Raw genomic sequence first — 43,950 nt, forward strand, 5'->3', positions numbered from 1 at the left:
GCCTGCTCCGCTTCTACGGCCACCTCTGCCTGCTCCTGCCGCCCTTCGTCGCCGGCGCCTGGCTACTGCTCAGCGTCATCACCTGGCGCACCGTGCTCGCGCGGCGCCGCGGCGACCCGAATGACCCGCTGCTCGGCGTCGCGCTCAAGGCCGGCGCCGACGACCTGCTGGACACCCCGGCGCTGCGCGAGACCCTGCGCCGGCTGCACGCGCCGGTGGCCTGGCCCACCCGCCGGCTCGACGCCCGCGCCACCGTGGAGCGCTCCGCCCGCCAGGCCGGACTGTTCGAGCCGGTGCGCCGGCACCGCCGCGGCGTGCCGGAGCTGGTGGTGCTGCTGGAGGTGCACCACGCCGGCGACCAGATGGCCGGGCTCGCCGGCCAGCTCGTACAACGCCTGCGCGATGCGGGCCTCACCGTGCACCGCTACGACTACCGCGACGGCCCCGAGCGGCTGGTGGACGCCGCCGGCCTGCCCGTCGCGCTGGCCGATGTCGCCGCCCGGCACGCCGGCGCGCGGCTCCTGATCGTCGGCGAGCCGCTGGCCCTGATGGACCCCTTCGCCGGGCGCCCGCGCGCCTTCCTCGGCGCCCTCGACGCCCTGCCGCGGCGGGCGCTGCTGTGCACCCGCCGGCCGCCGGCCGCCTGGGAGCGGGCGCTCGGCGCCGCCGGGCTCGCGGTGGCCGAGATCGGCAGCGACGGCATCCGGGAGCTGGTGCTGTCCTTGGGCGGCCTGCGCGCACCGGACGCCGCCGCGGCGAGTCCCGTCCCGGGCGCCCCCGAGCCCGCCCCCGCTTCAGCCCCAGCGCTGCCCCGCGCCGTGCAGTCCGCCGCCGAGCTCGGCGACACACCGCCCGCCACGGACGAGCGCCGCGCCCTGCTCACCGCGCTGGACGCTTTCCTCGGCAGCGACGGCGCCGCGCTGCTCGCCGCCGTCGCCGCCTACCCGCAACTGCACTGGGGCCTGACCCGGGTGCTGGACCTCAACCTGTTCCCGGCGGACGACGCCGAGCCCCGCGAGCGCCGGCTGCTGGCCCTGGCGCGGCTGCCCTGGTCGCGCCGCGGCTGGCTGCCGGACTGGCTGCGCGAGGCCCTGCTGGAGCGCCTGCCCGGCCGCGAGCGCCGCCGCCTGCGCCGGCTCTACCGCGACCTGCTCCAGGCGCGCACCGCCGGCGTCGACGCCGCCTTCGAGCTGCCCATCGCGCTGCCGGAGCGCGGCGGCCTGCTCGCCGGCGCCTGGCGGTGGCTCTGCGAGCGCGGCTGGCGTGCGGGGCGCTGGCTCGCCGCCCTGCGCGGCCTCGCGGACGACCACGGCGCGCTCAACGACGCCATCTTCGCCGACGTGCTGTTCGGCTGGCGCATCCGGCTCCTGGACTTCACCGTCGCCCGCCGCCTGCTGCGCGGCCACTTGGGCGGCGCCCTCGGCCGCGCGCTGATGCCGCGCCTGCTGCTCGCCCTGCTGCTCGGCTGCGCCGGCGCGCTGCTCGCCGACCGCGCCTGGCACGGCTGGATCAAGGACACCCATGCCCATCCCTACCTGCTGGCCGGGCAGCAGGCCATGCACCACCGGTATCAGGTCCGCATCTGGCACCGTCCCGAGGCCGCGGCCCTGGCCGCCGCGCTGCGCGACACCCTGCAAGCCGAGGGCTTCACCGCCGCCATCGCTTCTGAGCCCCTGGCCCTGCCCGCCGGCCAGGCCCCGCCCGCCGCCTGGATCAACCAGCTCCAGCTCGACCCCGCCGCCGACCCCCACGCCGGCAAGATGGCCGAGTACATCAGCGAGCGCGTGACCTGGCTTAGCTGGGGCACGCCCGTCACGCAGAGCAGCCCGGTGCAGGTCTGGGCCGGCCTCGCCGCCTTCGCCGAGCCGCCGGCGGCACGGGAGCTGCGGGTGCTGCTGGCGACGCCGGGGGCGACGCGGGCGCGGTTCCGGGATGGGCTGGGGCGGGAACTGAGTGAGGCGGAGCTGGCGGAGTTTGCGCGTATGTCGAACCCGTCCGAGGTAACTGAGGCAGTCGAAGGCGGTGCCCCTAGGTCGCGGCCGAGGGCCACCGAGCAATCGTCTGAAGACGTCGCTCCGTCGGGTCACCTGCTCTCTGACGACCCGTCGGTGGAGGAGGGCGACTCTTCCGAACAGGCGCGACTGGATGGGCGCGACAGCGTCGATGTCGACCTTTCTTCGCCTAAGGTCGAACTAACAATAAATGACACCCTCACGACTGGCGCGATAGATGTCGGCAAAGACTCCTACGGGAACCCGCGAGTTCTCCTGCGCGACACACTCAAGGACGGCAGCCCCGGCCCCGAGATGATCATGCTGCCCGACGGCAGCTTCAAGATGGGCTCGCCGCCGGGCGAGCCGGCGCGCTGGGACGATGAAGGCCCGCAGCGCGAGGTCCGCATTGCCCCCTTCGCCATCGGCCGCACCGAGGTCACCTTCGCCGAGTACGACCGTTTCGCCGAGGCCACCGGCCGCTACAAACCGTATGATTCTGGCTGGGGCCGCGGCGACCGGCCGGTGATCAATGTCTCCTGGAACGACGCCCAAGCCTATGCCGAATGGCTGTCCGACCAAACGGGCGAGCGCTACCGCCTGCCCACGGAGGCGGAATGGGAATACGCCGCCCGCGGCGGCACCACGACGCCCTTCTGGACCGGCGACTGTATCCACACCGGCCAGGCCAACTACAACGGCAACTACGACTACAACGGTTGCGGCGCTAGGACCGGCGTCCACCGCGCGCAGACTGTCCCGGCCGGGAGCCTGCTGCCGAACGCCTTCGGCCTGCACGAGGTCGCCGGCAACGTCTGGGAGTGGGTCGAGGACTGCCTTCACGGCGATTACGACGGCGGCCCTGCGGACGGCAGTGCCTGGCGTAGAGCCGACGAGGTCAAGTGCATTCGGCGCGTGCTCCGGGGCGGAGCGTGGAATGACAGCGCCTCGCATCTGCGTTCCGCCAATCGCCATAGCTTTCATCAGACCGGCGAGAATGGCCACACAGGCTTCCGTGTCGCCAGGGTATTGTGATCTTTTTGCTCTGGTCTTCCTCGCGACACCGCTCCCGCGGTGTCGCGCCGCTCCCGGCGCTCCCGGGGCTCCGCGCCCAGTCCATGCCCGTCTGCCCTTCCGCGACATCGTGTGAGCCCGCCCGCGAAGTCCCAATACTTGCCCACAGCTTCCGCAAGCCCGAGGGAGATTCCAGCATGAAACCCGATCTGGCCCTGGATTCCGTCGAGGACAATAGGTGTGCGATGGAGGCTCTGTCCGACTCGCTGTCGCGCGACTCCGACACGGTGGCGTCGCCGGCCTGGCATGGCGACATCCTCGCCGAGCGCCGTGCGGCGCTGGAGCGGGGGGAGGCGCTACCGTTGGACCTCGATGACGTGAAGCGGCGCATGCGCGAGCGGACCTGGGCATGATCCATCGCCGACATTGACCGATGCAACCGCTCCTCGACCCCAAGAACGACTACGTCTTCAAGCGTCTCTATGCCTCGCGACACCGCTCCCGCGGTGTCCCGCCGCTCCCGGCGCTCTGCGCCTAATCCACGCCCGTGGCAGGTTCAGTCCGCAATCCGCTCGGGCGTTGCGGCCCTGCGCCGTGCGTGATAGCCGGCCCGGGGCGCAGAGCGCCGGCACACGGGTGACACCGCGGGAGCGGTGTCACCAGCCAAAAGAATGGCCGCGGAGAGGTCTGGCTTCGTTGATGTATCAGGGCGCGCCGGTGTTGGATACGTTGTGCCTCGCGACACCGCTCCCGCGGTGTCGCGCCGCTCCCGGCGCTCCGCGCTCAGTCAACGCAAGTCTGCCCCGTCCGCGACATCGTGTGAGCCCGCCGGCGAAGTCCTATACTCGCCCACAGCTTCCGGAATCCCTAGGGCGGTTCCAACATGACAGCCGATCTGCCCGTGGATCAGATGACGGTCGAGGACAAGCTGCTGGAGATGGAGGCCCTGTGGGGCTCGCTGTCGCGCGATCCCGACACGGTGGCGTCGCCGGCTTGGCATGGCGAGGTCCTCGCCGAGCGCCTTGCGGCGCTGAAGTGCGGGGAGGCGGTGCTGCTGGACCTCGATGACGTGAAACGGCGCATGCGCGAGCGTACGCAGTGAGGATCCGGCTGCTGCCCCCATGCACCCGCTCCTGGACCCCAAGAACGACTACGTCTTCAAGCGTCTCCTCGCCGACGAGCCGGCACTCTTGCTGGCGCTGATCAACGCCGTGCGCCGGCGCGCGCCGCCCATCAGCGCGCTTGAGGTCCGCAACCCGGCCATCGACCCGGACGAGCTGCGTGGCAAGTACATCGTGCTGGACATCCTCGCCGAGGACGAGCGCGGGGGGATGCACAACGTCGAGATGCAGGTGCGACGCTTGCGTGCCCAAAGCGCGCGCAGCACCTATTATCTGAGCAAGCTGATCAGCGGCCAGCTCGTCGCCGGGCAAGCCTACGAGCGGCTCTGCCCGGCCATCGGCATCCACCTGCTGGACTACGATCTGTTCCGCGCCCCCGACCACGCGCAGCAGGCCCTCTGGTGCTTCGAGATGCGCGATGCCGACACGCCGAGCGTACGGCTCGGCGAAGAGCTGCAGCTGAATCTGGTTGAGCTGCGCAAGGCCGACCGGCTCGCGAGCCTGCCGCCGGCACTGCGCGCCTGGATCACCCTGTTCGAGCACTGGCAGGAGGAGCAACGCATGTCCCAGATCACCGACGAGCCCGTCCGCCGGGCCTACGACAAGCTCAAGACCCTGAGCCAAGACGCCGAGGCGCGTCGCCTCGCCTTCGTGCGCGAGCGCGCGCTGCACGACGAGGCGACGCTGCTGCTGGAGGCGCGCGAGGACGGCCTTGAAGAAGGCCGCAAGGAAGGCCTTCAGGACGGCCGCCAGGCGGCAATGCGCGAGGCTGCCGCCAACATGATCTACCGCACCGCGCTCGACGACGCGGCCATCGCGGCCATCACCGGTCTAGATGCCGAAATCATCGCCGAGCTGCGACAGCGCGATTGAGTCGGCGGGGCAGGGCGCCGTGGTCCGCGGTCAAGCGTCTGTCGTCCCCGTAGGCCACGCCCTGGGCGAAGACCGCATGCGGCGGAGCGTCCTCGGCCAGTTGACCGTGTGCCTTCGCACGCCTTGCTCGCGGTGACCTTGCACGCCGAGAAATTCCGTGCCCGGTGCTGGCGGACTATCCTTGCGGCTGCCGTCCTCCCGGCGCTGCTGTCGGCGTCGGTGGCGGGCGCGCAGCCGCCCTCGGCGGCAGAGCAATCGGACCCGACCCTGCCGCCGGAGCCTTGCACGAGCCTTCCCGGGCAGGGGCCGGAGATGGTGCTCATCGAAGGCGGGACCTTCCTGATGGGCTCGCCGGAGGGCGACGACGAGGCCGCCGATGACGAGCGGCCAGCGCATCAGGTGACCGTGCGGCCCTTCGCCATCGCCAGGTGCGAGACGACCGTTGCCGAGTTCCGCGAGTTTGTTCGCGACACCGGCTATGTCACGGTAGCCGAGCGCGGCACTGGCTGCTTCAGAATCGATTCGGACACCGGCGCTTTCCTTCGCCGCTCGGATGCAAACTGGGAGTCGCCGGGCTTCCGCCAAATCGACAACCATCCCGTTGTCTGCGTGTCACGCAATGACGCGATGGCTTACGCCCGCTGGCTCGGCCTGCGCACGGGCACCCGCTACCGCCTGCCCACCGAAGCGGAATGGGAGTACGCGGCACGTGCGGGAACGCGCAGCCGCCGATTCTGGGGCGACGATGCCGACCGAGGCTGCGGATTTGCGAACGGCGCGGATCTCTCTGCCAAGGCGCGCTTTCCGGATTGGTCCACGATGGACTGTCACGACGGCTTCGTCCTTCCCGCCCCCGCCGGCAGCTATCGGCGCAACGCCTTCGGGCTCTCGGACATGATCGGCAACGTCTGGGAGTGGGTCGAGGACTGCTGGCATGACAGCTATAAAGCCGCGCCGACCAACGGCGGCGCCTGGCTCGGCGAAGATGCGCGGGACTGCGCGGGGCGTGTCGTGCGCGGCGGCGCCTGGAACTATCGACCGTCCGGTTTGCGCTCCGCGAACCGCTTCCGCCGTGGTGCCGGTGACACGAGCGCCAACGTCGGTTTTCGTCTGGTCAGGGACATATCCAACTGAATTTTTCAAAGAGGTGTTTGCGTCATATCGGTTGGCGCTGCACGCCGGTCGAGCGAAACATAAATCTGTCTCACGTTTGCTGAGTACCAGTACCGGCACAACATGTTGCGTTTGCGCAGGATACACGCCACAAGCTAATCTAGCCGCCAGGGTTTTTCCGAGGTCTTCGATCACGGAGCGCAACATGGTCTCAAGAGAGCTTTTCCTTGCTGTCGCCGTCGTAGGCGGCTTGGTAGCCGGCGCCTACGCTGTCGTGGACCGGAACGGCCCCCGGCAGCTCGATGCCGACGATCAATCGCGCCGCGCGCCGGATTTATGGGTTCAACCCGACGACGTGATCGATCTGGATGGCCAGAGTGCAAGGGTGGGCGGTTTGACCGGTGCCGGCACAATCCGGAACACAGGCGACGCTCCGGCGACGCTGATCATCACCGGCGGTCGATACGGGAGCGACTACTTCACAGGCGTCGTGGACGATAGGGGTGGTGCCCCTTTGTCCATCACGAAGACCGGGGCGTCGCGACAATTCATGGTCGGACCGTCGCCTTACGCGGGGCGCGGGCAAATCATCATCGAGGACGGCCGGTTGCTGACTCGTTGACAGGCGATTTTTTCTCCCTCGCGACACCGCTCCCGCGGTGTCGCGGCTCTCCCGGCGCTCTGCGCCCTGTCCGCGCCCCTGGCAGGCGCAGTCTGCAATCCGCCGGGGCGTTGCGGCCTTGCGCCCTCTCGCGCTCGACGGCCCGCGGCGCGGAGCGGCGGCACACGGGTGACACCGCTGGGGCGGTGTCATCAGCTGATCTCCTAGAACGATCCGCCGTACTGCACCAGGACGCCCCGATGCAACCCCTCCTCGACCCCAAGAACGACTACGTCTTCAAGCGCCTGCTCGCCGACGAGCCGGCGCTGTTGATGGCGCTGATCAACGCCGTGCGCTGGCGTGCGCGGCCCATCAGCGCGCTTCAGGTCCGCAACCCGGCCATCGATGCCGACGAGCTGCGCGGCAAGTACATCGTGCTGGACATCCTTGCCGAGGACGAGCGCGGGGGGATGCACAACGTGGAGATGCAGGTGCGGCGCCTGCGTGCCCAAAGCGCCTGCGGCACCAAACAAGCGCGCGGAGCACCTATTATCTGAGCAAGCTGATCAGCGGCCAGCTCATCGCCGGGCAAGCCTACGAGCGGCTCTGCCCGGCCATCGGCATCCACCTGCTGGACTACGACCTGTTCCGCGCCCCGGAGCACGCGCAGCAGGCGCTCTGGTGCTTTGAGATGCGCGATGCCGACACGCCGAGCGTGCGCCTCGGTGATGAGCTGCAACTGAATCTGGTTGAGCTGCGCAAGGCCGACCGGCTGCCGAATCTGCCGCCGGCACTGCGCGCCTGGATCACCCTGTTCGAGCATTGGCAAGAGGAGCAACGCATGTCCCAGATCACCGACGAGCCCGTGCGCCGGGCCTACGAGAAGCTCAAGACCCTGAGCCAAGACGAGGAGGCGCGTCGCCTCGCCTTCGTGCGCGAGCGCGCGCTGCATGACGAGGCGACGCTGTTGCTGGAGGCGCGCGAGGACGGCCGCGAAGAAGGCCTTGAGGCAGGCCACGACGCCGCAATGCGCGAGGCCGCCGCCAACATGATCCGCCGCACCGAGCTCGACGACGCGGCCATTGCCGCCATCACTGGCCTCGATACGGCCGTCGTCGCCGACTTGCGACGGCGCGTTTGAGTTGGCGGCATCGAGCACCGGTAGCCCCTGGAACGAGCCGGGAACCGCAACAGGAAGACCAGTTCCCCATGCACCCGCTCCTCGACCCCAAGAACGACTACGTCTTCAAGCGCCTGCTCGCCGACGAGCCGGCGCTGTTGATGGCGCTGATCAACGCCGTGCGCCTGCGCGCGGCGCCCATCAGCGCGCTCGAGGTGCGCAACCCGGCCATCGATGCCGACGAGCTGCGCGGCAAGTACATCGTGCTGGACATCCTTGCCGAGGACGAGCGCGGGGGGATGCACAACGTCGAGATGCAGGTGCGGCGCCTGCGTGCCCAAAGCGCCTGCGGCACCAAACAAGCGCGCGCAGCACCTATTATCTGAGCAAGCTGATCAGCGGCCAGCTCATCGCCGGGCAAGCCTACGAGCGGCTCTGCCCGGCCATCGGCATCCACCTGCTGGACTTCGACCTGTTCCGCGCCCCCGAGCACGCGCAGCAGGCCCTCTGGTGCTTCGAGATGCGCGATGCCGACACGCCGAGCGTGCGCCTCGGCGAGGAGCTGCAACTGAATCTGGTTGAGCTGCGCAAGGCCGACCGGCTGCCGAATCTGCCGCCGGCACTGCGCGCCTGGATCACCCTGTTCGCGCACTGGCAAGAGGACGAACGTATGTCCCAGATCACTGACGAGCCCGTCCGCCGGGCCTACGAGAAGCTCAAGACCCTGAGCCAAGACCAGGAGGCGCGCCGCCTCGCCTTCGTGCGCGAGCGCGCGCTGCACGACGAGGCGACGCTGCTGCTGGAGGCGCGCGAGGACGGCCACGACGCGGCAATGCGCACGGCTGCCGCCAACATGATCCAGCGTACCGAGCTCGATGATGCTGCCATCGCGGCCATCACCGGTCTCGATGCCGCGGTCATTGCCGAGCTGCGAAAGCGGGGTTGAGGGGCGGGCAGGGCGCCGTGGTACCTGGTCACGGGCGCGTTGTCGCGTTGTGCATCGCCTAAGGCGCAGATGACGTGTGCTAAACGGTTGCAAGCCTTGCCAAGGGCGTTTGGATGCGGCATCGGAGTTTCGCCAGCGACCGGGAGCGCCGGCCGCCAGCCGCCGTCGTGACTGCACTGCGTCGTGCGATCGCAACGAGCTGGCGGGTATGCGCGCGCTGTCGACGAGGGCGGGACGCAGTTGCGCGCGCCAAGCGGATCGGCAGTCTCCGGCCGCAGAGGATTTGGGCGGGCGCTCGGCATCGCGGCTGGAACGCCCGCACCAAGTATGGACGATGCGGCAAAACCAAGCCAAACACTCGGATACTTGATAAGCCATCCGGCAATCCCACTTCCCCGGCACCGCGTGTTAGCTCCACTAGTCTCAGCTCCAGTCGAGGTATGCCGATGGACGTGCTCGAACGTATCGACCAGCAGGTCAAGAACAACCCCGTCGTGATCTACATGAAGGGCACGCCGCAGATGCCGCAGTGCGGCTTCTCCATGCGCGCATCGCAGGCGCTCGGCGAGACGGGCATCCCCTTTGCGTACGTCAACGTGCTGCAGGACCCTGAGATCTTCGAGAACCTGCCGCGCTATGCCGACTGGCCGACCTTCCCGCAGGTCTACATCGGCGGCGAGCTGGTCGGCGGCTGCGACATCACGCTCGAGATGCACGCCAAGGGCGAGCTGAAGCCGATGATGGAAGAGGCCGCCGGGAAGACCGAGGGCGGCGACGCGGCTTGAGGCTCGGCGCGCGGGGCACCCGCGCGTCGGCGCCGCTGTTGCTGATTCGGATTGAGGAACGAGGCCCGGTCGGTGGTTGCGAATGGCCACCGCTCGTCGGGCTGCCTGCGTTTTCCCGATCTACACCGTCGAGCCCAAGCTTGCGATGCGCTGAGCCTGCTCAGCGCGCCAAACGTCTCATCCAACCGCACCGGCCGGCCCCATCCCCATCGAGAGCGCCCGCCACTTGTTGACGATGGCGCAGAACAGCGCGGCTGTTTTCTCCGCATCGTACACGGCCGAGTGCGCCTCGCTGTTGTCCCAGCCGAGCCCGGCGGCCTGGGCCGCCTTCGCGAGCACCGTCTGGCCGTAGGCGAGCCCCGCCAACGACACCGTGTCGAAGACGCTGAAGGCGTGGAAGGGGTCGCGCTTGAAATTGGTGCGCTCCACTGCCGCCCGCAGGAAGCCCAGGTCGAAATGGGCGTTGTGGCCCACCAGGATGGCCCGGGTGCAGCCCTCGCTCGCCACGGCCTTGCGGATTGGCCGCAGCACCCGTTGCAGGGCATCGTGCTCGGCCACGGCGTCGCGGAACGGGTGGTGCGGGTCGATCTTGTTGAAGGCCAGGGCGCGCGGGTCGATCTCGGCGCCGATGAAGGGCAGCACGTGGCAGGCGACGGTCGGTCCCGGCGCGAGCAAGCCGGTCTCGTCCATGCGGATGATGACGGCGGCGATCTCAAGCAAGGCGTGGCGGCGGGCGTCGAAGCCGGCGGTCTCGACGTCCACCACCACCGGCAGAAAGCCGCGGAAGCGGCCGGCGATGGTCGGTTGGGGCCCGGCGCCGGCGAGGGCGTCGAGCATGCTTGGCAATTCACTGTTCATCCCGGCAGCATACGGAGTCACCGCCGCCGACGCCAAGCCGACGCGCCCGGCGGCATAGAACCATAACGACAACGCCAACCACCACCACTCGCGGAGACCATTCATGCGCCCTTGCGCTGCGCTGGCCCTGGCCTGCTGGCTGCTGTTCGCCCTGCTGGCGCCGGCCCGGGCGCTGGAGGAGGCGCCGCCGCGCACTGATGTCGGTACAGCCGCTCAAGCCCCGTTGCTCGCGTCGGTGGCGCGCGCGGCCCCGGTGCCGCACGCGCAGGGGCGCCTGTTTGAGTTGCGCCGCCCGGATGCCGCTGCCCCCGGGGCAGCGCCGAGCTGGCTTTTCGGCACCATCCACAGTGACGACCCGCGCGTGCTCCGGCTGTCGCCGGTCGTGGCGGACGCCCTGGCCGGCGCCGACACGCTGGTGCTGGAGGTGGCGCCGGACGCCGCCGCGATGCAGACCGCCGCCGCCGCGATGCGCCTCGGCGACAACCGGCGCCTTGCCGACGTGCTGGCGCCGGCGCTGTACTGGCGCTGCATCGCGGCGCTTAACGCGCGCGGCCTGCCCGAGGTGGCGGTGCAGGACCTCAAGCCCTGGGCCGTGATGACGCTGCTCAGCATGCCGCCCGCGCGCACCGGGGAGTTTCTGGACCGCCATCTGTACAACCTCGCCGTCGCGGCCGAGACCCCCGTGCTCGGCCTGGAAACCACGGCGGAGCAACTGGCGCTGTTCGACGCGCTGAGCCCTGTAGACCAGCGTGCGCTGTTGCGGGCGACCCTTGCGACTTTGGACGAGCAGCCGCGTAAGCTCGACGAGCTTATGGACGCCTATCTGGCGGGCGATCTGGGCACGCTGCTGGCGTTGAGCGAGGCCGAGGTGCCGGGCCTCGCGCCCGCGCTGCAAGCGCGTTTTCGCCACGCGCTGATCGATGCGCGCAATGCCCGCATGCTGCGCCGCATCCAGGCGCTGCCGGAGGCGGGCGGCTACTTCATCGCCGTGGGCGCGCTGCATCTGCCCGGCGCGGCGGGCCTGCTGCGCGGGCTGGAACAGGCGGGCTACGCCGTGCGCCCGCGCCAGTGAGCACCGGCGCTGACCAGCCCGGCCGCGCCGCGCCGCGGGGCAGGCACCCGCGCTGTGTTAAGATCCAGCGCCTTTTCCCAGCCGTGACCCGTCGCCGATCAAGGGGGATCGCCGCATGCTTATTCGGCCCGCGCGCGCCGCGCTCGTAATGGTGGTGCTGGCCGCGCTTGCGGGTTGCGCCTCGGTGCCAGAGGGTGCCCGAGACCCGCGGGACCCCTGGCAGCCCTACAACCGGGCGATGTTCAAGTTCAATACGGACTTCGACAACGCCTTCATGAAGCCCGCGGCGCAGGCCTACCAGGCTGTCACACCGCAGCCCGTGGACGAGGGCGTCACCAACTTCTTCAACAATGTCGCCGATGCCAGATCCGCGGTAAACAACGTGCTGCAGTTCAAGCTCTCGCGCGCCGGCAGCGACGTGGGCCGGGTGTTCATCAACAGCACCGTGGGCGTCGGCGGCTTCTTCGACGTGGCGACTAACGTCGGCCTGCCGAGCTACAAGGAGGACTTCGGCCAGACCCTAGGCTACTGGGGCATCGGCGACGGACCCTACTTCGTCATGCCCATCCTGGGGCCGAGCAGTGTGCGCGACACCGTCGGCTTCGCCGGTGACATCGCGGTCGACCCCTTCTTCAGCATCAGCGAGGAGGAGATCTACTGGGGCTTTGTCGCCCTGCGCATCGTGGACCGGCGTGCCGACCTGCTCACCGCCGGCGAGCTGGTGGACGAGGCCGCCATCGACCGCTACGCCTTCATCCGCGACGCCTACCTGCAGCGCAGGCGCATCCTCGTCCACGACGGCAATCCGCCCGAGGACGAAGACGACCCGGTGATGTGGGAAGACGTCCCGCCGCCGGAGCTTTGACTGGTGCCGAGGCTTCTGCCTCGGCACGGGGATCCCGCGGCGCAGCCGCCAGTTCACGGCCCAAGGCGGCAAGAGCCGCGTGAGCTATCTCCACTAAATCGGCCTGGACAGCGAGCCGTCACGGACTGGGAGCGCCGGCTTTCAGCCGGCTTCGCGCGCCGGGGGCTCGATGCCCCCGGCGTGCGATCACTGCGCTGGAGCAGGGCGACTGCCCATGCCGCGCCGCCGGGCGGGCGACCGCGCATGTGCCCTCTTAGGCGATTGCCGGAAAAAAACGTACCGAATGGCGCAGGATTTTCGTCTGCCTTCAAGGAGCGGCAGCGGGTGCATAGTCGAACTATGCACCCGCTGCCGCGACGCAGAAGGCGGGCGAAAAGACAAGCCAGGCGGTATGTTTTTTGACAGAAATCGCCTTAGCAGCCCAGACGCCGCCGACGCGGCATCGAGCCGCGACGGCGCCGAGCCGGCTGGAAAGCCGGCGATCCTGGTCAGCCGCGCGTCGGCGAGACGGCGGATGCATCTTCTCGCGACACCGCTCCAGCAGTGTCGCGCATCTGCGGGCGCTCCGCGCCCCGAGCCCCGCCGACGGAAGAGACCGATGACTGGTGCCCTGCGCAGCAGGCGATGAAGCCTCAGCCGGCTCGAAACTCGATCTTGTCGTACACGTCGGCCAGCGCGAGCGCGCAGCGGATGCTGGGCAGTGCGATCTCGTCCGCCGGCCGGTCGAAACTGCTGAGTATCCAGCGGCCGGCGTCGTCGCGGGTGTAGAGGTCCACCTGCACCCGGTGCTGGGCCACCAGCAGATACTCCCGCAGCGACGGCACGCTGCGGTAGAGGGCGAACTTGTCGCCGCGGTCGTAGCCCTCGGTGCTGGAGGAGAGCACCTCGCAGATCAGGCTCGGGTTCAGCAGCAGGTCGCGGCGGTCGTCGTGGAAGCGCTGCTCGCCGCAGAGCGCCATCAGGTCCGGGTATTTGCCGGCGCCGGCGGACTCGATGTGCAGCTTCATGCCGCTGGCGTAGACGTGGCAGGGGCGGGTTTTGGCCTGCGTCCACAATAGGCCGTTGATGTTGCTGATAATGCCGTTGTGCTCGGCGGTGCCGCCGGCCATCGCAAAGACCTCGCCGCCGCTGTACTCGGTGCGCTCGTCCAGGCTCTCGCGCTCGGCCGCGAGCCAGTCCTCGAAACTCAGGTGCGGTTTGGGTTGCAGGGCCATGGTGAGCGGTACCGGGCGGGTGCTGACGGGGAGGGCCGCGGGCCGGCTGCGGGTCATCCTGCCGTCGGTGCATGCCGGAAAGGATAGCGCAAGATGCCCGCACAAGTGTTTCCGACGCTTCGAGAGGCGTGGCCTCGACACCGGACCGGAGTCTCTCACGCAGCGTCGCGAATGCCCGCGTGAATGACGACTTCGTCAAATGGTGTCGTCAGCTTTCCATCGTCGGAGCGCTCAAGCAGTCCCGGGGACAATAGGGCGTCGGCGTCGCGCTGAACCGCTTCCGGGCTTTGCCCGAGCACGTCGACCAAGCTCTCGACGGTCGTGTGCTCTTGCGTCGCGACCGCTTGCATCAGCAGCAGGCGTTGCTCGGTGATGGCAGCGAACAGCTCGCGAAGCGAGCCGAACGCCAACTTGGCGGGGCGCGCTTGGCCACGCTCGGGGGCGTGCCAAGCGGCGGCGAAGGCGGCGAGCGCCGTGCTGGGGGCGATGACGCTGATCTCGACGCGTTTCATGGCCAATTCCAGCCCGCGATGCGGGCTTAACCTGACAAACGTTCTGCAATGTCGATGTCCTTGCGGAGCAGATCGTTGACCAGCGTTTGCACATCTTTGGCTCCCGCATGGCGGCGTAGATGCCGAAGGACGTCGACATCAAGATAAATCGGCAGCTCGATGTCGTCGGCGGGTACGTAGAATCTGCCTTGCTCGGCCTTCGAGAAATCGTATTCGTCTTTCATCGCTGTAACCTGGCTTCGTAGATTAGTCATCGGTCTTGCAACTCAGTGGCTGGGCCAGGGCAGTCGGATGCCGCTTTCGAGGCCAGCGCTCAAGCCGCCAACCCCCGCCCCCGCAGCTCCTTGATCTGGTCCCGAATCGCGGCGGCCTTCTCGAACTCCAGCTCCCGCGCCGCGCGGTACATGTCGCGCTCCAACTGCTTGACCTTGGCGGCCATCTGCGTCGGCGTGAGGTCGGCATATTCCGCGATCTGCTCGGCGACCTTGGCGTATTCGCGGGCGCTGCGCGGCGCGCCGGGGGCGTGCGCCTCCATGATGTCGGCGACGGCCTTCTTGATGGTCTGCGGCGTGATGCCGTGCTCGGCGTTGAAGGCGGTCTGCTTGGCGCGGCGGCGCTCGGTCTCGTCGATGGCGCGGCGCATGGAGCCGGTGATGTTGTCGGCGTAGAGAATGGCCTTGCCGTGGGCGTTGCGCGCGGCGCGGCCGATGGTCTGGATCAGCGAGCCCTCGGAGCGCAGGAAGCCCTCCTTGTCGGCGTCCAGGATGGCCACCAGGCTGACCTCCGGCATGTCCAGACCCTCGCGCAGCAGGTTGATGCCGACCAGCACGTCGAATTCGCCGAGCCTCAAGTCCCGAATAATCTCGACGCGCTCGACGGTGTCGATGTCGCTGTGCAAGTAACGCACGCGCACGCCGTGCTCGCTGAGGTAATCGGTCAGATCCTCGGCCATGCGCTTGGTCAGCGTGGTGGCCAGCACGCGCTCGTCCACCGCGACGCGTGCGTGGATCTCGCTCAGTAGGTCGTCCACTTGCGTTAGGGCCGGGCGGACCTCGACCTCCGGGTCCACCAGCCCGGTCGGGCGCACCACCTGCTCGACGATGGCGCCGGAGTGCTGGTGCTCGTAATCGCGTGGCGTCGCCGAGACGTAGATCACCTGCGGCTGCTTGGTCTCGAATTCCTCGAAGCGCATGGGCCGGTTGTCCAGCGCGGAGGGCAGACGGAAGCCGTACTCCACGAGATTTTCCTTGCGCGAGCGGTCGCCGCGGTACATGCCGCCGAGCTGCGGCACGGTGACGTGGCTCTCGTCGATGACCAAAAGCGCATTGGCCGGCAGGTAGTCGAACAGGGTCGGCGGCGGCTCGCCGGGGCCGCGCCCGGACAGGTATCGGCTGTAATTCTCGATGCCGGAGCAATAGCCGACCTCCACCATCATCTCCAGGTCGAAGAGGGTGCGCTGCTCCAGCCGCTGCGCCTCCACCAGCTTGTCGTTGGCGCGCAGCCATTCGAGCCGGTCGCGCAGCTCGTCCTTGATCTGCTCGACGGCGCCGAGCACGACCTCGCGCGGGGTGGCGTAGTGGGTCTTCGGGAACACCGTGTAGCGCGGCACCTTGTGCTTCAGCTCGCCGGTGAGCGGGTCGAACAGGGTCAGGCCCTCGATCTCGTCGTCGAACAGCTCCACGCGCAGCGCCTCGTCGTCGGACTCCGCCGGGAAGATGTCGATGACGTCGCCGCGCACCCGATACGACCCGCGCGACAGCTCGATCTCGTTGCGCCGGTATTGCAGCGCGGTGAGCTGGCGCAGCAGCGCGCGCTGGTCGATGCGCTCGCCGCGGGACAGGTGCAGGACCATCTTGAGATAGGCCTCCGGGTCGCCCAGGCCGTAGATGCTGGACACCGTGGCCACCAGGATGACGTCCGGGCGCTCCAGCAGCGCCTTGGTGGCGGACAGGCGCATCTGCTCGATGTGCTCGTTGATGGAGGCGTCCTTCTCGATGTAGGTGTCGGACGCCGGCACATAGGCCTCCGGCTGGTAGTAGTCGTAGTAGGAGACGAAGTACTCCACCGCGTTGTGCGGGAAGAACTCCCGCATCTCGCCGTAGAGCTGGGCGGCCAGGGTCTTGTTCGGCGCCAAAATCAAGGTCGGGCGCTGTACCTCGTGGATGACGTTGGCGATGGTGAAGGTCTTGCCGGAGCCGGTGACGCCGAGCAGCGTCATGCCCGCCTCGCCGTCGCGCAGGCCCTCCAGCAGCCGGCGGATGGCCGCCGGCTGGTCGCCGGCCGGCGCGAACTTGGAGACGAGCTCGAAGGGCTTGGACATGGTGCTTGTCGTGGTGCCTGTTGGGGGGCGCTCTGAATCCTTGCATTCTGAGTGCCTAACACTCAATATTCAAGGCCATGGCCGGCCCCATTACACGTACTCCCCACCTGGACGAGGTCGAGGCCAGCCTTCGGCGCTCCCCGATCGTCGCCCTGCTGGGTGCTCGGCAAGTGGGCAAAACCACGCTGGCCCGACAGGTCGCCGCGCGCGTGGGGGCCGACACCACGCACTTCGACCTGGAAGATCCGCAAGACCTGGCGCGGCTCGCCGATCCCATGCTCGCGTTGAAGCCATTGCGCGGACTGGTGGTCCTGGACGAGGTCCAGCGCCAGCCCGACCTGTTCCCGATCCTCCGGGTGCTGGCCGATCGCTTGGACACGCCGGCGCGCTTTCTCGTGCTCGGCAGCGCCTCGCCGGAGCTGTTGCGGCAGAGCTCGGAGAGCCTCGCCGGGCGCATCCACTACCACGAGCTGCCCGGCTTCAACCTCGCCGAGGTGGGCGCCGACTTGGGCGTCGACCTGGGCGCCGACCTGGGCGCAGAGGTCGGCGCCGAGGCGCTCGGGCGGCTCTGGCTGCGCGGCGGCTTCCCGCGCGCCTATCTGGCCGCCTCCGATGCCGACAGCGCCGCATGGCGGCAAGACTTCATCCGCACCTTCCTGGAACGCGATCTGCCGTCCCTGGGTATCCGCATCCCCGCGCCGACGCTGCGCCGCTTCTGGACCATGCTGGCCCACTACCACGCCCAGGTCTGGAACGGCTCGGAGCTGGCCCGGGCCTTCGGTGTTGCGCACACCACCGTGCGCGGCTATCTCGATCTGCTCGATGCGGCACTCGTGCTGCGCCAGCTCCAACCCTGGCACGAGAACCTCGGCAAGCGCCAGGTCAAGTCGCCGAAGGTCTATGTCGCGGACAGCGGCCTGCTGCACAGCCTGCTCGGCATCGAGACGCGCGAGGGGCTGGAATCCCATCCGAAGGTCGGTGCGTCCTGGGAGGGATTCATCATCGAGCAGATCTTAAGCCGGCTGCGCCTGCGCTGGGATGAGTGCTGGTTCTGGGCCACCCACGCCGGCGCCGAGCTGGATCTCCTGGTCGTCAACGAGCGCGGCCGGCGCGGCTTCGAGATCAAGCGCACCACCGCGCCCAAGATTACGCCCTCCATGCGCAACGCCATCGCCGATCTCGGCCTCGACCGGCTCGACGTCATCCATGCCGGCGAGCACAGCTTTCCGCTCGCCGAGAACATCCAGGCCGTCGCGATGCGGCGGTTGTTGACGGACATCGGCGACGTCGATACCTGAGCCAAGTCCGCCAGGCAGGCCGGCCGCGGGCAGTGACGCGGCGTGCGACGGCGCTGCCCGCGAGGTATCTCCGCCCGGAAACCCTGCTTCTCCTTGAGTCCAAGCGCGCCACGCTTTGACGCGATGCACAGCTTCGCGGCGCGGGTCACGCGGCGGGGGTTCCGAACGAGACCTGAAGCTGACGCGAGCTCCGGTTGCGCAAACCAGAAGCCATCACCCTTCCAGCCGACCTCGAGCAGGCCCTGGAGCGGTTCGTCGCCGCGCAGTCGGCTCCGCGGTCTAGCCGGTAGCGGTCGTCCAGGCCGCCGTCCGGGAGTATCTGGCGGAGCGCGGCTATCTGCCGGGCACAGCGGCGCTGCGCATCCGTCCGGCCCCGCGCGGCAGCGGCAACGACGATGTCAGCGTCGCCCACGACCGGTATCTCGCCTCGTCGTGACGCGGGCGGCAACGCGGGGGGATGCCGCTGCCCAACCCGCCGGCCGGGGTCGGGCCGGACTGGGCGGAGACCGGCCGGCTCGGCGGCAGCGCCGCGAACGGCGAGGCCCTGCGACCCTTGCTCCCGTCCTTGCGCCGTAATACCTTGCGTATTCGTTTTCTGCCGGGCAGACCATCATGGCAACGCGGACCGTACGACTCGACGACGAGGCCGAGACGACGCTGGAGCGCTTGCGCTGCATCACCGGGTGGTCGATCTCCCAGGTGATCTCCGAGGTGATCTCCGAGGTATTGAAGCGGGGTTTGGCGGCCTACGAGACCCAGGCGCTCGCGGAGACCTCGCGCCGCCCGTATGACATCTACCGCGCGTTGGGCCTGGGCCCCGGCGGCTATGCGGCGGCGCCGGCGAGAGGCGCGAAGTCCGCGGTCTCGGCTGCCATCCGCCGTTCGAATTGATGGTCCAGTACGCGGATCGGCCGATGGACTTGGCCGATGCATCGCTGGTGGTGCTCGCGGAAGGCTTGCGCCGGCGCCGCGTTTTCACGCTGGATCGTGGTGATTTCGCGGTGTATCGCATCAGGCGGGGGCACCAACTGCATGCCTTCGACGTGCTCGACCCTGGCAGTTGAGGGCGTGCAGGCGCCTGCAAGGTTGGCCGCCGCGCGCTTATCCGGCGCGTGCGCGCGTCGATAATCCAGCCCGCCGCCCTGGGCCCCACCGCATGACCTGCAAACGGACCGCATCGATCCAATCCCGGCTCGCCGCGATCGTCGCCCTCGGCGCTGGACCCAACACTCCGTCACGGTTGCACGAGTGCGTTCGGCCGATATCGGCCGCGGCGGCGATTGGCTATCATTCGGCCCGCTTCCGAGCATCGCCAATCGGACCCTGGTGCCGGCTTGCAGCCGGCACGGTCTGCTGCATGCCGGTGCCGGCTTCCAGCCGCCACCGGCCCGCACCCGATCAGGCGCCGGTGCGCCACCCTTGAGCCGAACCTCTCCACCCACGCCAACTCCAGAAACCAAGCCGATGACCATCAAGCTCTCCGCCCGCGTGCAGGCCGTGAAGCCTTCCGCCACCCTCGCCATCACCGCCCGCGCCAAGGAGCTGAAGGCCGCCGGCAAGGACGTCATCGGCCTAGGCGCCGGCGAGCCCGATTTCGATACGCCGGAGCACATCAAGCAGGCCGCCATCCAGGCCATCCACGACGGCTTCACCAAGTACACCGCCGTTGACGGCACGCCCGAGCTCAAGCGCGCCGTCATCGCCAAGTTTCAGCGCGAGAACGGGCTCGACTACGCGCCGGACCAGATTCTGGTGTCCTGCGGCGGCAAGCAGAGCTTCTACAACCTGGCGCAGGCCGTGCTGGAGGCGGGCGACGAGGTCGTCATCCCGGCGCCCTACTGGGTGTCCTATCCGGACATGGTGCTGCTGGCGGACGCCACCCCCGTGCTGGTCAACGCCGGCGCCGAGCAGCGCTTCAAGATCACGCCGGAGCAACTGCGCGCGGCCATGACCGAGCGCACCCGCCTCGTCGTCATCAACAGCCCGTCCAACCCCACCGGCATGGCCTACAGCCGTGACGAGCTGGCCGCCCTCGGCGCGGTGCTGCGCGACTACCCCAACACGCTCATCGCCACGGACGACATGTACGAGCACATCCGCTGGGACACCGCGACGCCCTTTGTGAACATTCTGAACGCCTGCCCGGACCTCGCCGACCGCACCCTGGTGCTGAACGGCGTCTCCAAGGCCTACAGCATGACCGGCTGGCGCATCGGCTATGCCGGCGGCCCGGCGATGGTCATCAAGGCCATGAAGAAGATCCAGTCCCAGAGCACATCGAACCCGACCTCGATCTCCCAGGTCGCCGCGCAGGCCGCACTGGAGGGGCCGCAGGACTGCATCGGCGAGATGCTGACGGCCTTCAAGGAGCGGCACGACTTCGTCGTCGACGCACTCAACGCCATCCCCGGCATCGACTGCCTGCCGACGGACGGCACCTTCTACGTGTTCCCCGAGGTGAACGGCCTCATCGAGCGCATCGACAGCGTCGGCAACGACCTGGAGCTTGCGGAATATCTCATCGAGCAGGCCGGCGTCGCCGTGGTGCCGGGCTCCGCGTTCGGCCTCGACGGCTGCATGCGCATTTCCATCGCCACCAGCCGCGCCAACCTGGAACAGGCCCTGGCGCGCATCGCCGCCGTGGCGGACTGATGGGCTGCGGCGTTCCGCCGCCGCGCGCGGCGGGATTTGCCTATGCCGTCATCAGGATATGCTTGAATTAAGGATAGACGCGCATCGGTCGTCCGGCCCGGCGCCAAGCACCGAGCCGCGTCGGCGCGGGCCCGGCGCAGGCCCGGACAAGCAGCAAGGCAGCACAGACCCATGCAGATTCCTACCAGGCACCGGCAACAAGGTGTCACCCTGATCGAGCTGCTCGTCACCATGAGCATCCTGGTGATCCTGCTCACGGTCGGCGTCGGCGGCATGACCACGGTGGTCAAGCGCAACACGCGTGCCACCGAGGTCAACACCATGATCGGGCATCTGAACTTTGCGCGGGCGCAGGCGGTGATGCGGGCGGCTGACATCGTCGTCTGCCCTGTGGATACAACTGACCTCGACGCCGGCTGCCAAGGCGGCACCTCAGCCTGGGTGGAGGGCTATGCGATCATTCAGGCGGACGACGGCGAGGTGCTGCGCGTGGAGGCGGGCAGCAGGAGCATTACCATGAAGTCCACGCTGACCGAGTTCCGCTTCCGGGACGACGGCACGGGATCCCCCGGGAACATCACGTTTTGCGACGTCGACGATGATGCCGCTAACAACAGCAACCGCAGCAGCAGCGTCGTGCAGCCTCTCGTCGTGGTCATCAGCGGAATGGGCCGCGTACGCGTCTCCGAGAAGACCGGCAGCGGCAACGACCCCAACTGCAGTTGAAGGCTCGCAGCCGCCGGCCCCACGACAAGCTCGCGCGCATCGTGCGACAGACAGGAGCCGTAGCGGTCATCTTTCGGCTTGACCGACCTCGCAAGCAGCCGCTATCATTCGCGGCTCTTTCCTTCCCCGATAGCTCAGTCGGTAGAGCAACTGACTGTTAATCAGTGGGTCCGTGGTTCGAGTCCACGTCGGGGAGCCAATCAAATCAACGGGTTAGAGTCTTCGGGCTCTAGCCCGTTTTTCGTTCAGTCACCATAGAGCCACCACGCGGATGGATTTCGCGGGCCGCGCCGGTGCCGTGTCCGTGACGCGCGGATCGAGGTTGAGCGGGTCAGGCGCCGGTCAGTGCTGGGTCTCCAGCTTGACCACGGCGCGGGAGCCGGTGGCGCTGGCGTAGCGCTCCAGCGTGCGCAGGCTGGGCAGGGTGCGCCCGCTCTCCAGTCGGGCAACGGCGGATTGGGAGGTGCCCATGCGCTCGGCAACCTCGGTCTGGCTCAGTCCGGCGCGGGTGCGTGCGGCGATCAGCTCGCGGGCCAGGGCGAGCTCGGGCGCCTGGGCGTCGTACTCCGCGCGGGTCTGCGGGTCTTCCAGCAGGCGTGCCTTCAAATCGGCAAGCTCAGTCATTGGTGAGTCTCCGCAGGCGGTGACGGGCGGTTTCGAGCGCCTTGCGCGGGGTTTTCTGTGTCTTCTTGATGAACACCTGCATCACGGTCAGCCGTTGCCCGGTGCGCGCGACGTAGACGGCGCGGGCGATGCCGTCGCGGCCGGTCAGGCGCATTTCCCACAGCTTGCCTTCCAGGTGGCGGACGTGCGGCATGCCGACTTGGTGCGGGCCGAATGCCGCCAGCAGCTCGGCGACATGCAGGAAGCGGGCGCGGATGTCGGGCGGCATCGTCAGCAGCTCCGTTTCCGCCGCGGGGTCAAGCTCAACCGTCCAGGTCAACCGTCCAGGTCAACCGTCCAAGTCAACCGTCCAGGTCATGGCCTATCGCGTTTTTGAGATGGTGGACCATCCGGTTCGTTGCCGCAACGCCTCGGGGCGATCAGGCGTTTGCCGCCGGTTGCCGGGCGGTCAGTTCCGGGGGCTCGTCGTCGCGGCGCCGTTCGACCCAGCCCCCGCGGGTCCGGTGATCGGCGCGTTGCCCAACGCACCGACTGGCGCGCCGACTGGAGTGTTGACCTCCCGGTCAACACGCACCGAACGCGATGGACTGAGCGCAGACGGGTGGGCATTGCGGCGGTCCGCAAGGGCCGCGCAGGCGGATCGCGATGGGCCGGGGCCGCAGAGGACAGCCTGTCCGACAGGGAGGCCGCAGCGCCGGCGCTGACCTCCCTAACCCCGCCCTGGGAACTCCCGAAACACATCCCGTGCCAGTCCCGAGCGCCAGAGATAGGCGATGACGGCGAGGTTGAGCAGGGTGGAGAGCAGCACGGCCTCGTCGATGGCGGTGATGAGGGGCTCGCCAGCGGTGGCGAGGCGCCAGGCGAGCAGCGCGAGGTAGAGGAGCGCGGAGGTGGTGAGCAGCGGGCGGCCGAGCGGCCAGAGCGAGCGCATCCAGTTGGGCGCCTCGGGGCGGCGGCGGGCGGCGACGAGGGCGACGGGTAGCGCGAGCAGGTCCGCGATGAGGTATTCGGGGCGGATCAGGTCCCGTAGCGCCGTGATCTCCGCCCCGGTGGTGGGCAGGAAGGTGATGCCGAGCAGCAGCAGGTGCCGCAGCAGGAAGGCGAGCACGAGCCACAGCGTGACCGGCACCTTGAGCGTCAGGTGCTCGTCGTAGCGGCTCGGGTCGTGCGCGAGGGGCAAGGCTGGTTACTCCGTATCCGCCGGACCGGGCGCGGCCGGGTGCGCGGACGCCGGCCCAACCGGGCCTGCGCAAGGGAATTGTGGGCGAAGCGGCGGTGCGGGTCGGCTGGTCAAAGGATCTCCACATTGTTTGTAGAGCTGCCAACAAATGTGACAGCCCGGTATTGATGCGGCGCAACAAGCGGACGCTAAGGCATTGGCTGTGCACGTAATGCAAAAGCTGGCCCGCAAAGTGCTCATCTGTCGTCAGAACCACACAAGCGTGGCGACAACCAGAAGCGTGCCGATGCCGACAGCGGGGAACCAGGTACCTCGCCGGTGGCGCGCCCGACCGCCGAACCGGGGAGTGCAATGCCCACTGCTACCACCGAGACCTTCTACGAGGTCATGCGCCGCCAGGGGATCACGCGGCGCAGCTTCATCAAGTTCTGTTCGCTGACGGCCACCGCGCTCGGGCTCGCGCCGAGCTTCGCCGGCAAGATTGCGCATGCCATGGAGACCAAGCCGCGCACGCCGGTGCTCTGGCTGCACGGGCTGGAGTGTACCTGCTGTTCCGAGTCTTTCATCCGCAGCGCGCATCCGCTGGTGTCGGACGTGGTGCTGTCGATGATCTCGCTGGACTACGACGACCTGATCATGGCCTCGGCGGGGCATCAGGCGGAGGCGATCCTGGAGGAGATCACGCACAAGTACAAAGGCAACTACATCCTCGCCGTGGAGGGCAATCCGCCGCTGGAACAGGAGGGCATGAGCTGCATCATCGCCGGCCGGCCCTTCGTGGAGCAGTTGCAGGAGGTCGCCAAGGACTGCAAGGCCATCATCTCCTGGGGGAGCTGCGCGTCCTGGGGCTGCGTGCAGGCGGCCCGCCCGAACCCGACTCGCGCGACGCCGGTGCATGAGGTGATCCGCGACAAGCCCATCATCAAGGTGCCGGGCTGCCCGCCCATCGCCGAGGTCATGACCGGCGTGCTCACCTACATGCTCACCTTCGAGCGCATCCCGGAGCTGGACCGCCAGGGCCGCCCGGTGATGTTCTACGGCCAGCGCATCCACGACAAGTGCTACCGCCGGCCGCACTTCGACGCCGGCCAGTTCGTTGAGGACTGGGACGACGAGGCCGCGCGCAAGGGCTACTGCCTGTACAAGATGGGCTGCAAGGGCCCGACCACCTACAACGCCTGCTCCACGGTGCGCTGGAACAACGGGGTCAGCTTCCCGATCCAGTCCGGCCACGGCTGCATCGGCTGCTCCGAGGACGGCTTCTGGGACAAGGGCAGCTTCTACCAGCACACCACCGATACGCACGTGTTCGGCGTCGAGGCGAACGCCGACAAGGTGGGCTTGGCCGCCGCCGGTGTCGTCGGTGCCGCCATCGGCGCCCATGCGGCCTACAGCGCCATCGCGCTCGCGCGGCACAAGGTCGCCGGCAATGCCGATCCCACGGCCGACCGGAAGAGCAGCCATGCCGGCGCAGGTGACCAGCAATGAGCGTGATGCAGACCCCGAACGGCTTTCAGCTCGACAACGGCGGCACGCGCGTCGTCGTCGACCCCGTCACCCGCATCGAAGGCCACATGCGCTGCGAGGTGAACCTGGACGAGAACAACGTCATCCGCAACGCGGTGTCCACCGGCACCATGTGGCGCGGGCTTGAGGTGATCCTCAAGGGCCGCGACCCGCGCGACGCCTGGGCCTTCACGGAGAGGATCTGCGGTGTCTGCACCGGCACGCACGCGCTCACCAGCGTGCGCGCGGTGGAGGACGCGCTCGGCATCGACATTCCCGAGAACGCCAACTCCATCCGCAACGTCATGCAATTGACATTGCAGGCGCATGACCACCTCGTGCATTTCTATCATCTGCACGCGCTGGACTGGGTGGACGTGATCTCGGCGCTGTCGGCGGACCCGAAGGCGACCTCCACGCTGGCGCAATCCATCAGCAGTTGGCCGCTGTCCTCGCCTGGCTATTTCCGGGACGTGCAGACCCGGCTCAAGCGCTTCGTGGAGTCCGGCCAGCTCGGACCCTTCATGAACGGCTATTGGGGCAGTCCGGCCTACAAGCTGCCGCCCGAGGCCAATCTCATGGCCGTCGCGCATTACCTGGAGGCACTCGACTTCCAGAAGGAAATCGTCAAGATCCACACGGTCTACGGCGGCAAGAACCCGCACCCGAACTGGCTCGTCGGCGGCATGCCCTGCGCCATCAACGTGGACGGCGTCGGTGCCGTCGGTGCCATCAATATGGAGCGGCTGAATCTGGTCAGCTCCATCATCGACCGCACCATCGACTTCATCGACCGCGTCTACATCCCGGACCTGCTCGCCATCGCCTCGTTCTACAAGGACTGGACCTATGGCGGCGGCCTGTCCGGCACCTCGGTGATGTCCTACGGCGACATCCCGGACCATGCCAACGACAACTCCGCCGGCAATCTGCTCTTGCCGCGGGGCGCCATCATCAACGGCGATTTGAGCAAGATCCACGACGTGGACCTGCGCGACCCGGAGGAGATTCAGGAGTTCGTGGACCACGCCTGGTTCCGCTACAAGGACGAGTCCAAGGGGCTGCATCCCTGGGACGGCGTCACCGAGCCGAACTACGTGCTCGGCCCCAACGCCAAGGGCACCTCCACCCGCATCGAGGCGGTGGACGAGGGCGCGAAATACTCCTGGATCAAGGCCCCGCGCTGGCGCGGCCACGCCATGGAGGTCGGCCCGCTGGCGCGCTGGGTCATCGGCTATGCGCAGGGCAACCCGGAGTTCAAGGAGCCGGTGGAGAAGGTGCTGACGGACCTGGGGCTACCGCTGACCGCGCTGTTCTCGACGCTCGGGCGCACCGCCGCGCGCGGGCTGGAGGCGAGCTGGGCGGCGCACAAGATGCGCTACTTCCAGGACAAGCTCGTCGCGAACATCAAGGCCGGCGACACGGCCACGGCGAACATCGAAAAGTGGGAGCCGCGCACCTGGCCCAAGCGCGCGAAGGGCGTCGGCACCACGGAGGCGCCGCGCGGGGCCCTCGGCCACTGGATCGTCATCGAGAAGGGCAAGATCGACAACTACCAGGCGGTGGTGCCCACCACCTGGAACGGCTCGCCGCGCGACCCGGCCGGCAACATCGGCGCCTTCGAGGCGGCGCTGATGAACACCCCGGTCGCCAAGGCCGAGGAGCCGCTCGAGATCCTGCGCACGCTGCACAGCTTCGACCCCTGCCTGGCCTGCTCGACGCATGTGATGGGGCCGGATGGGGGGGAGGTGATGCGGGTGAAGGTGAGGTAGGAAGTACGGAGTGCGGAGTACGGAGTACGGAGTACGGGGGCACGCGCCAGACGCGTGGCGCGCCGGCGCAATTGCGGCGCTTTCCCCGGATTCCGACGCCGCACTCCGCATCCGACATCGCGCCCGGCGCGGGCCGTAATGGAGGCACGGCCCCCCGTACTTCGTACCCCGTACTCCGTACCCCGTACTCCGTACCCCGTACTCCGTACCCCGTACTCCGTACCCCGTACCCCGTACCCCGTACTCCGTACTATTCCCGAGAAACCGATGAGCACCACCCCCGAAGATCTCCTCCGCGAGCGGCGCCGCCGCAACATCCCGGTCCAGCGCCGCACGGCGGTCTATGTCTACCAGGCACCGCTGCGCATTTGGCACTGGGTCAATGCGCTGTCCATTACCGTGCTGGCCGTTACCGGCTGGTTCATCGCGAACCCGCCGCCGAGTATGCCGGGGGCGGCGAGTGATCATTTTCTGATGGGCTACATCCGCTTCTTCCACTTCTCCGCGGCCTATGTCTTCGCCGCGGCGTTCGTGTTTCGGCTGTATTGGGCCTTCGTCGGCAACCGCTATGCGCGGCAATTGTTCACGCTGCCGTTTTGGCGCAAGAGCTTCTGGGAGGAGCTCTGGCACGAGGTGCGCTGGTACGCCTTCGTCGAGAAAGAGCCGCGCAAGTATTACGGCCACAACCCGCTGGCGCATTTGTTCATGGTCGTCATCATCACCGTCGGCGGCATCATGATGATGATCACCGGCTTTGCGCTCTATGCCGAGCAGACCGGCTTGGGGAGCTGGCAGGATCAGCTCTTCGGCTGGCTGATTCCGCTGGTGGGGCAGAGCCAGGACGTGCGCATCTGGCACCACTGGGGCATGTGGGTCATCACCGTGTTTGTGATGCTGCACGTGTATACGGCCATTCGCGAGGACGTCATGTCCCGCCAGAGCCTCATCAGCACGATGATTAGCGGCTGGCGGATGTTTAAGGACGATAGACCTTGAGTCAGGAACTAGGAACTAGGGGCTAGGGGCTAGGGGCTAGGGGCTAGGCGTGGGAGATCGAGAACGTGCGTGACGATTGCGGTTACCCGCGGGTGCTGGTGCTCGGTATTGGGAATATTTTGTGGGCGGATGAGGGGTTCGGGGTGCGGTGCGTGGAGGCGATGGCGGGGCGCTATCGGTTTGCGGACCACGTGACGCTGCTCGACGGCGGCACCCAGGGGCTGTACCTCGTGGACCAGGTGCGGGCCGCCGATGTGCTTGTGGTGTTCGACGCGGTGGACTACGGCCTGGCCGCGGGGGAGCTCAAGCGCGTGGAGGGCGAGGACGTGCCGAAGTTCCTGGGCGCGAAGAAGATGAGCCTGCACCAGACGGGCTTTCAGGAGGTACTCGCGCTGGCCGCGCTGCTCGGTGATGCGCCGTCGCACCTGCTCTTGGTGGGCGTGCAGCCGGAGATGCTGGAGGATTTCGGCGGGAGTCTTAGGCCCTGTGTGAAGGCGCAGATCGAGCCCGCCGTGGCGGTGGCGCTTGCGTATCTCGCCGGTTTCGGTGTCGTGCCGCTGGCCGAGGGCGTGCCCGCGGTGCCCGTTGAGCCGCCGCATCCGGCGCTGAACCTCCGCGCCTACGAGGCGGGCCGCCCATCGCCCGCCGACGCCTGCCGCAGCGGCGATGCGCGGGTCCTCGGGCGTCTGGAGCTCAAGGCCGGGAACTGCTGATGGGCATCGCGGTTCCGATGCAGGTACGGAGCGCGCGCGCGGCGCCGCCGGTGCCCGAGGTCGGCGACACCGGCCAGCACACAATAATGAGCACGAAAAGATCACCTGCCAGAGGAGCTTGTTCCATGACCGCACCGCCCATTGCCGCGCTGCTCACCGTCCATCGCCTGCCGTTGGTGCAGGCGGGCGATCTTGGTTTCTTCCTTGAGCCCGGACGCTATCACCTGTTGTTCATTGCCGGCGACCCGGTCAAGTACCCGGAGGCACTCGACGTCGCGGTGGTGCTGCCGGAGCTGCTCCGGACCTTCCGCGGCCGCTTCGGTGCCGCGCTGGTGGCGCCCGAGTCCGAGCACGAGCTGCATGCCCGCTACGGCTGCACGCGCTGGCCGGCGCTGGTGCTGCTGCGCGGCGACGCCTACGTCGGCAGTATCGAGCGCATGCGCGACTGGGATGACTACAAGCTCGAGCTGGAGCGCCTGCTTGCGGCGCCGCCGCAGCGCGCGCCCGGCGTCGGCATCCCGGTCGCCGCCGAGCCGGCGGACCCCCATCACATCGCCGGAGGCTGCCACTGATGGATGGAAACCCCGCTGCGCTCGGCCGCGCCATCCCCGCCGGTGCCGTCGGCCCCGGCACCCAGCCGACCGAGTCGGACGGCGCACAGCTCGACTATCTCGCGCTGCCCGGCGCCATGAGCACCTATCGGCAACCGCGGCTAGCGGAGCCGGAGGACGCCGCCGGCTGCGCTGCCGGGCTCGCGGCGCTGGCGTCGCTGCACGCGCTGTTGGCGGGCTATCGGGTCGGCGCCGTTGGGCAGGTCATGGACCTTGCTCTGCTGCCGGCGGCGGACCGGCTGCTGGTGACCGACAGCCTGGGTGAGGGCGAGGTCAGCATCCTGTGCAGCGTCGCCGACGGCACAGCGGCGCCCGACGGTATCGCGATCGTGCCGGAGGTCGAGGCGCAGGAGACCCGGCTCGCCGGCGTCTGGCGCGTGCGTAGTGCCCCGGACGGCACCGGCGGCTGGCGCCGCGACGTGCTCGAGGTGGCGGACGTGCCCGGCTTCGTGCGTGCGCACGCCTTCAGTGCGGCGGTCACGGCGCTCGCGCTGCCCGAGCAGTTGCCGGACGGCGTGATGAACGCCCCCGGCGTGCTCGCCGAGCTGGCCGAGCAGGTGGCGGCGCGACAGGACGGCGCCGACGCGCCCGCGCTGCCCCATGTCGTCAACCTGACCCTGCTGCCGCAGACGGAGGCCGACCTCGCCTGGCTCGGCGCGCGGCTCGGCCGCGGTCCGGTGAGCGTGCTCTCCCGCGGCTATGGCAACTGCCGCGTCACCGCCACGGCACTCGCCGGCGTCTGGTGGGTGCAGTATTTCAACGCCGACGACAAGCTGATCCTGAACACGCTGGAGGTCACCGACGTGCCGGCCGCGGTGCTCGCCGCACAGGAGGACATCGACGACAGTGCCGTGCGACTGGGCGAGATCCTGTGCGCGCTGACGGGGGCCGACGCATGACGGACGCCACCGCCACCGCCACCGCCACCGCCACCGACGCCATCCGCATGGAGTGCCGCATCTGCTGGCACGTCTACGACCCCTCGGCCGGCGACGAGCTGGGCCAAGTGGCGCCAGGCACGGCCTTTTCGGACCTGTCGGAAGACTGGCGCTGCCCCAACTGCGACGCGGCGCGGGAGCTGTTCCTTGTCCGCGACTGACGCCGACACGCAGAGCGATGTCGAGCGTACCGGCGCCCGGCTCGCCGGCGCCTTTGACCGGGTCCACCGCGAGCGCATGGCGGGCCTGCCGATCCTGCACACGGGGCTCGCCGTCGCCGTGGTCGGCGGGCGCGATTGGCAGGGGCACTGGCTCGGCGTGCTGATCACGCCTTGGTGCATGAACCTGGTCGTGGTGCCGGCGCCCGGCTCCACGTACGCGGCGGCGGGCGAGGGCACCACGCTGCGGCTCGCGTTTCCGGCGGGGCGTTTCGACTTCATCGTGTCCAGCGTGGAGGACCTCGGCCCCTTCGCGGCCTGCTCGCTGTTCTCGCCGATGCACGGCTTTGCGGACCAGGCCGGCGCGGAGGCCGTCGCGGCCGAGGTGCTGGCCGAGCTGTTTACGCCAGAGCCCGGCGCCGCGTCGCAACGGGCCGGCGACGCCAGGGCGCAGCCCGAGGGCTCGGGCGTCAGCCGGCGCGAGCTGTTGCGCGGCAGTTTTCGCAGCTCTTGATTGAACCTGCTGCCACGGAGGCTGTTACCTTTCAGCATGGCCACGTCGCGGATCCCAGCAAGCCACAAGCCCTCCACCGTCCTTGTCGTGGAGCCGCCGGTCGCGTCGGCCCCATCGCTCGCGGCGGCCCTGGAGCACGGTTTTCCGCTGCGCCGCGCCACCACCGCGGCGGCGGCCATGGCGGCGTTGGACGGCGGCGGCGTGCAGGTGGTGGTGGCCGAGCAACGGCTGCCGGATCAGACCGGGCTGGAGCTGCTCGCGGCCGTGCGCGCACGCTGGCCGGATCTGGTGCGGGTGCTGGTCACGCCGGCGGAGGACGTGGACAAGGCCATTGCCGACATCGCCCGCAGCGGGCTTTATCACTACCTGACCCGGCCCGTGCACCCGCAGAAGCTGCTCCTGACCGTGACCAACGCCTGCCGCCTGTCGCGACTGCGGCGCGACAACGAGCGCCTGCTCGCCGCGCGCCGCCCCGGCGCCGTGCACACATCGAGCCTGGCCCCGGACCCCTGGGACCGGCGCGAGCGCAGTTGGTGTCTCGATGCCGTCGTGCGCGGGCCGGACAGCCCGCTGGAGCCCCTGTGCGATCAGGTCGCGCGCGTGGCCCCCTACGACATTCCGGTGCTCCTGACCGGCGAGTCCGGCACCGGCAAGGAGCTCTTCGCCCGCGCGCTGCACGTCAGCAGCCTGCGCGCGCAGATGCCCTTCGTCGCCGAGAACTGCGGCGCGCTGCCGGATCAGCTCCTGGAGAGCGAGCTGTTCGGCCATCGCAAGGGCGCCTTCACCGGCGCCGTCGCCGACCACATCGGGCTGTTCGAGCAGGCGGACGGCGGCACCGTGTTCCTAGACGAGATCGGCGATGTCTCGCCCGCCTTTCAGGTGAAGCTCTTGCGCGTGCTCCAGGAGGGCGAGATCCGCCCCATCGGTAGCGATCAGCGCCGGCAGGTGGACGTGCGCGTCATCGCCGCGACCAACAAGGACCTGGAGCAGGCCTTGCTCGCCGGCAGCTTCCGCCACGACCTCTACTACCGGCTCGCCGGCGTCACGCTGCACCTGCCGCCGCTGCGCCGGCGCTTGGGCGACCTCGCGCCCATCGCCGAGCGGCTCCTGCGCGAGACGGCAGCGGCCTTCGGCACGCCGCTGCAGCGCCTGAGCGCGGAGGCGCTCGGGCTGCTTGCGCGCTACCACTGGCCGGGCAACATCCGGGAGCTGCGCAGCGAGCTCCAACGCATGGTGATCTTGAGCGACGGCAGTCCGGAGCTCGGCCCGCAGCTCATCGGCGCCAAGGTGCTGGCCCGCGCCGCCGTCAGCGATGCGCTGCCTGTCGGCGGCGCGACGCTGCGCGAGCGGGTGGAGGCGCTCGAAGCCGGCATCCTGTCCGAGACCCTCACCCGCTGCGGCGGCAACAAGAGCCGCGCCGCGGCGGAGCTTGGTCTGTCCCGCGTGGGGCTGCGCAGCAAGCTCGCCCGCTACGCGCTCGACGGCGGCGAGCCGGAGCCCGCCGACGACGCCGAGCAGGAGCCGGGTCACGACCGGCCTGAGCCCGACGCCGCGGCGGCAGCCGACGTGCCGGGGGCGAAGGTGCGCCATCTGCGCCGGCCCGGGCCGGCCCCGAGCGGCTGAGCGGCTGATTGGTGTCGTTTTCCTGAGTCTGCCGGCGCCGGATGAAGACGTCGTCGGCACTGCCGAGCACGATGCCTGCCATCAGTCATCGACGCCGACGATGACGCTTGCGGTGGGGAACAGGGCGCAGGCCGGTCCCTGCTCGACGATGCCGAGCGGCGAGAGCTCGGCGGCGTCGATGACGCCGCGCACCGTCACGCCACCGTCGAGGGCCACCACCACCTCCGCGGGCCCGTCGCTGCGCGTGATGCGCTGCACCCGGCCGCAGAGCACGTTGGTACCGGGTTCCGCCGCCTGTGGCGCCGGCGCGATGGCAACGGCCACGGCCTTGACCAGCGCCCAGACGTTGCGGCCCGGCCGCAGCGCAAGGACCTCGACGCTCTCGTTGGTGATGCCGGCGACGATGCGCTGGCCGCCCGGGAGCGCGATCTGCAGCTCTGCATCCACGGGGCGCGCCGTCACCGCGACGACCCGGCCGAGAAACTGATTGCGCGCGCTGGTGCGCAGCGACAGCCGCCGGAGCAGGTCGAGCGTGGCGCCGGCGTCCCCCAGCGCCGCATTGACGCCGACGAGAAAGCGCTGGTACTCCGCGGCGATGGTGCGGTAGGCGGCGATGAGCCGGCGGCCCTCGTCCGTGAGCCGGGCGCCGCCGCCGCCGCGCCCGCCGGTGGCGGTGGAGACCACCGGGGCGGGGGCGACATTGTTGATGGCGTCCACTGCGTCCCAGGCGGCCTTGTAACTGACGCCGACGGCCTTCGCGGCCTGCGTGATGGAGCCGCGCGCGTCGATCTGCTCCAGCAGCGCGATGCGGTCCTCGCCCAGGAAGGCCGTCTCGTGCACGTTGAGCCAGACCTGGCCCGCCACGTTGAGCGGATTCTTGCCCGGCGGCGGCGGCGCGGCGGGAGCGCCGGCGGTGTTTGCCGTGCGCTGGTCGCCGGCGCGGACGGCCGGACCCGGCGGCTTGTGCTGCTTCGGCATGGCTTGGTCGAATTGGCGTTGGTCGAATGCTGGGGGTAAGGCTTCGCGGGCGCGGCGCACAGCATCGCAGATCGGCCGGCGCGGCTCCAGCCATGCGCCCGCCGTGGAAAAGGGTCGGCGGACGCCGTCGGACCTGGTTGCGACGCGACCTTGCCCGGCGGCGGCTTGCGCCCGGGGCCTGCGCGTGGTTCGCTTTGCGCCCCGCCGCAACCCGCCCATGCCGAGCCGAGCCATGCGCGTCACCGCCGTCTTCTTCCTGTATCTCCTCTGCTGCCTCGCGCTGGCGGCGCTGACGGCGGTGCCGCTGCTGGAGACGGGCCTCCTCGACGAGCCGCCGCGGCGGGTCATGGGTCGGCTCGCGCAGCTCTACATCCTGCTTGGGCTCTGGCCGTTTTTGAGACTGCTCCGGCTCGACAACAGGGCCGCGCTTGGCTTCGGTATCTCGCGGCGGCGCTTTCTGCTGGAGGTGGCCGTCGGCTGGGTGCTCGGCGTCGCCATCCTCTCGGCGCTGGTCTGGGCGCTGCTCGCACTCGGGGTGCGGCTGCCGGACCTGCCCGCCGCGGGGCTCACCTGGTTCGTGCTGGAGAAGGCCATTGCGGCGCTGATCGGCGGCTTGCTGATCGGCTTGCTGGAGGAGCTGTTCTTCCGCGGCGCCCTGTACGGTGCCATCCGCCGGCACGGCAGCCTGCGCGTGGCGGTGGTTTGGTCCGCGGCGCTGTACGCGCTGCTGCATTTTCTGAAACCGCACGACCTGCCCCCCGGCGTGCCCTTCGACTGGGCCGGCAGCCGGGCGATGTTCGCCGGCGTCTTCACCGGCGCCCTGGACCTTGCGCACCTGGACTCGCTGCTCGCGCTGTTCCTGGTCGGCGTGTTCCTCGCGCTGGTGCGCGAGCGCGCGGGGCACATCGCCTGGGGCGTCGGGCTGCACGCGGGCTGGGTGTTCGTGATCCAGCTCACGCGTCGGCTCACCGACGCCGACGACGGCGCGACCTTTGCGTTTCTGACCGGCGGCTACGACGGCGTCATCGGGCTGCTCGCCGCGGCCTGGATCGGCGTGCTGGCGTGGGGGTTCTGGGGCCTCTCGGGCTGGCGCCGAGGCGCCGGCACGGCCGACCCGGGCGAGCACCGCTACTCCGCCTCGAAGCCCTGACTCGTAAACTTGAGCGTCCGGCAATTCTCGGTCACGGTGCGCACCACCTGATCCGGCGCGCCGTCGGGCAGCATGGCCTCGATCTCGATGCTGACGGTCACCTTGGCATGAACAAGCCCATCCAGATGCGCGATGACTTCTTCGGCGATGCGGCCGGCGTCGCGCCCGACGCGGGTGGCGTCGAGAAGAACCGTGCCGTGGAAGCGCTTCGGCTTCGCCGCCGGAGGCGGAGTCTCCGCGGGCGGTGTGTTGATCTCAGGCGGGACCACCGTCCGCGATGGCTGGAAAGACAAAGCGCTGGAGCGCCAGCAGCGCCTGCGTGCCGCGCAGGTGCGGATTCGCGACTTGGAGCACAGCCGTAGCTACTGGAAAACGCGGGCGTTGGCGGCTGCGGGCGGCGCGTCGGCGCGCGCCGCAGCCGGCGGTGAAGACGGTGATGAGGAGCCTCCCCCATGGCGACGCCGGTGGCGACGCGGGTCGCCAACCACCGCCATTGCCTGGCGGTGATGCGGCTCAGCTTGCAGTTGTATCTGCATGTCGGCCTCGGTTGTCGCGGGGTCGGCGCGGTCCTGCGCGCGATGGCGGGCTTCCTGCCGCCGGGCGTCCCGGTTGCGACCACGGTCCTGAATTGGTGCTGTCGGTTGGGCTTGGGCGTGCTGCGGGGTGCGCTGCCGCGGCACGACGATTGGATTTTCGTCATCGATCACACGGTGGCGTTGGGCGTGCTGAAATGTCTGGTGGTGCTCGGCATCCCCGCCAGTCGGTTGCCCGAGACCGGGTATTCGCCCCGCCATAGCGACATGACCGTGCTGGCCGTGGCGGTGATGGCGAACAGTACGGGGCTGCGGGTGGCGGCGGTGCTGGAACAGGTGAGCGCGCGCACGGGCATGCCGGTGCAGATCGTCTGCGACCAGGGGCGGCGATCTGCGCAAGGGCATCGCGCTGTTCCGCCAGCAGGCGCCGCACTGCGTAGAGACCTACGACATCGCCCATGCGGTGGCGACGCAACTGCAGGCGCACTGGCGCGCGCACGCACCCTGGCATGCGTTCCTGCAGCAGGCGGGCACGACCTTGCCCCGCTTCCAGCAGACCGACCTGGCGTTTCTGCTGCCGCCGCGCCAGCGCACCAAAGCACGCTACATGGCCCTCGACGACCATGTCGGTTGGGCGCGGCACCTGCTCGACTATCACGATCGGGGCGATTTCAGCCTCATCGGGCGGGCGTGCGTGTTCAGCGCCGACGCTTGGGCGCGGCTGTGCGCGGTGCAGGGCAAGCGCCGTGTCGCGCCTTTGCGCGTCCTGATCGGACAGCGCTACGACACGCGCGCGGCGTTGTGCGCGGCGCTCTGCGCGCACGGCGCCAGGGCGTTGGACGATCTCGACGACGCCTTCTGGCGCTTGGCCGATCGGGGCTATGCGCGCTTTCTCGAAGCCTTCGACTGGGTGTTGGCGTATCGGCAGCACTTGCCGGAGTGGACGCAGACGATGGCCGTGGCCAAGACCGTGCAGAGCGTCCTGAAGACCCATGGGCTCTCGCGCACGATACCGGCGGCGGTGCGGGCGGAGTTGATCGCGCACGCGCCGCTCGCGGCCCCGGTGGCCGACTTCCGGGCGCGGCTGCTCGAGCACGTCGACCGGGAAGCCGCCAAGCTGCCGGAAGGAGTGACCTGGCTGGCCTCCTCCGACATCATCGAATCGGTCTTCGGTCACTACAAGAGCTTTGCCGCGCGCAGTCCGCTCAAGGAGGTCGGCCGGCTGGTGCTGCTGATTCCGGCCTTCCTTTCGGACTTGAGCGCCCCGGTCATCCACGATGCGCTGGCATCAGTGCGCACCCTGGATGTCGAGCAGTGGGTCGAGCAGCAGCTCGGGACTTCGATGCTCGCACGCCGTCGGCGTGCCCTGAGAGTTTGTGAAAAACCCCTTTTCTCGCCGGCATCTCAGAAAATTGCCATTGATAAATCAGGGACTTACGGAGACGGATTCTTTCGGCTGCCGGTTTTTTCACAGCCTCTGAGGCCAGACATCAAAACTGCATGAACGCTTTGGGGCTTTGCGGTGGGGAATTGAACAGCCTACGCCGCGCCCACCACAGATGCAGCGTGCTCGGATGCCCGTGGCGGATCGACTTCTCCTTCGCACTGGCCTTGTTGATCGCCTCAAGCGGCAGGGCGACCTCAATGAGTTTCTTCTTTGGGCTCACAAATATTCCATCAGGAGAGAACGGCTCCGCAGCGGTCCGCGATGCGCCGTCCGAGTACAAGGAAGTCCGTGTACGCATGGCGCACTGCCTCGCCGTGCGCACCGATGGCCCCGTCTGCGGGTTTCAGGGCGAACACGGGCTTGCGTGCTTCCATCGCCATCGGCATCAGGCTGCGGTAGTGTTTGAGCATGGCTAGGCAGTACGGATCATCCTCCGCCTTGAGAGACTGAACTGGGGATTCGTCGAGCACCGCCTGCCGATACTCCGCCGGAAAGCGATCAATCCAGCGCTGGTAGGCTTTCGGAGGCAGGCTGCCGCGCACACCGTGCTGCATGACCACATAACCCAGCGGTTCGATCTTTCCGTCGGGCATGACCAATTCCGCATCGGGATTCTTATCGGCCAGTTCCTGCCAGCTTGCCCGCCAGGCGCGCAGTGAAGGTCCCAGGTTGCGTAGACCCTGCAACGAGAAAAGGTCGGGACCGAGAGGGATTACGACATGTCGGCTGGCGATCAACGCAGCCCGATTGATGGCGCCGAGGTTGGGGCCGACGTCGATCAGAACCCAGGTCGCCTGATGGCTTGCGGCCGCCGCCTTCACGCCTCGATAGAAGGCCGTCATGGTGCGAAAAGCAGATTCGTCCCTGTTGTGGCAGCGCGGCCAGGCGTCCGAAAGCTTGTCTTCGAAGGTCGAGAGGGCAAGGTCGCCGACGACTAGGCCGATGCGTGGATTGAGGATCTCGATATGGGGGGTCTTGACGTCGCCCAGACCACGAATGATTGGTCGCAAGGCGCCGAAGATGGTCTTCGGGTGCTCACCCATCGGCCACAAGTATTCCAAGTCCTCCTCTGGCAAGAACATGGCGGTCAGGTTGGCCTGGGGATCTATGTCCACGGCCAGCACCTGCTCGCCGCGTTCGGCCAGCATCCAGGCCAGGTGATAGACAAGGGTTGTCTTGCCGACGCCGCCCTTGTTGTTGAAGAAGGCGACCGTCTTCATGGGCGCCTCCGAATGGTCGCGAGCACGTAGCCGGGATCGAATTGGAACGCAGCCGGCGGACTGCCGTTCTTCTCCAATGCTGCCTGGGCGCGCAGCACGCCTCGTCCGTAGCGATTGACGTACCCGAGTGCCTTCAATGCCTCAGCAACAACCGGGTTTCGGTAGCTGGTTTGTCGCGGGAAGTTCTCGGGCGATGCCTCGCCGTAGAGTCCGCCCGGGCTCTGGATCTCAAGACGATCCTCCAGCCAGGTGATGCGCAGTGGTGCGGTGGATGCGTAATCTCGGTGCATGACCGCGTTCATCAGTAGCTCGCGGACGGCGACTCGCGGATAGGATTCGACGCTGCGCTCGCGCAGCGTCGAATCGGGTGCTGGGAATTGGGTCAGTTGCGCATCAACCAGGGCATCAAGCTCGCGCAGGACCGTGAGCAAGTCGCCGTAGAGTGTCTGGTCGTTGAGGATCTCGGCATCCAGCGAATCGCCTCCGACGCGAAGAAACTGGATGTAAGCCCCTGGCAACCAGGCGCGCACGTCGAGCCCGAACAGGAGGATGCCGGCATGGGTCGGACACCCGCACGAGAGATCGAAGAAGCGCAAGGAGGCGAGCTGGTGCTCGACCGAGCGGTTGTTTTCCGCGATTACCTCTGGTGCAACTGCCTGCTGCCGGTAGTCGATGAGGAAAAGCGGCTGTGCGAGATCCGCCAGTTGACTACCCAGGCAGGGTTGGGCATCGAACGTCTTTGTATGAGAGACCCTGCGCTCGATGAGTATTCGCTCTTCATGCTCCGTGGCGTAACCGCGCCGTGGGCCATTGCGGATGCAGATGCGGCCCTTGTAGCGCACGGGTGGAAGCAGCGCGGGCTGCACGGTGACGACTGCGGCCTCACCCTGGACGGTGGCCACCTTTTCGACGACGATGGCAGGCAGGGGCTGGATGTTGCCGTTGTCGCGCAGCGCCGCGAGATTGCGCAGCAACTCGTCAGTCACCTGGATGCCGCCAAACTGGCCGTTGTCCCGAATGCCGATGATCAGATGGCCGGGCCTGCCGTGGTTTGGCAGGTCATTGGCGAAGGCGCAGACTGCCTCGGCGAACTTGTCGGTATCCGTGGTTGAGACGGTAAGCTCGACCCGGTCCGCCTCGTGATCGGCGATCAACGCAAACAGCTCTTGCTCGGTCATGTTCAGCTCGGTGTGTCGGCTCGCGCCAGCAGCTCGGCGAGGGCGTAGTTTACGCTGGTGACGCCGAAGTCCGGCTCACGCTGGAAGGGCCTGCGCAGGCAGTGCACTTTGTGGGCGTCGTCAGCCGGAAACTCGACGATGGCGAGGATGAAGTCATCCGGCTTGTTCAGCGAGTACAGAATCTCGTTGCGCGTCACGGTGATGGTGTCGGCGCCGGCGACGCGGCCTTTCACCTCGATGAAACGCAGCCGGCCGGTGCCCGGAACACGGCTCTCGATGTCGTAGCCGAGCTTGTCGAGCTCGCGGTCGATGGGCTCGAAGCCGAGGCCGCGCTCGATGTCCATGACGATGGCGCGGGCGCGCTCCGCGCTGGCTTGGGTGTCGATCGGATGCGTCGGCGTGCCGCCTCCGTCCTGCCCGGTCATGGCGCGGATCAGCCCCAGCGGCAGCGGCGAGAGCTGGGCCTCGAGCTTGAGGTCGTGCAGCCGTTGCCGGAGTCGCCCCTGGAGCAGGTCGGCGCGCTTGCGGGCCTCACGCGAGCTAAGCTTGGCGTTGGGCCTGTTCCCCTGTGGGCCGGCCTGCTCTTGCAGCTTCAGCGTCTCGGCGCGGTGGTCCCAATAGGTGATCTCCTTGGTGAGGCGGTCCTTCACGGCTGCCTCGGTCTTGGCGAGGAGCTCAAGCTTGTGCGCCGTCACCTCGGCCAGGTGCTCCGGCACGACCCGGGCGATGGCGTAGGCGAGCGCCTGCTGCTCTAGCTCGCGCTGTATCCAGCGGCAGGCTGGCCAGCTCGCGCCACTTGGTGTCGGTGCCGCTCCGGCAGACGGCGAGCGCTTGGCCTTCGAGGTGCTGGAGCGTGGCGATCTCGCAGCGCAGCTCGGCGATGGAGCGGGCCGCGGTGGCTTGGTCGAGGATGGCCTCTTCCAGCGCGGCGAGCTCGTTCTCGGGGGCCTCGTCCAGGTCGTCGACGTCGTCGCTGTCGAGCGCCGGGAGGGACGCTGCAAGGATGGGCGCGGCCTGGCCGCCGCGCTGCAGCACTTCCAGCTCGCGCAGGCGGCTTTCCAGACGCTCGCGCCGACGGCGCAGCGACTGATCAATCGCCTCGGGCGAGGAGGCCAGACGCCGTTGCAGGATGGTCAGGGCAAAACCGACTTGTACTTGACCTCGTTGCCGAACACCGTGGCCGAGAGCTTGTGCGCCTCGTCGCAGACCACCAGGTCCCAACGGCAGTCGGGGGCTTGGAGCTTGCGCTGGATGTCGTCGTTGCGCGAGAGCTTGTCCAGCCGGGCGATGGCGAGGTGGGTTTCGAGGAACCAGTTGCCGGTGCGTGCGGCCTCGAGCTTGTCGTTGGCGAGGATGTCGAAGGGCAGGTCGAAGCGCCGCGACAGCTCGTCCTGCCACTTGCTCGGCGAGGCTGCCGGGGCAGACGATGAGGCAGCGTTGCAGATCCCCGCGTGCCACTAGCTCCTTGATCAGGAGCCCGGCCATGATGGTCTTGCCGGCACCGGGGTCGTCGGCCAGCAGAAAGCGCAGCGGCTGGCGCGGCAGCATCGCCTCGTAGACCGCGGTGATCTGGTGCGGGAGCGGATCGACGAGGGACGTGTGCACCGCCAGCAGCGGGTCGAACAGGTGCGCCAGGCGGATGCGGTGCGCCTCCGAGACCAGACGGAACAGCGCGCCGTCGCCGTCGAAGCTCCAAGGACGGCCCTGCTCCGCCAGTTCCAGGCGGGACTCGTCATCGCGGTAGAGGATCTCGTTGGCGAGCTTGCCGGTGGGGGTCTTGTAGGTCAGCTCCAGGGCCTCGGCGCCGAACCAGCGCACGCTCACGACCTCGACCAAGGCATCCGGCAGGATGCCGCGGATCATCGCGCTGGGTTGAAGCTGTTCGAGCTGCATGGGCGGCGAGGTCCGTGCGATGGTCCATGGAGCCGATCTTGAGCGGATCCACGGAGCTGATCCGGATCGGGCCAGACCCGAATGTTATACGCCACGTCAACGGCGAGCCAGCGAGTTGGATCCGAGGGCCGAGGCTGGTTCCCTCGGCCCTCGGCCCTTGGCCCTCTGCCCTCTGCCCTCTGCCCTCTGCCCTCGGCCCTAAACAAGAGGCCTCGGCTTCTCCGCCCCCCGATCCCCCGCCTGCTGGCCCGCCTCCGCGATCTCGTCTACGAAGCGCTCATCGCCCGGCTGCGCGGGCACTGTCGTCGTTGCTGCCTTCGGCCCGAACCAGATGACGATCTCGCCAGGCTCGGCGCGCAGCGGCTTGTCCGCCTCCAGCAGCCGCACCTGCTCGCGCGGGCCGAGCACGAGCACCGGCAGCGCGTCGTCGGGCAGCGTGCGCGCGAGCTTGGCGACGTCGAAGTCCTCGGTGAGCTGGGTGCGGCGGAAGCCCCAGCCCTGGTACCAGCGCCGTGAGAGGTCGTCGTACTGGACCTTGCGGCTCATGGCCGTGCGCCCGCGCAGCTCCGGCGACGGCCGTCCGGGCTCGGCCGTGTCGTTGGCGGCAATCTGGTAGACGTTCTGCCGCCCGAGCTCCGGGGCGAAGCGGGCGCAGACCAGCGCGTTGTAGGCGTCGTTGGTGCCGGCCGCGAGCAGGCTGCTGTAGGCGCCGAGCTCCAGTGAATGCTCGGCGTGCTCGGACAGGACCTCGCCAAAGTACACGGGCACGCCGGCCTGGCGCGCCTTACGCAACCGGTGCCAGGCGCTGTCGGCGACGATGACCGGAACTTCAAGCTCGTGCAGCTTCTGCGCGAGTCCGCTGCTCCAGGGCCCGGCGCCGGCGATGATGAGGCCGCCGCGGCGCTCGGCACTCAGCCCGAGCCGGCGCGCGACCCGGCCGATGCTGAACCCGTGCAGCACCACGGTGGTGAAGATCAGCATGAACACCAGCGGCAGCAGCAGCTCCGCGCCCGGGATGCCACGCTCGGCCATCAGCGGTCCAAACACGCCGGCGACGGCGGCGGCGACGATGCCGCGCGGCGCGATCCAGCCCACCAGCACCCGCTCCTGCCAGCTCATGCCGGCGCCGATGGTTGCGAGCCACACCACGGCCGGGCGCACCAGGAACACGACGGCGAAGATCAGCACGGCGCTGCGCCAGTCCAGCGCGGCCAGGATGTGCGGGTCCAGGTCCGCCGTCAGCAGCAGGAACAGCCCGGTCACCAGCAGCACGACGATGTATTCCTTGAAGCGGCGGATCTCGCCCATGCTGGGCAGGCTCATGTTGCCGAGCACGACGCCCATGACGGTCGCGGCGATGAGGCCCGCCTCCTCCAGCACCAGATTCGACAGCGCGTAGGCCGCGAGCGCCGCCGCCAGCGCCACGGCGCCCTTCAGGTACTCCGGCACCAGCCCGGCCAGAAAGGCGCGGCCCAGCGCCCAGCCGCCGACGCCGCCGAGCAAGAGCGCGACACCGGCGCCGGTGGCGAGGTGCATCGCGGTCTCGCCGGCCTGCCCGGCGTCGGCGCCGACGGTGTAGTCGAAGATCAAGAACACCAGCACGGCGCCGGTGGGGTCGTTGACGATGCCCTCCCACTTCAGGAAGGACGCCGGCCGCCGCTTGAGCCGCGCCTGGCGCAGCAGCGGCATGATCACCGTCGGGCCCGTGACCACCGTGATGGCGGCGAACACCATCGCCACCGGCCAGCCGATGGGTGCAATGCCGTGTGCGACCCAGGCCGTGATGGTCAGCGACAGGGCCACGGCGATGGTCGTCAGACGCCAAACCACGTGCGCCGACTGCCTCAGCTCCGCGAAGCGCAGCGACAGCCCGCCCTCGAACAGGATCGCCGCGACGGCGAGCTTCACCAGCGGGTGGTAGGCGTCGCCGAAGACCTCGCTCGGGCGCAGGATGCCGAGCACCGGGCCGATCATGAGCCCGACGGCGCTGAGCAGCACGATGGCCGGCAGTTGAAAGCGCCATGCGAGCCACTGCGCGGCGATGCCGAGCACCATCAGCAGCGCGAGGATTTCAGTTAAGTGGGACATGGCGACGCCTGCTCGGGGTCAGGTTGGCTGTTCTTACTCAGGCTCCGAGGCCGAGCAGAAAGGGCCAAGGGCCAAGGGCCGAGGGCCAAGTCCCAAAGGGCTGCCGGGGCCGCTCCTCGGCCCTTAGCCCTCGGCCCTCGGCCCTTCAGTCGATAATCCCATACCGACGCAACAACTGCGCCATGATCGGATCAGCGATGGTGCTCGGATCGAACGGGGCCGCCGCCGCGTCGCCCGCCGCGGGCTCGCGGGGTGCCAGCGGTGCGCCCTGGTCCAGCAGGAGCTTGGTCAGGTTGATGCTGCCGGTGCCGATGGCGAGCCGCAGCGGTGTCCAGCCGTCCGCATCGGGCTTGTCCAGCGTGGCGCCGCGCGCGAGCAGCAGCTCCAGGGTGTCGCGGTCCAGCTCGCCTTGCGCCACGAGCTGGCGCAGCAGCGCCTGCGGGTCCTCGTCGGCGCCGCTGCGCAGCAGCAGCTCCGCCGCCGGCACGCGGCCATGGGCGAGGGCGACCTGCAACGCGGTCTGCCCGTCGGCGCCGGCGCGGTTCGGGTCGGCGCCGGCCTTGAGCAGTTTCTTCGCAATAGCGACGTCGCCGCGGGCGACGGCGATGTGCAGCGGCGGCTCGCCGCCCGGGCCGGGCTGATTCGGGTCTGTGCCCCAGTACAGATGGCGCTTGAGCTGCACCAGGTCTGCGCTCTGCACCGCCCGGTGCAGGCTTCCCGTCGGCCGCGGCGGGGCGTCGCAGCCTTGCAGCAGCAGGAAGCAGACGAGTATCGTGCTGAGGCTTCGGTTGGTGCGTATCGCTGACTGCATCGCTGACTGCATCGCTGACTGCATCGGTTGGTTTGCGGGAGGCGGCGTGGCGCCAATGACCGTGTTGCGCTGAAGGCGGTCGGTCTCGCCGCAACCACGGTGTCCGCGTTTCCTGACGCGGTGGGTCGCGAACGCAACCGTCGAGATCTCTTCGTTGTTGTCGTTATCGGATTTCGCAAGACCGCGAGCGCGACAAGGGTCCCGGCCGCCGTGCCGCTGCTGCGCCTGCACGGCACCCTAGCGCCCGCGCCCGGCGGCGGCAAGGCCCGGGGCGGCGAAGCCTCAGACCGATTTTCACTCACGTTGCGCCGTCAGGGAGCCCAGGACACCCGGTCATGCTCGGCAAGCTGCTCCTCACCGTCGCCATCATCGTCCTCGCCGTTTATGCGATCCGCGAGCGCCTAGCCGGGGCGAGCCCGGCCGGCGCTGCCGCCGGCACGCGCTCCTTGTCGCCGCGGCACCGGCTGATCCAGACCGCCGCGGTGCTCGTGGTCGTCATCATGCTCGTGGGCAGCGGGCTCGCACTGCTCAAGGGCTGGGGGCGCGCCCGGGATGTCGTGACGGTGGAGGTCGCCAATCCCATCACCGGCGCTGTCGAGCGCTTCGAGGCCCGGCGTACCGATGTCGGCGATCGAACGATCCGCACGCTGGACGGGCGCCGCATCCGTGTCTCGGAGGTGGAGCGGATTATTGTCTTGGATGAATAGTGAAAAATAGTACGGAGTACGGAGTACGGAGTACGGGGTGCGAAGTGCGAAGTGCGAAGTGCGGGGTGCGGAGTGCGAAGTGCGAAGTGCGGAGTGCGAAGTGCGGGGTGCGGGGTGCGGGGTGCGGGGTACGGGGTACGGGTACGGGGTACGGGGTGCGGAGTGCGGGTGCGGGTGCGGAGTGCGGAGTGCGGGTGCGGGTGCGGAGTGCGGGTGCGGGTGCGGGTGT

Annotated in this window: 48 protein-coding genes and 1 tRNA gene (1 of these 49 running past the window's edge); 31 read left to right on the forward strand and 18 right to left on the reverse strand. The window is 68.8% G+C overall.

All coding sequences use genetic code 11. The features are described from left to right. The 11 genes from ML01_RS30670 to grxD all read left to right on the forward strand — a co-directional run. Nucleotides 1-3,026: the 3' portion of a formylglycine-generating enzyme family protein gene (locus tag ML01_RS30670; protein ID WP_058556215.1), read on the forward strand. Its footprint begins 574 nt before the window's first position; 3,026 of the gene's 3,600 nt are visible here — the last part of the coding sequence; the start codon falls outside the window, past its left edge; the stop codon is at nt 3,024-3,026. A gap of 176 nt (nt 3,027-3,202) precedes the next feature. Continuing rightward, entirely contained in the window at nt 3,203-3,418 is a 216-nt protein-coding gene (locus tag ML01_RS28825; RefSeq protein WP_156427741.1) for an addiction module protein, read from the forward strand. Between the two features lie 470 nt (nt 3,419-3,888). After that, on the forward strand, nt 3,889-4,107 hold the full coding sequence (locus ML01_RS15015; RefSeq protein ID WP_058556216.1) for an addiction module protein: 219 nt from the start codon (nt 3,889-3,891) through the stop codon (nt 4,105-4,107). 19 nt (nt 4,108-4,126) lie between these two features. Then, nucleotides 4,127-4,999 carry an Rpn family recombination-promoting nuclease/putative transposase gene (locus ML01_RS15020; RefSeq protein WP_058556217.1) on the forward strand — a complete coding sequence of 291 codons (873 nt, stop codon included), beginning with the start codon at nt 4,127-4,129 and terminating at the stop codon, nt 4,997-4,999. Nucleotides 5,000-5,311: 312 nt separating this feature from the next. Then, nucleotides 5,312-6,133, forward strand: a complete 822-nt coding sequence (locus ML01_RS15025) for a formylglycine-generating enzyme family protein (protein WP_058556218.1) — start codon at nt 5,312-5,314, stop codon at nt 6,131-6,133. A 184-nt stretch (nt 6,134-6,317) separates the two neighbouring features. Beyond that, nucleotides 6,318-6,734, forward strand: coding sequence for a hypothetical protein (locus ML01_RS15030; protein WP_058556219.1), 417 nt, complete (start codon nt 6,318-6,320; stop codon nt 6,732-6,734). 239 nt (nt 6,735-6,973) lie between these two features. Continuing rightward, the gene (locus tag ML01_RS30250; RefSeq protein WP_216819193.1) at nt 6,974-7,270 is read left to right on the forward strand and encodes a PD-(D/E)XK nuclease family transposase; all 297 of its coding nucleotides are present in this window, start codon (nt 6,974-6,976) and stop codon (nt 7,268-7,270) included. Nucleotides 7,271-7,293: 23 nt separating this feature from the next. Continuing rightward, complete coding sequence (locus tag ML01_RS15035) at nt 7,294-7,854, forward strand: Rpn family recombination-promoting nuclease/putative transposase (RefSeq protein WP_254045273.1); 561 nt, start codon at nt 7,294-7,296, stop codon at nt 7,852-7,854. A gap of 68 nt (nt 7,855-7,922) precedes the next feature. Further along, nucleotides 7,923-8,219: a PD-(D/E)XK nuclease family transposase gene (locus ML01_RS28830; RefSeq protein WP_156427744.1), complete on the forward strand. Its 297-nt coding sequence runs from the start codon at nt 7,923-7,925 to the stop codon at nt 8,217-8,219. Nucleotides 8,220-8,242: 23 nt separating this feature from the next. After that, on the forward strand, nt 8,243-8,779 hold the full coding sequence (locus ML01_RS27450) for an Rpn family recombination-promoting nuclease/putative transposase (protein WP_254045274.1): 537 nt from the start codon (nt 8,243-8,245) through the stop codon (nt 8,777-8,779). 446 nt (nt 8,780-9,225) lie between these two features. Beyond that, nucleotides 9,226-9,564 carry a Grx4 family monothiol glutaredoxin gene (grxD, locus tag ML01_RS15045; RefSeq protein WP_058556259.1) on the forward strand — a complete coding sequence of 113 codons (339 nt, stop codon included), beginning with the start codon at nt 9,226-9,228 and terminating at the stop codon, nt 9,562-9,564. Nucleotides 9,565-9,741: 177 nt separating this feature from the next. Here the strand turns inward: grxD and rnt are convergent, their stop codons facing one another. Next, a complete protein-coding gene (gene rnt, locus ML01_RS15050) occupies nt 9,742-10,401 on the reverse strand; it encodes a ribonuclease T (RefSeq protein ID WP_058556220.1) in 660 nt (219 codons plus the stop codon). A gap of 124 nt (nt 10,402-10,525) precedes the next feature. Between rnt and ML01_RS15055 the strand changes: the two genes are divergently transcribed. Together ML01_RS15055 and ML01_RS15060 are read left to right on the forward strand one after the other, a co-directional pair. Then, a complete protein-coding gene (locus ML01_RS15055) occupies nt 10,526-11,494 on the forward strand; it encodes a TraB/GumN family protein (RefSeq protein ID WP_058556221.1) in 969 nt (322 codons plus the stop codon). A gap of 115 nt (nt 11,495-11,609) precedes the next feature. Then, nucleotides 11,610-12,359: a VacJ family lipoprotein gene (locus tag ML01_RS15060; protein ID WP_058556222.1), complete on the forward strand. Its 750-nt coding sequence runs from the start codon at nt 11,610-11,612 to the stop codon at nt 12,357-12,359. A gap of 632 nt (nt 12,360-12,991) precedes the next feature. Here ML01_RS15060 and ML01_RS15065 read toward each other — a convergent pair. The 4 genes from ML01_RS15065 to uvrB form a co-directional block, all read right to left on the reverse strand. Continuing rightward, on the reverse strand, nt 12,992-13,573 hold the full coding sequence (locus tag ML01_RS15065) for a Uma2 family endonuclease (protein ID WP_058556260.1): 582 nt from the start codon (nt 13,571-13,573) through the stop codon (nt 12,992-12,994). Nucleotides 13,574-13,728: 155 nt separating this feature from the next. Then, on the reverse strand, nt 13,729-14,085 hold the full coding sequence (locus ML01_RS15070) for a hypothetical protein (protein ID WP_058556223.1): 357 nt from the start codon (nt 14,083-14,085) through the stop codon (nt 13,729-13,731). A 26-nt stretch (nt 14,086-14,111) separates the two neighbouring features. Beyond that, nucleotides 14,112-14,309, reverse strand: coding sequence for a hypothetical protein (locus tag ML01_RS15075; RefSeq protein ID WP_058556224.1), 198 nt, complete (start codon nt 14,307-14,309; stop codon nt 14,112-14,114). A gap of 89 nt (nt 14,310-14,398) precedes the next feature. Continuing rightward, nucleotides 14,399-16,405, reverse strand: a complete 2,007-nt coding sequence (uvrB, locus tag ML01_RS15080; protein WP_058556225.1) for an excinuclease ABC subunit UvrB — start codon at nt 16,403-16,405, stop codon at nt 14,399-14,401. Nucleotides 16,406-16,482: 77 nt separating this feature from the next. Here uvrB and ML01_RS15085 point away from each other — a divergent pair, with 77 nt between their 5' ends. The 6 genes from ML01_RS15085 to ML01_RS15110 all read left to right on the forward strand — a co-directional run bounded on the left by ML01_RS15085 (nt 16,483) and on the right by ML01_RS15110 (nt 21,280). After that, nucleotides 16,483-17,703, forward strand: coding sequence for an ATP-binding protein (locus ML01_RS15085; RefSeq protein ID WP_058556226.1), 1,221 nt, complete (start codon nt 16,483-16,485; stop codon nt 17,701-17,703). A gap of 612 nt (nt 17,704-18,315) precedes the next feature. Then, on the forward strand, nt 18,316-18,594 hold the full coding sequence (locus tag ML01_RS15095) for a hypothetical protein (protein ID WP_058556228.1): 279 nt from the start codon (nt 18,316-18,318) through the stop codon (nt 18,592-18,594). 23 nt (nt 18,595-18,617) lie between these two features. Next, nucleotides 18,618-18,767 (forward strand): hypothetical protein, encoded by a 150-nt coding sequence (locus ML01_RS28835; RefSeq protein WP_156427745.1) that lies wholly within the window; start codon nt 18,618-18,620, stop codon nt 18,765-18,767. Between the two features lie 400 nt (nt 18,768-19,167). Next, nucleotides 19,168-20,355: a pyridoxal phosphate-dependent aminotransferase gene (locus ML01_RS15100; RefSeq protein WP_058556229.1), complete on the forward strand. Its 1,188-nt coding sequence runs from the start codon at nt 19,168-19,170 to the stop codon at nt 20,353-20,355. Between the two features lie 171 nt (nt 20,356-20,526). After that, complete coding sequence (locus ML01_RS15105) at nt 20,527-21,081, forward strand: GspH/FimT family pseudopilin (RefSeq protein WP_058556230.1); 555 nt, start codon at nt 20,527-20,529, stop codon at nt 21,079-21,081. Between the two features lie 123 nt (nt 21,082-21,204). Then, a tRNA-Asn gene (locus ML01_RS15110) sits at nt 21,205-21,280 on the forward strand. Between the two features lie 143 nt (nt 21,281-21,423). On the opposite strand, the gene ML01_RS15115 is transcribed toward ML01_RS15110, so the two are convergent. From ML01_RS15115 to ML01_RS15125, 3 genes are all read right to left on the reverse strand, one after another. Next, a complete protein-coding gene (locus ML01_RS15115) occupies nt 21,424-21,705 on the reverse strand; it encodes a helix-turn-helix domain-containing protein (protein WP_058556231.1) in 282 nt (93 codons plus the stop codon). Continuing rightward, a complete protein-coding gene (locus tag ML01_RS15120; RefSeq protein ID WP_173865183.1) occupies nt 21,698-21,973 on the reverse strand; it encodes a type II toxin-antitoxin system RelE/ParE family toxin in 276 nt (91 codons plus the stop codon). Before ML01_RS15120 ends, ML01_RS15115 begins: the two co-directional genes overlap by 8 nt. 441 nt (nt 21,974-22,414) lie before the next feature. Beyond that, entirely contained in the window at nt 22,415-22,885 is a 471-nt protein-coding gene (locus tag ML01_RS15125; protein WP_058556233.1) for a DUF2919 family protein, read from the reverse strand. Nucleotides 22,886-23,236: 351 nt separating this feature from the next. Here ML01_RS15125 and ML01_RS15130 point away from each other — a divergent pair, with 351 nt between their 5' ends. The 9 genes from ML01_RS15130 (at nt 23,237) to ML01_RS15170 (ending at nt 31,716) form a co-directional block, all read left to right on the forward strand. Then, nucleotides 23,237-24,373, forward strand: a complete 1,137-nt coding sequence (locus ML01_RS15130) for a hydrogenase small subunit (protein ID WP_058556234.1) — start codon at nt 23,237-23,239, stop codon at nt 24,371-24,373. Then, a complete protein-coding gene (locus ML01_RS15135) occupies nt 24,370-26,163 on the forward strand; it encodes a nickel-dependent hydrogenase large subunit (protein ID WP_058556235.1) in 1,794 nt (597 codons plus the stop codon). The genes ML01_RS15130 and ML01_RS15135 overlap by 4 nt, the downstream gene beginning before the upstream one ends. A 267-nt stretch (nt 26,164-26,430) precedes the next feature. Beyond that, entirely contained in the window at nt 26,431-27,159 is a 729-nt protein-coding gene (cybH, locus tag ML01_RS15140) for a Ni/Fe-hydrogenase, b-type cytochrome subunit (protein ID WP_058556236.1), read from the forward strand. Nucleotides 27,160-27,224: 65 nt separating this feature from the next. Continuing rightward, complete coding sequence (locus ML01_RS15145; protein WP_058556237.1) at nt 27,225-27,872, forward strand: HyaD/HybD family hydrogenase maturation endopeptidase; 648 nt, start codon at nt 27,225-27,227, stop codon at nt 27,870-27,872. A gap of 125 nt (nt 27,873-27,997) precedes the next feature. Continuing rightward, the gene (locus ML01_RS15150) at nt 27,998-28,444 is read left to right on the forward strand and encodes a hypothetical protein (RefSeq protein ID WP_058556238.1); all 447 of its coding nucleotides are present in this window, start codon (nt 27,998-28,000) and stop codon (nt 28,442-28,444) included. Beyond that, on the forward strand, nt 28,444-29,382 hold the full coding sequence (locus tag ML01_RS15155; protein WP_058556239.1) for a hydrogenase expression/formation protein: 939 nt from the start codon (nt 28,444-28,446) through the stop codon (nt 29,380-29,382). The genes ML01_RS15150 and ML01_RS15155 overlap by 1 nt, the downstream gene beginning before the upstream one ends. Then, nucleotides 29,379-29,582 (forward strand): rubredoxin, encoded by a 204-nt coding sequence (locus ML01_RS15160; protein ID WP_058556240.1) that lies wholly within the window; start codon nt 29,379-29,381, stop codon nt 29,580-29,582. The genes ML01_RS15155 and ML01_RS15160 overlap by 4 nt, the downstream gene beginning before the upstream one ends. Further along, entirely contained in the window at nt 29,569-30,093 is a 525-nt protein-coding gene (gene hybE / locus ML01_RS15165) for a [NiFe]-hydrogenase assembly chaperone HybE (RefSeq protein ID WP_058556241.1), read from the forward strand. Before ML01_RS15160 ends, hybE begins: the two co-directional genes overlap by 14 nt. A 36-nt stretch (nt 30,094-30,129) precedes the next feature. Further along, nucleotides 30,130-31,716 (forward strand): sigma-54 dependent transcriptional regulator, encoded by a 1,587-nt coding sequence (locus ML01_RS15170; RefSeq protein WP_082674319.1) that lies wholly within the window; start codon nt 30,130-30,132, stop codon nt 31,714-31,716. An 81-nt stretch (nt 31,717-31,797) separates the two neighbouring features. Here the strand turns inward: ML01_RS15170 and ML01_RS15175 are convergent, their stop codons facing one another. Next, on the reverse strand, nt 31,798-32,694 hold the full coding sequence (locus ML01_RS15175; protein WP_058556242.1) for a TOBE domain-containing protein: 897 nt from the start codon (nt 32,692-32,694) through the stop codon (nt 31,798-31,800). Nucleotides 32,695-32,911: 217 nt separating this feature from the next. Between ML01_RS15175 and ML01_RS15180 the strand changes: the two genes are divergently transcribed. Continuing rightward, nucleotides 32,912-33,844: a CPBP family intramembrane glutamic endopeptidase gene (locus ML01_RS15180; RefSeq protein ID WP_254045269.1), complete on the forward strand. Its 933-nt coding sequence runs from the start codon at nt 32,912-32,914 to the stop codon at nt 33,842-33,844. On the opposite strand, the gene ML01_RS15185 is transcribed toward ML01_RS15180, so the two are convergent. Further along, on the reverse strand, nt 33,823-34,113 hold the full coding sequence (locus ML01_RS15185) for a hypothetical protein (protein WP_058556244.1): 291 nt from the start codon (nt 34,111-34,113) through the stop codon (nt 33,823-33,825). The genes ML01_RS15180 and ML01_RS15185 overlap by 22 nt on opposite strands. Nucleotides 34,114-34,547: 434 nt before the next feature. Beyond that, entirely contained in the window at nt 34,548-34,727 is a 180-nt protein-coding gene (locus ML01_RS15190) for a hypothetical protein (protein ID WP_162268030.1), read from the reverse strand. 113 nt (nt 34,728-34,840) lie between these two features. Here ML01_RS15190 and ML01_RS15195 point away from each other — a divergent pair, with 113 nt between their 5' ends. Next, complete coding sequence (locus tag ML01_RS15195) at nt 34,841-35,881, forward strand: hypothetical protein (protein ID WP_058556246.1); 1,041 nt, start codon at nt 34,841-34,843, stop codon at nt 35,879-35,881. On the opposite strand, the gene ML01_RS27455 is transcribed toward ML01_RS15195, so the two are convergent. The 7 genes from ML01_RS27455 to ML01_RS15225 form a co-directional block, all read right to left on the reverse strand. After that, nucleotides 35,868-36,044, reverse strand: coding sequence for a DUF1156 domain-containing protein (locus ML01_RS27455; protein WP_216819194.1), 177 nt, complete (start codon nt 36,042-36,044; stop codon nt 35,868-35,870). The two genes, ML01_RS15195 and ML01_RS27455, sit on opposite strands and share 14 nt — an antisense overlap. 10 nt (nt 36,045-36,054) lie before the next feature. Further along, nucleotides 36,055-37,044 (reverse strand): ParA family protein, encoded by a 990-nt coding sequence (locus ML01_RS15200; RefSeq protein ID WP_058556247.1) that lies wholly within the window; start codon nt 37,042-37,044, stop codon nt 36,055-36,057. Then, nucleotides 37,041-38,222: an ATP-binding protein gene (locus tag ML01_RS15205; protein WP_058556248.1), complete on the reverse strand. Its 1,182-nt coding sequence runs from the start codon at nt 38,220-38,222 to the stop codon at nt 37,041-37,043. Before ML01_RS15205 ends, ML01_RS15200 begins: the two co-directional genes overlap by 4 nt. A gap of 2 nt (nt 38,223-38,224) precedes the next feature. Continuing rightward, entirely contained in the window at nt 38,225-38,938 is a 714-nt protein-coding gene (locus tag ML01_RS30675) for a DUF3883 domain-containing protein (RefSeq protein WP_058556249.1), read from the reverse strand. Then, entirely contained in the window at nt 38,898-40,115 is a 1,218-nt protein-coding gene (locus ML01_RS30680) for a hypothetical protein (protein WP_254045270.1), read from the reverse strand. Before ML01_RS30680 ends, ML01_RS30675 begins: the two co-directional genes overlap by 41 nt. Nucleotides 40,116-40,313: 198 nt before the next feature. Then, a complete protein-coding gene (locus ML01_RS15220; protein WP_082674320.1) occupies nt 40,314-42,203 on the reverse strand; it encodes a sodium:proton antiporter in 1,890 nt (629 codons plus the stop codon). 145 nt (nt 42,204-42,348) lie between these two features. Then, a complete protein-coding gene (locus ML01_RS15225; protein WP_058556252.1) occupies nt 42,349-43,014 on the reverse strand; it encodes an ankyrin repeat domain-containing protein in 666 nt (221 codons plus the stop codon). Between the two features lie 335 nt (nt 43,015-43,349). Between ML01_RS15225 and ML01_RS15230 the strand changes: the two genes are divergently transcribed. After that, nucleotides 43,350-43,721, forward strand: coding sequence for a hypothetical protein (locus ML01_RS15230; RefSeq protein WP_058556253.1), 372 nt, complete (start codon nt 43,350-43,352; stop codon nt 43,719-43,721). Nucleotides 43,722-43,950 lie beyond the last annotated feature (229 nt).

It is taken from the genome of Thiohalocapsa sp. ML1, from assembly GCF_001469165.1.
Classification (GTDB): Bacteria; Pseudomonadota; Gammaproteobacteria; order Chromatiales; family Chromatiaceae; genus Thiohalocapsa.

What these genes read in the sequence shown, in the direction of transcription:
- rnt (WP_058556220.1), bottom strand. Translation starts at nt 10,401, where the DNA reads ATGCTCGACGCCCTCGCCGGCGCCGGGCCCCAACCGACCATCGCCGGC.
- ML01_RS15170 (WP_082674319.1), top strand. Translation starts at nt 30,130, where the DNA reads ATGGCCACGTCGCGGATCCCAGCAAGCCACAAGCCCTCCACCGTCCTT.
- ML01_RS15075 (WP_058556224.1), bottom strand. Translation starts at nt 14,309, where the DNA reads ATGAAAGACGAATACGATTTCTCGAAGGCCGAGCAAGGCAGATTCTAC.
- ML01_RS15015 (WP_058556216.1), top strand. Translation starts at nt 3,889, where the DNA reads ATGACAGCCGATCTGCCCGTGGATCAGATGACGGTCGAGGACAAGCTG.
- ML01_RS15200 (WP_058556247.1), bottom strand. Translation starts at nt 37,044, where the DNA reads ATGAAGACGGTCGCCTTCTTCAACAACAAGGGCGGCGTCGGCAAGACA.
- ML01_RS15130 (WP_058556234.1), top strand. Translation starts at nt 23,237, where the DNA reads ATGCCCACTGCTACCACCGAGACCTTCTACGAGGTCATGCGCCGCCAG.
- ML01_RS15220 (WP_082674320.1), bottom strand. Translation starts at nt 42,203, where the DNA reads ATGTCCCACTTAACTGAAATCCTCGCGCTGCTGATGGTGCTCGGCATC.
- ML01_RS15070 (WP_058556223.1), bottom strand. Translation starts at nt 14,085, where the DNA reads ATGAAACGCGTCGAGATCAGCGTCATCGCCCCCAGCACGGCGCTCGCC.
- ML01_RS15230 (WP_058556253.1), top strand. Translation starts at nt 43,350, where the DNA reads ATGCTCGGCAAGCTGCTCCTCACCGTCGCCATCATCGTCCTCGCCGTT.
- ML01_RS15205 (WP_058556248.1), bottom strand. Translation starts at nt 38,222, where the DNA reads ATGACCGAGCAAGAGCTGTTTGCGTTGATCGCCGATCACGAGGCGGAC.
- ML01_RS15085 (WP_058556226.1), top strand. Translation starts at nt 16,483, where the DNA reads ATGGCCGGCCCCATTACACGTACTCCCCACCTGGACGAGGTCGAGGCC.
- ML01_RS15025 (WP_058556218.1), top strand. Translation starts at nt 5,312, where the DNA reads ATGGTGCTCATCGAAGGCGGGACCTTCCTGATGGGCTCGCCGGAGGGC.
- ML01_RS15225 (WP_058556252.1), bottom strand. Translation starts at nt 43,014, where the DNA reads ATGCAGTCAGCGATACGCACCAACCGAAGCCTCAGCACGATACTCGTC.
- ML01_RS15175 (WP_058556242.1), bottom strand. Translation starts at nt 32,694, where the DNA reads ATGCCGAAGCAGCACAAGCCGCCGGGTCCGGCCGTCCGCGCCGGCGAC.
- ML01_RS15150 (WP_058556238.1), top strand. Translation starts at nt 27,998, where the DNA reads ATGACCGCACCGCCCATTGCCGCGCTGCTCACCGTCCATCGCCTGCCG.
- ML01_RS15105 (WP_058556230.1), top strand. Translation starts at nt 20,527, where the DNA reads ATGCAGATTCCTACCAGGCACCGGCAACAAGGTGTCACCCTGATCGAG.
- ML01_RS15135 (WP_058556235.1), top strand. Translation starts at nt 24,370, where the DNA reads ATGAGCGTGATGCAGACCCCGAACGGCTTTCAGCTCGACAACGGCGGC.
- uvrB (WP_058556225.1), bottom strand. Translation starts at nt 16,405, where the DNA reads ATGTCCAAGCCCTTCGAGCTCGTCTCCAAGTTCGCGCCGGCCGGCGAC.
- ML01_RS28835 (WP_156427745.1), top strand. Translation starts at nt 18,618, where the DNA reads ATGGACTTGGCCGATGCATCGCTGGTGGTGCTCGCGGAAGGCTTGCGC.
- ML01_RS15155 (WP_058556239.1), top strand. Translation starts at nt 28,444, where the DNA reads ATGGATGGAAACCCCGCTGCGCTCGGCCGCGCCATCCCCGCCGGTGCC.
- ML01_RS15180 (WP_254045269.1), top strand. Translation starts at nt 32,912, where the DNA reads ATGCCGAGCCGAGCCATGCGCGTCACCGCCGTCTTCTTCCTGTATCTC.
- ML01_RS15115 (WP_058556231.1), bottom strand. Translation starts at nt 21,705, where the DNA reads ATGACTGAGCTTGCCGATTTGAAGGCACGCCTGCTGGAAGACCCGCAG.
- grxD (WP_058556259.1), top strand. Translation starts at nt 9,226, where the DNA reads ATGGACGTGCTCGAACGTATCGACCAGCAGGTCAAGAACAACCCCGTC.
- ML01_RS15030 (WP_058556219.1), top strand. Translation starts at nt 6,318, where the DNA reads ATGGTCTCAAGAGAGCTTTTCCTTGCTGTCGCCGTCGTAGGCGGCTTG.
- ML01_RS15120 (WP_173865183.1), bottom strand. Translation starts at nt 21,973, where the DNA reads ATGCCGCCCGACATCCGCGCCCGCTTCCTGCATGTCGCCGAGCTGCTG.
- ML01_RS30680 (WP_254045270.1), bottom strand. Translation starts at nt 40,115, where the DNA reads ATGCAGCTCGAACAGCTTCAACCCAGCGCGATGATCCGCGGCATCCTG.
- cybH (WP_058556236.1), top strand. Translation starts at nt 26,431, where the DNA reads ATGAGCACCACCCCCGAAGATCTCCTCCGCGAGCGGCGCCGCCGCAAC.
- ML01_RS15065 (WP_058556260.1), bottom strand. Translation starts at nt 13,573, where the DNA reads ATGGCCCTGCAACCCAAACCGCACCTGAGTTTCGAGGACTGGCTCGCG.
- ML01_RS15055 (WP_058556221.1), top strand. Translation starts at nt 10,526, where the DNA reads ATGCGCCCTTGCGCTGCGCTGGCCCTGGCCTGCTGGCTGCTGTTCGCC.
- ML01_RS15020 (WP_058556217.1), top strand. Translation starts at nt 4,127, where the DNA reads ATGCACCCGCTCCTGGACCCCAAGAACGACTACGTCTTCAAGCGTCTC.
- ML01_RS28825 (WP_156427741.1), top strand. Translation starts at nt 3,203, where the DNA reads ATGAAACCCGATCTGGCCCTGGATTCCGTCGAGGACAATAGGTGTGCG.
- ML01_RS15160 (WP_058556240.1), top strand. Translation starts at nt 29,379, where the DNA reads ATGACGGACGCCACCGCCACCGCCACCGCCACCGCCACCGACGCCATC.
- ML01_RS28830 (WP_156427744.1), top strand. Translation starts at nt 7,923, where the DNA reads ATGCACCCGCTCCTCGACCCCAAGAACGACTACGTCTTCAAGCGCCTG.
- ML01_RS15095 (WP_058556228.1), top strand. Translation starts at nt 18,316, where the DNA reads ATGGCAACGCGGACCGTACGACTCGACGACGAGGCCGAGACGACGCTG.
- ML01_RS15060 (WP_058556222.1), top strand. Translation starts at nt 11,610, where the DNA reads ATGCTTATTCGGCCCGCGCGCGCCGCGCTCGTAATGGTGGTGCTGGCC.
- ML01_RS30250 (WP_216819193.1), top strand. Translation starts at nt 6,974, where the DNA reads ATGCAACCCCTCCTCGACCCCAAGAACGACTACGTCTTCAAGCGCCTG.
- ML01_RS15100 (WP_058556229.1), top strand. Translation starts at nt 19,168, where the DNA reads ATGACCATCAAGCTCTCCGCCCGCGTGCAGGCCGTGAAGCCTTCCGCC.